35 protein-coding genes, 3 rRNA genes and 2 pseudogenes (2 of these 40 only partly in view) are annotated in these 57,671 nt (G+C 42.9%); 20 read left to right on the top strand and 20 right to left on the bottom strand.

What is annotated here, in order from left to right; genetic code table 11:
• The 5 genes and pseudogenes from AB0756_RS10985 to AB0756_RS10965 form a co-directional block, all read left to right on the top strand.
• Positions 1-6,370, top strand: a pseudogene (locus AB0756_RS10985) (amino acid adenylation domain-containing protein) (its annotated part extends 2,612 nt beyond the left edge of the window); the annotation flags it as partial.
• 4 nt (positions 6,371-6,374) lie between these two features.
• Positions 6,375-12,305: a non-ribosomal peptide synthetase gene (locus AB0756_RS10980; protein ID WP_167844608.1), complete on the top strand. Its 5,931-nt coding sequence runs from the start codon at positions 6,375-6,377 to the stop codon at positions 12,303-12,305.
• A 124-nt stretch (positions 12,306-12,429) separates the two neighbouring features.
• A complete protein-coding gene (locus AB0756_RS10975; protein WP_038092750.1) occupies positions 12,430-12,654 on the top strand; it encodes an MbtH family protein in 225 nt (74 codons plus the stop codon).
• Positions 12,655-12,715: 61 nt separating this feature from the next.
• Entirely contained in the window at positions 12,716-17,077 is a 4,362-nt protein-coding gene (locus AB0756_RS10970; protein ID WP_050045148.1) for an SDR family NAD(P)-dependent oxidoreductase, read from the top strand.
• Positions 17,074-18,108, top strand: a complete 1,035-nt coding sequence (locus AB0756_RS10965) for a thioesterase domain-containing protein (RefSeq protein WP_038092747.1) — start codon at positions 17,074-17,076, stop codon at positions 18,106-18,108. The genes AB0756_RS10970 and AB0756_RS10965 overlap by 4 nt, the downstream gene beginning before the upstream one ends.
• A gap of 231 nt (positions 18,109-18,339) precedes the next feature.
• On the opposite strand, the gene AB0756_RS10960 is transcribed toward AB0756_RS10965, so the two are convergent.
• Positions 18,340-19,608 carry a tetratricopeptide repeat protein gene (locus AB0756_RS10960; protein ID WP_050045149.1) on the bottom strand — a complete coding sequence of 423 codons (1,269 nt, stop codon included), beginning with the start codon at positions 19,606-19,608 and terminating at the stop codon, positions 18,340-18,342.
• A gap of 125 nt (positions 19,609-19,733) precedes the next feature.
• Here AB0756_RS10960 and sfsA point away from each other — a divergent pair, with 125 nt between their 5' ends.
• On the top strand, positions 19,734-20,522 hold the full coding sequence (sfsA, locus tag AB0756_RS10955; protein ID WP_038092745.1) for a DNA/RNA nuclease SfsA: 789 nt from the start codon (positions 19,734-19,736) through the stop codon (positions 20,520-20,522).
• 284 nt (positions 20,523-20,806) lie between these two features.
• Here the strand turns inward: sfsA and rrf are convergent.
• From rrf to AB0756_RS10940, 3 genes are all read right to left on the bottom strand, one after another.
• Positions 20,807-20,924, bottom strand: a 5S ribosomal RNA gene (gene rrf, locus AB0756_RS10950).
• 161 nt (positions 20,925-21,085) lie between these two features.
• Positions 21,086-24,036, bottom strand: a 23S ribosomal RNA gene (locus AB0756_RS10945).
• Between the two features lie 348 nt (positions 24,037-24,384).
• Positions 24,385-25,873 (bottom strand): 16S ribosomal RNA (locus tag AB0756_RS10940).
• The 16S, 23S and 5S rRNA genes sit together here, the layout of an rRNA operon.
• A gap of 692 nt (positions 25,874-26,565) precedes the next feature.
• On the opposite strand from AB0756_RS10940, the gene AB0756_RS10935 reads away from it, so the two are divergent.
• Together AB0756_RS10935 and AB0756_RS10930 are read left to right on the top strand one after the other, a co-directional pair.
• The gene (locus AB0756_RS10935) at positions 26,566-28,071 is read left to right on the top strand and encodes a UDP-N-acetylmuramoyl-L-alanyl-D-glutamate--2,6-diaminopimelate ligase (RefSeq protein ID WP_038084431.1); all 1,506 of its coding nucleotides are present in this window, start codon (positions 26,566-26,568) and stop codon (positions 28,069-28,071) included.
• Positions 28,072-28,197: 126 nt separating this feature from the next.
• Positions 28,198-29,646, top strand: a complete 1,449-nt coding sequence (locus AB0756_RS10930; RefSeq protein ID WP_038084424.1) for a DICT sensory domain-containing protein — start codon at positions 28,198-28,200, stop codon at positions 29,644-29,646.
• On the opposite strand, the gene AB0756_RS10925 is transcribed toward AB0756_RS10930, so the two are convergent.
• From AB0756_RS10925 to AB0756_RS10885, 9 genes are all read right to left on the bottom strand, one after another.
• On the bottom strand, positions 29,622-31,091 hold the full coding sequence (locus tag AB0756_RS10925; RefSeq protein ID WP_038084422.1) for a histidine kinase dimerization/phospho-acceptor domain-containing protein: 1,470 nt from the start codon (positions 31,089-31,091) through the stop codon (positions 29,622-29,624). The two genes, AB0756_RS10930 and AB0756_RS10925, sit on opposite strands and share 25 nt — an antisense overlap.
• Before the next feature lie 753 nt (positions 31,092-31,844).
• The gene (locus AB0756_RS10920; protein WP_153021614.1) at positions 31,845-33,092 is read right to left on the bottom strand and encodes a hypothetical protein; all 1,248 of its coding nucleotides are present in this window, start codon (positions 33,090-33,092) and stop codon (positions 31,845-31,847) included.
• Positions 33,093-33,120: 28 nt separating this feature from the next.
• Positions 33,121-33,771 carry a hypothetical protein gene (locus AB0756_RS10915; RefSeq protein ID WP_038084420.1) on the bottom strand — a complete coding sequence of 217 codons (651 nt, stop codon included), beginning with the start codon at positions 33,769-33,771 and terminating at the stop codon, positions 33,121-33,123.
• An 816-nt stretch (positions 33,772-34,587) separates the two neighbouring features.
• The gene (bioF, locus tag AB0756_RS10910; RefSeq protein WP_038084418.1) at positions 34,588-35,757 is read right to left on the bottom strand and encodes an 8-amino-7-oxononanoate synthase; all 1,170 of its coding nucleotides are present in this window, start codon (positions 35,755-35,757) and stop codon (positions 34,588-34,590) included.
• A 257-nt stretch (positions 35,758-36,014) separates the two neighbouring features.
• Positions 36,015-36,404 (bottom strand): hypothetical protein, encoded by a 390-nt coding sequence (locus tag AB0756_RS10905; RefSeq protein ID WP_038084415.1) that lies wholly within the window; start codon positions 36,402-36,404, stop codon positions 36,015-36,017.
• 265 nt (positions 36,405-36,669) lie between these two features.
• A complete protein-coding gene (locus tag AB0756_RS10900; protein WP_038084412.1) occupies positions 36,670-36,960 on the bottom strand; it encodes a hypothetical protein in 291 nt (96 codons plus the stop codon).
• 1,316 nt (positions 36,961-38,276) lie between these two features.
• A complete protein-coding gene (locus AB0756_RS10895; RefSeq protein WP_038084410.1) occupies positions 38,277-38,951 on the bottom strand; it encodes a LabA-like NYN domain-containing protein in 675 nt (224 codons plus the stop codon).
• Positions 38,952-39,909: 958 nt separating this feature from the next.
• Complete coding sequence (locus AB0756_RS10890; protein ID WP_237265814.1) at positions 39,910-41,418, bottom strand: ATP-binding protein; 1,509 nt, start codon at positions 41,416-41,418, stop codon at positions 39,910-39,912.
• Between the two features lie 2 nt (positions 41,419-41,420).
• On the bottom strand, positions 41,421-42,098 hold the full coding sequence (locus AB0756_RS10885; protein ID WP_038075344.1) for a response regulator transcription factor: 678 nt from the start codon (positions 42,096-42,098) through the stop codon (positions 41,421-41,423).
• Between the two features lie 415 nt (positions 42,099-42,513).
• Between AB0756_RS10885 and AB0756_RS10880 the strand changes: the two genes are divergently transcribed.
• From AB0756_RS10880 to AB0756_RS10870, 3 genes are read left to right on the top strand one after another with little or no spacing between them, the layout of a single operon-like run.
• The gene (locus AB0756_RS10880; protein WP_038075341.1) at positions 42,514-43,086 is read left to right on the top strand and encodes a hypothetical protein; all 573 of its coding nucleotides are present in this window, start codon (positions 42,514-42,516) and stop codon (positions 43,084-43,086) included.
• 17 nt (positions 43,087-43,103) lie between these two features.
• Complete coding sequence (locus AB0756_RS10875; protein WP_038075339.1) at positions 43,104-44,684, top strand: efflux RND transporter periplasmic adaptor subunit; 1,581 nt, start codon at positions 43,104-43,106, stop codon at positions 44,682-44,684.
• A 52-nt stretch (positions 44,685-44,736) separates the two neighbouring features.
• Positions 44,737-45,051, top strand: a complete 315-nt coding sequence (locus tag AB0756_RS10870; RefSeq protein ID WP_038075336.1) for a hypothetical protein — start codon at positions 44,737-44,739, stop codon at positions 45,049-45,051.
• 128 nt (positions 45,052-45,179) lie between these two features.
• On the opposite strand, the gene AB0756_RS10865 is transcribed toward AB0756_RS10870, so the two are convergent.
• Positions 45,180-45,710, bottom strand: a complete 531-nt coding sequence (locus tag AB0756_RS10865) for a universal stress protein (RefSeq protein WP_038075357.1) — start codon at positions 45,708-45,710, stop codon at positions 45,180-45,182.
• Between the two features lie 393 nt (positions 45,711-46,103).
• On the opposite strand from AB0756_RS10865, the gene AB0756_RS10860 reads away from it, so the two are divergent.
• From AB0756_RS10860 to AB0756_RS10845, 4 genes are all read left to right on the top strand, one after another.
• Positions 46,104-46,304 carry a hypothetical protein gene (locus tag AB0756_RS10860; RefSeq protein ID WP_137986399.1) on the top strand — a complete coding sequence of 67 codons (201 nt, stop codon included), beginning with the start codon at positions 46,104-46,106 and terminating at the stop codon, positions 46,302-46,304.
• 150 nt (positions 46,305-46,454) lie between these two features.
• Positions 46,455-46,889 (top strand): 50S ribosomal protein L21, encoded by a 435-nt coding sequence (rplU, locus tag AB0756_RS10855; protein WP_038075333.1) that lies wholly within the window; start codon positions 46,455-46,457, stop codon positions 46,887-46,889.
• Between the two features lie 122 nt (positions 46,890-47,011).
• The gene (rpmA, locus tag AB0756_RS10850; protein WP_038075330.1) at positions 47,012-47,305 is read left to right on the top strand and encodes a 50S ribosomal protein L27; all 294 of its coding nucleotides are present in this window, start codon (positions 47,012-47,014) and stop codon (positions 47,303-47,305) included.
• Positions 47,306-47,593: 288 nt separating this feature from the next.
• Positions 47,594-48,274, top strand: a complete 681-nt coding sequence (locus AB0756_RS10845) for an acyltransferase (RefSeq protein WP_050046082.1) — start codon at positions 47,594-47,596, stop codon at positions 48,272-48,274.
• Positions 48,275-48,329: 55 nt separating this feature from the next.
• On the opposite strand, the gene sugE is transcribed toward AB0756_RS10845, so the two are convergent.
• Entirely contained in the window at positions 48,330-48,686 is a 357-nt protein-coding gene (gene sugE / locus AB0756_RS10840; RefSeq protein WP_272899689.1) for a quaternary ammonium compound efflux SMR transporter SugE, read from the bottom strand.
• A gap of 119 nt (positions 48,687-48,805) precedes the next feature.
• On the opposite strand from sugE, the gene AB0756_RS10835 reads away from it, so the two are divergent.
• A complete protein-coding gene (locus AB0756_RS10835) occupies positions 48,806-49,594 on the top strand; it encodes an MBL fold metallo-hydrolase (protein WP_038075325.1) in 789 nt (262 codons plus the stop codon).
• A 17-nt stretch (positions 49,595-49,611) separates the two neighbouring features.
• Here the strand turns inward: AB0756_RS10835 and AB0756_RS10830 are convergent, their stop codons facing one another.
• On the bottom strand, positions 49,612-50,394 hold the full coding sequence (locus tag AB0756_RS10830) for a nucleoside phosphorylase (protein ID WP_038075322.1): 783 nt from the start codon (positions 50,392-50,394) through the stop codon (positions 49,612-49,614).
• Positions 50,391-52,757: an alpha/beta hydrolase family protein gene (locus tag AB0756_RS10825; RefSeq protein ID WP_038075319.1), complete on the bottom strand. Its 2,367-nt coding sequence runs from the start codon at positions 52,755-52,757 to the stop codon at positions 50,391-50,393. The genes AB0756_RS10830 and AB0756_RS10825 overlap by 4 nt, the downstream gene beginning before the upstream one ends.
• A 942-nt stretch (positions 52,758-53,699) precedes the next feature.
• Between AB0756_RS10825 and AB0756_RS10820 the strand changes: the two are divergent.
• The 4 genes and pseudogenes from AB0756_RS10820 to AB0756_RS10805 all read left to right on the top strand — a co-directional run.
• A pseudogene (locus tag AB0756_RS10820) lies at positions 53,700-53,936 on the top strand (response regulator transcription factor); the annotation flags it as partial.
• Complete coding sequence (locus AB0756_RS10815; protein WP_408019849.1) at positions 53,922-54,323, top strand: winged helix-turn-helix domain-containing protein; 402 nt, start codon at positions 53,922-53,924, stop codon at positions 54,321-54,323. The pseudogene AB0756_RS10820 and the gene AB0756_RS10815, both read left to right, overlap by 15 nt.
• 118 nt (positions 54,324-54,441) lie before the next feature.
• Entirely contained in the window at positions 54,442-54,699 is a 258-nt protein-coding gene (locus tag AB0756_RS10810; RefSeq protein WP_137986400.1) for a hypothetical protein, read from the top strand.
• A gap of 50 nt (positions 54,700-54,749) precedes the next feature.
• Positions 54,750-55,448 carry a polysaccharide deacetylase family protein gene (locus tag AB0756_RS10805; protein ID WP_038075309.1) on the top strand — a complete coding sequence of 233 codons (699 nt, stop codon included), beginning with the start codon at positions 54,750-54,752 and terminating at the stop codon, positions 55,446-55,448.
• Between the two features lie 27 nt (positions 55,449-55,475).
• Here the strand turns inward: AB0756_RS10805 and mltA are convergent, their stop codons facing one another.
• The 3 genes from mltA to AB0756_RS10790 form a co-directional block, all read right to left on the bottom strand.
• Positions 55,476-56,771 (bottom strand): murein transglycosylase A, encoded by a 1,296-nt coding sequence (mltA, locus tag AB0756_RS10800; protein WP_202048574.1) that lies wholly within the window; start codon positions 56,769-56,771, stop codon positions 55,476-55,478.
• Positions 56,772-56,837: 66 nt separating this feature from the next.
• Entirely contained in the window at positions 56,838-57,029 is a 192-nt protein-coding gene (locus AB0756_RS10795) for a hypothetical protein (RefSeq protein ID WP_038075307.1), read from the bottom strand.
• A 153-nt stretch (positions 57,030-57,182) separates the two neighbouring features.
• Positions 57,183-57,671: the 3' portion of an AAA-like domain-containing protein gene (locus tag AB0756_RS10790; RefSeq protein WP_038075304.1), read on the bottom strand. The gene runs 1,047 nt beyond the window's last position; the window shows 489 of its 1,536 coding nt (coding positions 1,048-1,536); its start codon lies beyond the right edge, outside the window — the gene reads right to left on this strand; its stop codon occupies positions 57,183-57,185.

Here is a 57,671-nt window from a genome sequence, read left to right as displayed (position 1 = left end):
CCGCATTGAGTTGGGCGAAATTGAGGCGGTACTGAGCCAACACCCAAACGTGCAACAAACTGTAGTCATCGCCACACAAGAGATGGTGGGCGCTCAACGTTTGGTCGCATACTTAGTAGCAAATGAACAATCCGCACCCACGATCGGCGAGTTGCGTGCTTTCCTCAAACAAAAGTTGCCAGAATATATGCTTCCAAGTGCTTTCATGGTACTTGATGCCCTACCACTCACACCCAATGGTAAACTCGACCGGAAAGCACTACCCAAACCATCTTGGCAACCCGAACTCGACCGCAGTTTTGTCGCCCCGCGAACACCGACTGAAGAAAGACTGGCAAACATTTGGGCATCGGTGTTGGGCATTGAGTTGGTGGGCATCCATGACAACTTCTTTGAACTCGGTGGCGATTCGATTCTCAGTCTGCAAATCATTGCCAAAGCCAACAGTGTCGGCATACAACTGAGTGCCAAGCAGATGTTTGAGTATCAAACGATTGCTGAGTTGGCAACAGTCGTAGGAACAACTGAGGCAATTACGGCGCAACAAGGTGTGGTGAGCGGCACATTGCCACTGACACCGATTCAGCAGTGGTTTTTCCTTGAGAATTTCAGCGCCCCAGCACACTGGAACCAAGCAGTACTGCTGGAAATGCCACAGGGTATACAGCCACATCTTTTAGAGCAAGTGGTGCGGGAGTTGTTAGTGCATCATGATGCTTTGCGCTTGCGTTTTGAGAAAACCGATTCTGGTTGGCAACAAATCAATGCCCCTGTGGATGATAAGGTGCCATTGGCGATCGTAGATTTATCTACAGTTCCACAAGCTCAACAACAAGTTGCCATTGAAGCAAAAGCGGCTCAACTCCAAGGGAGTTTAAATTTGTCAAGCGGACTACTGGTGCGAGTAGCATGGTTCAATCTCGGTGGTGAGTTAAACTCAAGACTGTTGGTAGTCATCCATCACTTGGCAGTGGATGGGGTGTCATGGCGGATTTTGTTAGAAGATTTGCAAGTTGCCTACTCGCAACTGAGTGCGGGTAGGGCGATACAACTACCAGCCAAAACCACATCATTCAAAGATTGGGCGCAACTGCAGTGGGAGTACGTACAATCGCTCGATTTGCAACGCCAGTGCGATTTTTGGCTCTTACAATCACTTGAGCCAGTGGCAAACATCCCACTCGACTATCCTTCTGGTGCAAACACCGAGGCATCCGCACGCACAGTGTCGATGTCGTTGTCAGTTGAAGAAACCCGTGCATTACTGCAAGAGGTACCAAAAGCGTACAACACCCAAATCAACGACGTATTGCTCACAGCCTTAGTGCAGGTGTTATCTGATTGGACACAATCAACTCACGTGCTGTTCAACTTGGAAGGACACGGACGCGAAGAGATATTGGATCGGGTGAATATCTCGCGCACGGTGGGATGGTTTACCACTATCTTTCCCGTTGTGCTACAATATGCTACAAATACTCCAGGAGAAGCGTTAAAGTCAATTAAAGAGCAACTGCGTCGCATTCCGCAACAAGGGATAAGCTATGGCTGGTTGCGCTATCTACTTGATGACAAAGAAACCATCGCCCAACTCACTCATTCTCGACCAGCCCAGATCGTCTTCAACCATTTAGGTCAATTTGACTTGGTGCTACAAACATCAGCACTGTTCAAACTTGCCAACGAATCGAGCGGTCCTAGCCGCAGCCCCCTCAACCACCGCAGCCATCTACTTGAGGTTAATAGCATTATCTTCGGCTCTCAGTTGCGCCTGGATTGGACTTACAGTGAGAACTTACATCACTCCAGCACCATTGAGCGTCTAGCTCACGAGTTTTTGCAAGCGTTGCGCGGGCTAATTGCTCACTGCTTGGCTCCTGAGGCTGGTGGTTATACTCCAAGCGATTTTCCCCTCGCACGACTCAACGATGTTGAACTCGAGCAAATGTTGAGCAACGTTGTGCCAAGGCAAGGGATTGGCAAAACCAATTGGCAAAATCTTGCCGATATTTATCCATTATCCTCAGTGCAGCAGGGGATGCTGTTCCACACCCTTTATGCTTCACAATCAGGGGTGTATTGTCAGCAATTCAGTTGTACTTTTACAGGCGCTCTAAATGTGGAGGCTTTTAACGCAGCATGGCAGCAAGTCGTAGCGCGGCATGTCGTCTTGCGGACTGCTTTCATTTGGGAACGCCAAGATGTGCCGCTACAGGTAGTGTATCGGCAGGTGAAACTACCACTAGAGATTCATTCTTGGCTCGGTTTATCTCCACACGAGCAGCAGCAACAACTGGCGAGTTTTATAGAACAAGACCAACACAGGGGCTTCCAACTGACCAAAGCACCACTGATGCGCCTGAGCCTGATTCAAATGTCAGAGGATGTCTACCAATTTGTGTGGAGTTATCACCATATACTTTTAGATGGGTGGTCACTACCGTTGGTATTCACCGAAGTGCTGGGCTATTACCAAGCATTGTCTGTGGGGAAAGAGTTACTCCTGCCACCAAGTCGTTCCTACCGCGAGTACATTGCCTGGTTACAAAAGCAGAAGTTGGAAACTGCCGAACAATTTTGGCAGCAAACACTCCAGGGTGTGACAGCGCCAACGCCACTCGTAGTCGATAGAGCACACCATACATCCAAGAAACAAAGCTACAGCGAGCACTTTGTTGAGCTATCAACTCAAGCAACTTCTGCTCTAGTGTCGTTTGCACGACAGCATCAACTGACGTTGAACACTTTAGTACAAGCAGCTTGGGCTTTACTGCTGTCACGATACAGTGGCGAAAGCGACGTGGTTTTCGGCGTGACTGTCTCAGGTCGTACAACTGCCATCAAAGGTGTGGAGTCCATAGTTGGGCTATTTATCAATACCCTGCCAATGCGGGTGGGAGTGTCTCCTGAGGACACAGTTCTACCAAAGCTCAAGCAGATACAGAAGCTACAGGTGGAAATGAGTACTTACGAGTACACGCCACTGGTAGAGATTCAACGGCTGAGTGATGTGCCGCCAGGGCTGCCGTTGTTTGAAAGCATCGTGGTGTTTGAGAATTATCCGGTAGATGCGGCTTTACAGGAGCATTCGCAGAATTTGCACATTAGTGATGTTCGTACCTTTGAGAGGACTAACTATCCATTGACGGTCATAGCCCAGCCCGGAGTGCAATTGTCGTTGCGGTTCATCTACGATTCTCAACGTTTTGAAAGTGCAACTGTCACACGGATGATGGGGCATTTCCTTTCTCTGCTACAGGGTCTCGTCGCCAATCCCCACCAAAAGCTATCGCACCTGCAAATGTTAAGTGCCGCCGAACAAAATCAAATACTGAGCGAATGGAACAATACGCAGGCGGATTATCCAAAACATTTGTGTATTCATGAATTGTTTGAGCAACAAGTCCAGAAGACACCCAATGCGGTGGCAGTGGTGTTTGAAGACCAACGCCTCACCTACAGCGAACTGAACGCAAAAGCTAATCAATTGGCGCACCACCTACAGAGATTAGGTGTGGAACCAGAAGTGTTAGTCGGTCTGTGTGTAGAACGCTCGTTGTCCATGGTCGTGGGACTTCTGGGTATTCTTAAGGCGGGTGGAGCTTACGTGCCTTTAGACCCCGCCTACCCGCGCGATCGCTTAGCATTTATGCTAGAAGAGGCCAGTGTGCCAGTGCTGCTAACCCAAGAGCGGTTGATGGCAACATTGCCAGAACTTAAAGCTCAGGTAGTATGCTTGGATGCCGACTGGCAAGAGATTGCTCGAGAAAGCGAAGGCAATTCTCAAAGCAAGGTTACACCCGAACACTTGGCTTATGTGATTTACACAAGCGGCTCCACTGGCAAACCAAAAGGAGTTCAAATTCTGCATGGTGCTTTGGTTAACTTCTTAAATAGCATGCACCTGACTCTAGGGCTGAGCCAGAGAGATATCCTTTTATCAGTCACCACATTATCTTTTGATATTGCCGGACTGGAATTGTACTTACCGCTGATTGTGGGCGCAAGTATAGTCGTAGTCAGCCGCGAAGTTGCTACTGATGGAACCGAGTTGTTAAAGCGTTTGTCATCCTCCGGTGCTACAGTTATGCAAGCTACTCCAGCAACTTGGCGGCTACTTCTAGCATCAGGATGGCACGACAGTAGGCAATTGAAAATTCTCTGTGGCGGTGAAGCACTCAAGCGCGAACTCGCCGAGCAGTTGCTAGAACGATGCACTGAACTGTGGAATCTATACGGTCCTACAGAAACCACCATTTGGTCAGCTGCTCACAAGCTGGAAACTCTCAACAGTGCTTCTTCAGCTGACAGCATCATCTCTATCGGTCGCCCAATTGCCAACACGCAATTTTACGTTTTAGACAAACACTTACAGCCAGTTCCTGTGGGAGTTCCTGGAGAACTACACATCGGTGGTGTATCCTTAGCTCGTGGTTATCTCAATCGACCACAACTTACATCTGAAAAGTTCATTGAAAACCCTTTTATTAATAAGGCTGGGGAACGCTTGTATAAAACTGGGGACTTGGTTCGCTTCAAAAGAGATGGCAATTTGGAATACCTGGGACGAATTGACGAACAAGTGAAAATACGGGGCTTTCGGATCGAGTTGGGGGAAATTGAAGCTTTACTTAACCAACACCCGAATGTGCGAGAAACTGCGGTCATCGCCAAAGAAGACATCGGGGACGACAAACGTTTAGTAGCTTATATTACCCCACATCAAGATCTCGTACCCACAATGAGTGACCTGCGCTCCTTCCTCAAACAAAAGCTACCGGAATATATGCTTCCGAGTGCTTTCGTGGTGCTCGATGCCCTACCACTCACACCCAATGGTAAACTCGACCGCAAGGCACTACCAAACCCTGAGTCGGCACAACCGGAACTAAAAACAACTTTTGTCGCTCCCCGCACACCAACTGAGGAAGTACTCGCTGAAATCTGGACTCAAGTGCTTCGGCTCGAGCAAGTTGGTGTTGATGACAATTTCTTTGACCTTGGTGGTCATTCCCTAACAGCAACTCAATTGGTCTTCCGCGTCCGAAATACGTTCAAACTAGAATTGCCCTTACACGCCCTGCTTGAAACACCTACAGTTGCAGCAATGGCTGAAGTGGTTGATAATGTTCGTAACTGCAAACCGACTGCTACTGCCACAACATCTGTCAGAGATCTCAATGCAGAAGCCGTTTTGGATCAGACAATCCGCCCGGAAGGCATAGCTTTTGAGCAGAGCGCACAGCCAGCACGCATCTTTCTAACTGGGGCAACAGGTTTTCTGGGAGCTTTTCTACTGAGTGAACTCCTACAGCAGACTGATGCTGACATTTATTGCTTGGTACGCTCCTCTAATGTGGAACAAGGCTTAAAGAAGATCCAAGCAAATCTTCAATCCTACTTACTCTGGAATGAATGTTTTAGTTCCAGAATTATCTCAGTTACCGGCGATTTATCGCAACCACTTTTTGGTTTAGACGAGCGACAGTTTCAAACATTAGCAAGTACGATAGATGTCATTTATCATAATGGGGCATTAGTTAATTTCATCGACCCGTACCCGAAACTGAAGGCAGCTAATGTTCTTGGAACTCAGGAAGTCCTGAGATTGGCAAGCCAAATTAAACTCAAATCCCTACATTATATTTCTACCTTTTCCGTTTTCCCCTGGGAGGAAGGCTTGTCTAAAGAGCATATCTTCCGAGAAAATGACTCTTTAGATCGTGGTAATCTTGCAGGTGGCTACGAGCAGAGTAAATGGGTGGCGGAAAAGTTAGTCACAATTGCACGCTCTAGAGGACTTCCTGTGAGTATTTATCGACCAGGAAGAGTATCAGGACACAGCCAAACCGGAACCTCTAATACAAATGACCTCCTCTTTAGAATGCTCAAAGGTTGTATTCAACTTGGGAGTTTTCCGGATTTCAACATGGTGATGGACCTGACTCCTGTGGACTATGTAAGCAAATGTATCGTTTATTTATCAAGGCAAAAAAAATTTCTGGGGGAAAATTTTCATGTGGTTAATCCCCATCCAGCCCTTTGGAGCAACGTTATGACTTGGCTGTGGTCTTTTGGTTACTCGCTTGAGGTCATTTCCTACGATCGATGGCGAGCACGTCTGCTTGAGGTTGCAGAGCATTCCTCAGACAATGCATTATACCCATTAATACCTTTTTTTGCAGAGTCAGCACCCAATGATTTAGTAACGTTCGACTGTCAGAATACGCTGAGTGGGCTTGCGGGAACCTCTATCAACTGTCCATCAGTCAGTGCAGAATTGCTGAGCACTTACTTGTCATACTACATTCGTAGTGGTTACCTAGAGGCTCCGCAGCAGAAAGCTAATATTAAATTTAACTTGAGATAAATAAATGAAAAAGAATAACGTTCAAGATATTTATCAATTATCTCCAGTGCAGCAGGGAATGCTGTTCCACACCCTTTATGCTCCTTCTTCAGGCATATATTGCCAGCAGTTTAGCTGTACTTTTACAGGACATTTGGACGTTGAGGCTTTCAGTGCTGCATGGCAGCAAGTTATAGCACGCCATGTTGTCTTGCGGACAGCTTTCATTTGGGAAGGTCAAAACCTGCCGCTACAGGTAGTGTATCGGCAGGTGAAATTACCAATAGAAATCCATTCTTGGACTGGGCTAACGAGCGAACAGCAGCAGCAACAACTGGCGGCTTTCTTAGAACAAGACCAGCAGCGTGGTTTCCAAGTGTCCAAGGCTCCACTGATGCGCCTGACACTCATTCAAATGTCAAGTGATGTCTACCAATTTGTCTGGAGTTATCACCATATACTTCTAGATGGGTGGTCACTACCGTTAGTGTTTAAGGAAGTGCTGGGCTTTTATGAAGCATTGTCTGTGGGGCAAGAGTTACAACTGCCACCGAGTCGTTCCTACCGCGAGTACATCGTCTGGTTACAGAATCAGAAGTTGGAAACTAGCGAACAATTTTGGCGGCAAACACTTCAAGGTGTGACTTCCCCAACGCCACTCGTAGTTGATAAGGCACACTACAGTAAGTCCTTGCAACAAAATTACAGCGAAGAGATTTTTTTACTACCAAGAGCAGCAACTTCCGCGCTAGTGTCGTTTGCACGACAGCATCAAGTGACGTTAAACACCTTAGTGCAAGCAGCTTGGGCTTTATTGCTCTCACGATACAGTGGCGAAACTGACGTGGTGTTTGGAGTGACTGTCTCAGGTCGTACAACTGCCATCAAAGGTGTGGAGTCCATAGTTGGGCTATTTATCAATACCCTGCCAATGCGGGTGGGAGTGTCTCCTGAAGACACAGTTTTACCAAAGCTCAAGCAGATACAGAAGCTACAGGTAGAAATGAGTACTTACGAGTACACTTCACTGGTAGAGATTCAACGAATGAGTGATATGCCCAGAGGGTTACCGTTGTTTGAAAGCATTGTGGTGTTTGAGAATTATCCGGTAGATGCGGCTTTACAGGAGCACTCACAGAATTTGCAGATCGGTGATGTTCGTTCCTTCGAGAAGAACAACTACCCACTTACAGTCATCGCTCAACCTGGAGAGGAATTGTCATTGCGCTTCATCTACAATTCTCAACGCTTTGAAAGTGCGAGTATCACACGGATGATAGGGCATTTCCAAACCCTGCTACAGGGTCTAGTCGCCAATCCACAGCAAAAGCTGTCGCACATCTCGCTGTTAAATGCTGCTGAACAACACCAGCTACTGGTGGAATGGAACAATACGCTTTTTGATTTTCCTCAAGAAAAGTGTATCCATTCCTTGTTTGAGCAACAGGTGCAGAAGACACCATCAGATGTGGCACTGGTATTTGAAGACCAATGTCTCACATACAGCGAATTGAACGCAAAAGCTAATCAATTGGCGCACTATTTACAGACGTTGGGAGTGGGACCGGAAGTGTTGGTAGGTTTGTGTGTCGAGCGCTCAGTCTCCATGGTTGTAGGATTGCTGGGCATTCTCAAAGCAGGTGGAGCATATGTGCCTTTAGACCCAGAGTATCCGCCAGAACGTTTGGCATATATGCTCGAAGATAGCTGCGTCAAGGTACTGTTAACCCAGGAAAAATTCGTAGCCTCACTGGCACACCAGCAGGCACATTTGGTATGTTTGGATACAGACTGGCAAGCGCTCGCTCACTTTAGCACAGAAAATACACGCTCAGGAGTGTTACCCCATCACCTCGCTTATACGATTTACACTTCGGGATCTACAGGTAAGCCAAAAGGAGCGATGAACACTCATCAAGGAGTTTGCAATCGCCTGCTATGGATGCAGCAAGCTTATCAAATTACACAGCGCGATCGCGTCTTACAGAAAACCCCCTTCAGCTTTGATGTCTCGGTGTGGGAATTCTTTTGGCCATTAATGACTGGAGCACGTTTGGTGGTGGTGCAACCAGGAGGACATCGCGATAGTGCAAATCTTGTGAAGCTCATTGCCCAACACCAAATTACCACACTGCATTTCGTCCCCTCAATGCTACGGGTATTCTTAGAAGAACAGAATCTGGAAAGTTGCACGAGCTTGCGGCAAGTATTTTGTAGTGGCGAAGCACTACCAAAAGAACTGCAAGACAGCTTTTTTGCACGGCTCGGATGCAGTTTGCACAATCTCTATGGACCAACAGAAGCAGCAATAGACGTGACATATTGGCAATGCCAAAAAGACAGCGAACTATTGAGTGTGCCGATTGGTCGCTCAATTGCCAATACACAGATTTACATCCTCGATCGCTACAATCAACCAGTACCTACTGGAGTACCGGGAGAACTGCACATTGGTGGTGTGGGTTTAGCTCGAGGATACCTCAACCGCCCGGAAACGACAGCTGAAAAATTCATCCCCAACCCCTTTAGTGCAGAACCAGGTTCTCGCCTTTACAAAACTGGTGACTTAGTCCGGTACTTAAGCGATGGCAATATAGAGTATCTCGGTCGCATTGACTTCCAAGTAAAAATACGTGGTTTCCGCATTGAGCTAGGAGAAATCGAAGCAGTACTCACTCAACACCCTGATGTCAACTGTTGCGTCACTATCGTTCGCGAGGATGCTCCAGGAGACAAACGCTTAGTCGCATATGTCGTAGCCAATACACGCACAGCAGTCACAATCAGCGAGTTGCGCTCCTTCCTCAAAGAGAAACTGCCAGATTACATGGTACCAACAGTATTTGTGATGTTAGATGCCCTGCCTCTTACCCCTAGTGGTAAAATAGATCGTCGGGCGCTACCAAAACCCAGTACAGCACGTCATGAACTAGAAACAGCTCTCGTCGCACCCCGCACAGAGACTGAAGAAATACTAACCCAAATCTGGCGTGAGGTTCTACGCCTCAAGCAAGTTGGAATCTACGATAACTTTTTTGAACTGGGCGGAGATTCCATTCTTAGCATTCAAATTATTTTTAAAGCTAAAAAAGCAGGATTGCAACTAACTGCTAAGCAGATATTTGAACACCAGACAATTGCTGAGTTGGCAGCAGCAGCAAACGTTACTCAAACGGCGAAGGCAGAACAAGGGCCGGTCAGTGGTTTGATACCTCTGACACCTATCCAACATTGGTTTTTTGAGCAAAATCTACCAGAACCTCATCACTTCAACCAGTCATTTCTACTAGAAGTACCGCAAACATTCGACCCCGCTCTGCTGTCACAAGTGGTGCAACAATTATTGGTACATCATGATGCGCTGCGCTTACGTTTTGTACACTCCGGCTCCGGTTGGGAACAAATTAATGCTAACCCTGATGATACCATTCCTTTTTCCCATGTAAATCTATCAACAATACCAGACGCAGAGCAAAAAGCTGCTATTGAAGCCACTGCTGCTTCCCTACAAACTAGCTTGAACCTCTCTTCTGGACCAATAATGCGAGTAGCGCTTTTTACTTTGGGTACTAACAAACTCAGCCGATTACTAATAGTCATCCACCACCTAGCAGTAGACGGCGTTTCTTGGCGGATTTTGTTAGAAGATTTGCTTTCCGCTTACCAGCAGATCGGTCGCGGTGAAGCGATTAAGTTTCCCTCCAAGACGACGTCTTTTAAACACTGGGCTACGCAACTCACTTCTTACGCACGCTCAGACACCGCACAGAAAGAACTGACTTATTGGCAAGGCATTTCACACACACGCATAAGCCGATTACCAGTGGACTATGCGTTCGGTGCTAACACTGTAGCATCTGCCAGCACAGTATTTGTGTCGCTCTCACCTGAAGAAACCCGCGTTCTGTTGCAAGAAGTTCCTAAAGCTTATAAAACTCAGATCAATGATATCCTTCTGACTGCTCTCGTGCAGGTTTTATGTAAGTGGACTGGCAATAACTCTGTGTTGCTTGACCTCGAAGGTCATGGGCGGGAAAATATTCTTGAAGATGTAGACTTGTCGCGCACAGTTGGTTGGTTTACGACAATCTTCCCCGTGCTTTTAATATTAAAAGCAACAGACAATTTAGGAGACAGCTTAAAGTCTATCAAAGAACAACTTCGTGCCGTACCCAAACGAGGTATCGGCTACGGTTTGCTGCGTTATTTAAGTGGGGATGCGGAAATTACCTCCACATTGCAAGCAACACCACAAGCTGAGATAAGTTTCAACTACCTAGGGCAATTAGATTGGGGAATGGAAGAAAATTCTTTATTCAAACTAGCCCCGGAATCAGTCGGTTCACAACAAAGCCACCAAGGAAGTCGCAGTCATTTGCTAGCTATTAACGGACTCGTAGTAGAAAGTCAGTTACAACTAGATTGGACATACAGCGAAAACTTTCACAAACGTGCTACGATTGACGGCTTAGCTCAAGAATTTGCTAAAGCATTGCGATCGCTGATTGCTCATTGTTTATCTACCGATGCAGGAGGCGACACACCCGATCTATCTGAACGGATCGTTCATAGCTTTGGTCAACAAGTAAATAATTACCAGCATCAAGAAAATGACGCTTCTGTACCCCTACACTTATTAGAACTTCCAGAGGGAATCTCTGAGTTACTTCCCTCAGATATAGAATCAGCATATCCTCTTGCAAAAATGCAGGAGTTTATGTTGCATCACTACGCAAATAACCATCAAAAGATGGGGGTTTACCATTACCAGCAATCATACGATGTATATGATGAAAATCTTTCTTTAGTTGCCTTTAAGAGGTCACTAGAAATATGCGTGCAAAAGCATCCGGCTTTGAGAACGGTATTTATCAATAAGAACGGAAAACCTGCAGTTCAAGTAGTCAAAAAACATCTGAAATTTGCCATCAATGAGCATGACATTAGTAAGATGAATGCAGACGAACAAGAATATTATGTTGATGATGTCGTGAAGAAAGATAGGCAAAACTTATTCGACGTAGAAAATTTTAATGAACCCCTTTTTAGATTCAATATTTTTCAAAAATCAAAGAATCAATTTGAATTTTTTATGTCAATTCATCATGCAATTATAGATGGTTGGAGCAATATTGAATTTCTCAATCAACTGTATAATTCTTATTTAGCTCTCAAGAAAGGAAAAGAAATAACAGTAAGCTCTTCAGCTAATGTGCATCAGGAATTTGTGGCATTAGAGAAAGAGATGATTCGCTCATCAGACGCATTAAATTTCTGGAAGTTCCACTTACGAAACCATACATATAAACCATTAAAGCCGTTAACCACTTTAGTAGTTCAAGTAGAAGCTGTTGCGGAAGAATACAATTTAAACTCAGAAATTACTGCTGACTTACTTGAATTCAGTCGGAAATTGAAAGTTTCACCGAAAGCAATTTTCCTAAGTACCTACCTTGACCTCATTGGTACTGTGATGAAAGAAAATATGGTTTCTGTAGGGATTATCTCAAATGGTAGAACAGAAAGATTATCCGATCCGTTTGGAGCTTTGGGCTTGTTCTGGAATATTGTTCCGCTCTGCCAGCAAGTTATAGAAGATAAAGAGGTACAAATTAAAAATGTGCAGCAATCTCTAATTGATATCGAACCCTATGTTAGATACCCACTTCTCCAAATTTTATCAGACCAACAAAAACAGGAGTTATTTTTTGCTACATTTAATTTCATGTCTTTCCATAATGTCAAAGATATTTTCGAGCAGACCGACTTGAAAGTGAATGCACGAATGTCTCATGACAAGTTTAACTTTCCTTTAAATTTTGCTATTTCAATGAACTCATCTTCAGAAAATGTAAGCATACGTGTGGAATATGACCAGATGTATTTTAACTGCAAAGATATTCGTTCAATGCTTCAGAGTTATGTGGAAATCTTATACGCAGTTCCCAGACTTTAGACATTGAGTCTGTACCCTTGTAAAATCATGTAATATGGTTGAAAAAGCATTATACTATCTAGTTTTCAACCACGACTCAAATTTGAAAATCTGCAAAGTTTAGTGTCAATTTTTTGGAGGAATTATGAGTTGGAATGACCTTGAAGACAAAACTATCTACAAAGTTGTCGTCAATCACGAACAACAGTACTCAATTTGGCCGAGTGAGCGGGAAAATGCTCTTGGTTGGACAGATGTTGGTAAAAGCGGAACAAAGGCAGAATGCCTGGATTACATCAAGGAAGTATGGACTGATATGAGACCACTTAGCTTGCGTCAGCAAATGGAAAACTCAGCACAATCAAACTAAATATTAAATCTAAACAACAAAGCAGCAAAATCTTAGTAAATGCGATCGCAATTTTTCACATATGAATTTACTAGAAATGGAAAAACATTCTTTTAATCTTATAGATCGATCGCTCCACGAGTATTTACAAAATACTACAAACATAGTGGAATCTGTTTTATTAGAACATATTTCTGTTGAAGATTGTGCTGTGCTAATTCGGGAAACAGAAATATCTCGCCCTGAATTAGTTGCCTATATCGTCTCACAGCAGCCTCTAGAATCAGAACAATTACAATTCCACCTGCAAGAAGTCATACCATTGCCTTTACTGCCCAAAGCTTACGTACAAGTATCTAACCTACCGTTGACTCCTACAGGAGAAGTAGATAAACAGGCTTTGATAAGTCTGCCAGTGTTAGATTTTCAATTAGCTGGACAAATAGAAAAGCAACTCCAGTCAAAGCCAGAAATTGAGCAGTTAGCAGTAATCTTGCAAGAAGACTCCCTAAGGCTTCCCCGATTGCACATAACAGATTTACTTCCAGAAAGACAAAGATTAAATACTCCTGTTATTAAACAATTAATTTCCTCTGATACTGAGTTAAAAACACAATTACAAAGCTCGCAAACCAAGCAATTGGCTATTAGCTATGGCACTTCTTTACCAAAAGAATCTTATATACCCTCGACTTTGCCAGAGATTTTGCAAACAGCAGCTCGACAGGCAAAAGGAGAACGGATAATTTATTTATTGCCTGATGGAACAGAACTGCGTCAATCCTACACCGATTTACTGGTACAAGCACAGCGAATTCTTGGTGGTTTGAGAAAGCTAGGGCTGAAACCACAAGATAAAGTCATTTTACAATTAGAACTTAATTACGATATACTCGCCGCGTTCTGGGGTTGCCTTTTGGGAGGCTTTATTCCCCTAATTACTGAAGTTCCTCCAACCTATAAAGAATCGAACAAGGGAGTAGATAAGCTAGTTCATATATGGAACTTCTTAGATAGCCCAATCATTTTAACTACACAAGCACAACAACAAGAAATCGAGTTTTTAGCTCAATGGCTACCAGCAGAAAAGTTAAAATTTGCTTTTATTGAAGCTTTAAAAAATAACTTTCCTGACAAATCGTGTTACTCGAGTCAGTCAAATGACGTAGCGTTTTTTAATCTAACATCTGGCTCAACAGGCATCCCAAAATGCATTCAATTGACCCACCGCAATCTCATCGCTAACGCTATAGGAGAAAATCTACTCAATCAACACGATCGCGAAGATGCAATCTTGAATTGGTTGCCATTGGACCATATTGGCGGTATTTCCATGTGTCATATTCGTGGAGTGGTGTTAGGTTGCACTCTGGTTTACGCGCAAAAAGAGTATGTATTAGGTAATATCCTCAATTGGTTAGACTTAATTGATAAATATCGCATTACCCATAGCTGGGCACCTAACTTTGCATATGCCTTAATCAACGAAGCCTTGAAGCGAGAATCATCACAGAATTGGGACTTGTCTTGCGTGAAATTCTTAGTCACGGGTGGGGAAGCAGTTGCTCCTAAAACAGTAGAGACTTTTCTAGAGAATACGCTCGCTTATGGACTGAAAAAAACAGCAATCCGAGCGGCATTTGGTATGGCAGAGATGGCTTCGGCGATTACTTTTTACCAGCCAACTGAAAGAGCACCAATAAAATTTCACAGGTTAGACAAATCCTGCTTGCAGGGAACCATCAGACGAGTTGAAACCGAGCATCCCAATAGTGTTGCCTTTACAGACTTAGGAGCAGTCATTCCCGGAGTAACCATTCGGATTGTAGACAGTGAGAACAATCTTGTACCAGAAGATACTATTGGTCGTTTCCAAGTAAAAGGTGATGCTGTTTCACCGGGATACTACAAAAACCCACAGGCTAATTCTGAAGCTTTTTTAGCAGACGGTTGGTTCGATACTGGAGATAATGGTTTTATTGCTAATGGGCATTTAGTACTCACTGGTCGTGCTAAGGAAACCATTATTATTAATGGAGCCAACTACTACAGCCATGAAATCGAAGCGATAGTTGAAGAAATTGAACAAGTAGAAGCATCGTACACTGCTGCCTGTGCGGTTAAAGATGCCGATAGTGTCACAGAGAAATTAGCCATCTTTTTCCATTCGCCGCTTGTAGAAGACGAAGCACTGCAAAAACTACTTCAGAAAATTCAGCAGACCGTTGTTAACAAAGTAGGATTGAATCCAGATTATTTGATTCTAGTGGCTAAGGAAGATATTCCCAAAACCGCTATCGGTAAAATCCAGCGCCGCCAATTGAGTCAACGTTTTCAAGCCGGGGAGTTTGACACAATTCTCAAACGACTCGACATCCTAATGGGCGATCGCAATACCTTACCTGACTGGTTTTACCACAAAATTTGGCGATCGCAAAAAGCTATCTGGCAAGACTGGCAACCCATAAGCGGACACACGGTGGTATTTCTCGACTCTTCGGGATTAGGGTCAATATTGTGTCAACACTTACAGTCGGTTAATCGCTCATGTATTCGCGTTCAAATAGGGCAAGAGTTTAGCTCACTTGGCGATAACAGCTATTGCATCAACCCGCAAAATCCCGACCACTATCAACAACTGTTTAGATCCATCCTCTATGACGGTCAACCTGTTAGTGAGATTATACATTTGTGGACTTATGACTCATTGACAGCAGATACCCCCTCTTTAGACGCACTCCAACCAGCTCAAGAACGAGGCATTTACAGTCTCTTGTACTTAATCCAAGCATTAGCCAAGGTTCAAGGTTCTCAGCAGTCGGTGCGCTTACTATGCGTTGGGAGCCAAACCCAAGCTACTTCATCCACAGATAAAATTGCTCCTGCCAAGTCATTGATATTAGGCTTGCTCAAAACTATTCCCCAGGAAATGCCGACTTTACGCGTCCGCCATGTGGATCTTCTGCTAGAGGAAGAAGAGAACAATGCAGCTTATATTCTCCAAGAACTCCAAACAAACTCAAAAGCTTTGGAGGTTGCTTATCGTCAGAGACAGCGTTTGGTTCCTCGCTTACAAAAAGTAGATTGGAAACAACAACTCAAGGGAGAATTACCTTTTAAGCAAGGAGGTATTTATCTGCTGAGTGGTGGACTTGGCGGTGTAGGAGCGGAGATTGCTAAGTATCTGCTGCAAAATTACCAAGCAAAGCTGTTATTGCTGGGGAGAAGTCCTTTATCTGAAAAAATCGAGGTCTATCGAGAATTAGAGCAATTACCAGGAGAAATTAGCTATCAACAAGTAGATATTTGCCAGTACGAGCAAGTACAACAGGCACTCACACAAGCTTTATCTCAATGGCAAGGAGAATTAGCTGGAATCATTCACCTAGCAGTAGTATATGGGCAGAATTTGCTTTTAGAAGAAACTCGCGACAACTTAGAGGCGGTGCTGCGTCCGAAGGTACAAGGAACCTGGGTATTGCATCAACTCTTGCAAGATTATCCCAATAGCTTGTTTATTAGCTTCTCTTCTTTAGCCGATTTATTTGGCGGTGCTAATATCGGTGCATATATTGCTGCTAACTCCTTTCTAGAACGCTTTACGCACTATCAACGCCATCAACAGGGACGGCAGAGTTATTGCTTCGTTTGGGGTAACTGGGATAACTTAGGCATCAGCCAAGATAATCCTGCACAATCTTGGCTTCATCGGCGAGGGTCTTGCAGTATTTCCACCACCCAAGGTCTCTATTCTTTGCTGACAGGTTTGTACCATGACCAAGAACATTTATTAATAGGTTTGGATGGCAGCAAACCGTATATCCAGAAGTATTTGGAAATAGAAGCTAGTGGGTTGCAGAAATTAACTGCTTATTTCACCACGAAGGGCATTGGTGCTACTGTTTCAGACTTAATTGTAAAAATACAGAACTATGGGATTGTGGATTACTTTGGCACGCCAGTCACTTGTGACTTCGTACAGCTTGCACAAATGCCCTTGACAGTGACAGGGGAAATCGACCGGGAGCAGTTACAGCTTCTTAGTGCTGGTAGAGACACCCAAACACGGATTATGCCTCGCAATGAGTTAGAGCGGCAAATATCACTTGTTTGGCAGGAAGTTTTAGGAATTGGACAAATTGACATTCACAGCAACTTTTTTGAACTGGGTGGGAGTTCTATCAAGGCAATTATTTTGGTTAATAAATTAGAAAAGCAACTGGGACGAAACTTTCATTTCACACTGATGATTGAAGCTCCAACTATTGCTCAATTTTCATCGTACATTCAGAACAATTATTTAGAACTGAATTCTAGAGCGCAAGGTTCTAATGTGAGTACAACAAACAGCAAAACAACGGTGCTATCTGGAAAAAATAACGTCACACCAATTGCGGAAACACTAATTACTGTTACAACCGATATAGAGGAGGGAGAAATTTGAAAACAGTTAATCGATTGTTAACTGACCTAGAAAAGTTGGAAATTCAACTTTGGCTAGATGAAGAAGTTCGTCTGCGCTACAGCGCCCCCAAGGGAGCTTTATCTTCACAGTTACGCGACGAATTGCGAGAACGTAAAGCGGAAATTATCGAATACCTGCATTACAAACATCGGGTAGCAAAGTTCCCACCTATTGAGTCTATCTTGGTCAAGATCCAGCCTATCGGAAGTAAACCGCCTTTGTTTTGCATTCACCCAGCTGGTGGTAATGTCTTCTGCTATTTAGAATTATCCCGTCATCTGGGTTTGGACCAGCCTTTGTATGGCTTGCGACCACCTAATTTATACGGGGAAGAAGAACCTTTAAACTCTATCGAGGATATGGCTACAGCTTATATCAAAGCGATGCAATCCGTTCAGCCCCAGGGACCTTATCACCTTGCAGGTTCTTCTTTTGGTGGACTTGTAATTTATGAGATAGCACAGCAATTGCAAGCTAGCGGTCAAGAAGTTTCTTTTCTAGGAATGCTAGATATGGCTTTACTCACATCTACAGATCTAAAAAACCAAATAGAAAGAGTGGGGAATGAATACTATCTAGTGTTAACCGCTTTTGCTGATAGTACAGCAGGTGCTTTAGGTGAGTATGTGCAGCAAATAACAGTTGATGAATTGCGAACTTTTTCTGAGTTAGACGCGCAATTAAACTATATTTTGCAGAAATTAATCGAGCTTAAACTTTTACCTACTGAATTTACATTTGAGCAGTTTCGCCATCTTTTTGATGTGTTTGAAGGCAATGTTATAGCTGGAATGCGCTACACAATCAAAACATACCCTGGTAAAGTTGTTTTCTTCCATGCAACAGAAGACATAATCGACTTATTTCACGAACATCAAGACCCAACAAGAGGTTGGTCAAAATTCGCACTGGGTGGGGTAGATGTTCATGAGATAGAAGGGAACCATTACTCTATGCTTCGCAGTCAGGTTTTAGCCGAAAAAATCAAGCCTTATCTGATAAAATCTTAGCCTCAGCGTCAATTATCCGTCTTTTGTGCCTCTTTGGGAAAAGCGGGACAAAGGCAGAATGCCTGGTTTACATAAAATGAAGTATGGACTGATATGAGACTGCTCAGTCTCCGGCTGAAGATGGAAGAAGCTGCTTGCAATTAGCTGTAGCAAAGAGATAAGGGATGAGGGAAACAGCGATAAGCAAAGCTTAAACGCCTTAAGGCGTATCGCACCTTCCCCTCTCCCATCTTATCTACCCCAATCGCGTTCCAAATCATGAATCACTTTTTCGAGATACCAGTCCTCGGGCATTCCAGGATAGTCATATCTTGCTTGGTCAATCAGTCGTTCGGCGATTTCCCAATGTCCCCCAACGAGTCTTAACAAGCGCTGGCGCAGCAAGTTGTTCGTTGTTTTTTTAGATTCGGAAGTAGATGAATGAATTTTTTTTAAACTATCTATGACTTGTTGGTAATTTACCCAATCTTCTTTTTCACACAACATACTAGCCGCACGCTGGTAATCTTCAATAGCGCGATGCATCTCTTCTATGCAAGTATAGGCAATACCGCGATTGTAATAAGCTGTTGCATCATTGGGATTAATTTCTAGTGCTTGAGTGTAATCTTTAATTGCACCCAGGTGGTTACCCATTTCCCGGAAAACATTCCCTCTAGCAACATAAAGTAATGCGTCTTGCGGCTGTATTTGAAGTGCTTGATTAAAATCTGCGATCGCTCCAGTATGGTCTCCCATATGAAATCGTGCTTTTCCTCGGTTGCGGTAAACAATTGCGTCTTGAAAATTCAATTGCAATGCTCGGTTAAAGTCGGAGATAGCATCTTGGTAGTTACCTTGTTTGCACCGGACGACTCCCCGACAACAATAAGCATATGCATCTTGCGGGTCAGCTTGCAACACCCAGTTTAAGTCTTCCATTGCATCTCGGGTGTTACCTTTCTCTGCTTTATCGAGTAATTGGATAAAATAAGAGCTTTCAGATTTTAAAGGCGCGATCGTGGGAGTCGGAGATTTTACAGTGGTAGGTTTTTCTTTTGGCTGTAACTGTCTGATTTTTGCAAGGCATTGACGGCAGTTTTCTGTATCTTTTTGGTTTAGGTACAGTTCTGCTGCCTTTTTAAAGCTAGCGATCGCATCAGGAATATAACCTTGTTTGCGGAGTACTGTTCCCCGCAAATTATGTGCAGCGGCGTAGTTAATATTATGGCGAATAGCTTGCTCTACATCTGCAAGCGCTCCTGGTAAATTTTTCAATGACACTCGTGCTAGTGCTCGGCTATAGTAAGCTTCAACACTTTGAGCCAGATCGATGGCTGTGGTGAAGTCAGAAACAGCCTTGTGTATTTCTCCGAGATCGTAGTACGCCAAGCCTCTTCGATAATATGCTTCAGCAAAATAAGGTGCTAGCTGCAAAGCATGGGTAAATTCCTCAATAGCTCCAGCGTAATCTTTTTGCTTGGCTTTCTCTATTCCTTTATTATAAGATTCGTTATTCATAGTATTTATTGAGAGGAGCAAGTATCGAGAGTAAAGGTTAAGTAGGAGAGATCCTTTATACTTTATACTTCAGCCTTTAATTCACTCATTTCCAATTTTCGTTGAAATAGAATAAATTTGCCACTATGGACTACCTCTATCGCTATCCACCTTTGTACCCCGGTATTCTGCTGAAACGCTACAAGAGGTTTTTTGCTGACGTTGAACTTGCTTCTGGAGAAGTTGTCACAGCCCACTGTCCAAATACCGGACCCATGACGGGTGTTTGTACTCCTGGTAGTTTAGTGCAACTTTCCTACAGCGATCGTCCCAATCGTAAATTGTCCTATACTTGGGAAATGATTCAGGTACATGACAGCGAGCCCACCTGGGTTGGTATAAATACTATATTGCCTAATAAAATAACCAAGTTGGCTTTAGAAAAATATCTTTTTTTAGAATTGGGCAAGTATACTCATCTTCTAACCGAAGTCGCATATGGTCAAGATAAAAAAAGCCGTGTAGATTTTCTCTTATATGAATCCCAAGAGAACAAAAACACCGTTCCCTCTAGTGGCTCTTTAGCAAGAAAGCGGGAATTACTACTCGAGCAAAGCATTCCTAGAATTTATCTTGAAGTTAAAAATACAACTTTGGCACAGGGTAGAATAGCTCTGTTTCCCGATACAGAAACAACACGGGGACAAAAACATCTCCGAGAATTGATGGCACTTCTGCCTCAACATCGTGCAGTGATGCTTTACTTTATTAACAGAGGTGATTGTACAGCATTTGCCCCTGGTGATGCTACAGATCCAATATATGGGAAATTGTTAAGAGATGCTATCAACGTTGGGTTAGAAATTTTACCTTGTAGATTTGAAACGACTCCTGAAGGAGTACGTTATTTAGGTTTTGCAGAATGCAAATTTTAAAATTCAGGTTACGAAAATTCAAGAAATATAACAATCAAAATACTGTCAATCACACATAGTCCCCAAGTTAAATTATTATGTACTGGAAATAGTGTATGAGATGCTAGATGTAGAATTAAACACAGAAAAAATTGCAGCGATCGATATTGTTAACTAAACCGTATTGGATTAACAAGTGAGATGAATTGAAGAATTGTCTAGAGCTAATAAGGCATTTGCTCTCAAAGACCAAAAACAAAGCCCCAGTCCTGACATAGAGGAACGGGGCTTTGCTGGATTTATGAACCTGGCACCGAGCTATTTTAGCAGGCGGCAACCCGCCAACTATCGTCGCCGCATCAATGTTTCACAACTGAGTTCGGGATGGAATCAGAGTGGGACCACTGAGCCATAGGCACCAGGAATGAATGATGAATGATGAATTATGAATGATGAACTTCATCAAAAGGAAGGCTCATCGTGGAATTCAAAACCCTGAAGACTGCACAGAAAAGCGAAACAAGTGTGAATTGTGAATTGAAGAAGATTGTCATCATTCATCATTCAGAATTCATCATTGAGATGAGGTCAAGACCTCGGTCTGTTAGGACAACTTGGCTAAGTACATTACTGCACGTACACCGACTGCCTATGAACAGGTGTTCTACCTGTGACCTTACCTACTTGTAGTAGTCAGAGCACTCATCTTGAGGTGGGCTTCCCACTTAGATGCTTTCAGCGGTTATCCGCTCCGCACTTGGCTACCCAGCGTCTACCACGGGCGTGATAACTGGTACACCAGCGGTGCGTTCCTCCCGGTCCTCTCGTACTAAGGAGGACTCCTCTCAATGCTCTTGCGCCTGCACCGGATATGGACCGAACTGTCTCACGACGTTCTGAACCCAGCTCACGTACCGCTTTAATGGGCGAACAGCCCAACCCTTGGGACGTACTTCCGCCCCAGGTTGCGATGAGCCGACATCGAGGTGCCAAACCTCCCCGTCGATGTGGACTCTTGGGGGAGATCAGCCTGTTATCCCTAGAGTAACTTTTATCCGTTGAGCGACGGCCATTCCATACTGCGCCGTCGGATCACTAAGACCGTGTTTCCACCCTGTTCGAGTTGTAGCTCTTACAGTCAAGCTCCCTTATTGCCTTTACACTCAACGCACGGTTTCCAAGCGTGCTGAGGGAACCTTTGTGCGCCTCCGTTACCTTTTAGGAGGCGACCGCCCCAGTCAAACTGCCCATCTGAAACTGTCTCCCGATTGGATAGACAATCGTGGGTTAGAATCCTAGCTTCGCCAGAGTGGTATCTCACCGTTGGCTCGGTATCCCCCACAAGGGATACTTCAGTGCCTCCCACCTATCCTGCGCAAGCCAAGCCCGGACCCAATTCCAGACTACAGTAAAGCTTCATAGGGTCTTTCTGTCCTGGTGCAGGTAGTCCGTATCTTCACAGACATTCCTATTTCGCCGAGTCTCTCTCTGAGACACCATCCAGATCGTTACGCCTTTCGTGCGGGTCGGAACTTACCCGACAAGGAATTTCGCTACCTTAGGACCGTTATAGTTACGGCCGCCGTTCACCGGGGCTTCAGTCGTCAGCTTTAGGGTTTCCCCCTGACCAACTTCCTTAACCTTCCGGCACTGGGCAGGCGTCAGCCCCCATACTTCCAATTGCTTGTTTGCGGAGACCTGTGTTTTTGGTAAACAGTCGCCTGGATCTCTTCACTGCGACCCACTTGCGTGGGCACCCCTTCTTCCGAAGTTACGGGGCCATTTTGCCGAGTTCCTTAGAGAGAGTTATCTCGCGCCCCTGAGTTTTCTCAACTTCCCCACCTGTGTCGGTTTCGAGTACGGGTTTGATGTTTTCATCACCAACGTAGCTTTTCTTGGCACTATCATTTACAACTCGGCATCCTTAGACACCTCCCAATCCATTCAGGGCGTTGCTATCTTTCATGCGTCTTACGTTGACTCCCACATCAAAGTGAGGGATTGTTCACCCTCTGTCCATCGACTACGCCTTTCGGCCTCGCCTTAGGTCCCGACTAACCCAGAGTGGACGAACCTGCCTCTGGAACCCTTGGGGTTTCGGGGCTAGGGATTCTTACCCTAGTTTGCGCTACTCAAGCCGACATTCTCACTTCCGTCTCGTCCACAGCTGCTTGCCGCTACTGCTTCTACCTACCACGGAACGCTCCCCTACCAGTTAACAATCTCATCACTTAGCATGCAACCTTCTGGAGCGGAGCGAGGGAGTGAAGGAGGGAGGGAGGGAGGGAGGAACTATTCTTCGTTCCCTCACTCTCTCACTCTCTCACTCTCTCCCTCTGTCTTCCAAAAGAGGCTGTATGCTAAATGATGGCTTGCTAAATCCACAGCTTCGGTACATCGCTTAGTCCCATTCATTTTCGGCGCAGGAGCGCTTGACCAGTGAGCTATTACGCACTCTTTCAAGGATGGCTGCTTCTAGGCAAACCTCCTGGTTGTCTTTGCACTCCCACCTCCTTTGCCACTTAGCGATGATTTCGGGACCTTAGCTGGTGGTCTGGGCTGTTTCCCTCTTGACGATGAAGCTTATCCCCCACCGTCTCACTGGTAACTCTCCACTGAGTATTCAGAGTTTATCTCGATTTGGTACCGGTCTCCCAGCCCGCACCGAAATAGTGCTTTACCCCTCAGTTTTTCCGTTACCGCTGCGCCTCAACACATTTCGGGGAGAACCAGCTAGCTCCGAGTTCGATTGGCATTTCACCCCTAACCACACCTCATCCGCCGATTTTTCAACATCGGTCGGTTCGGACCTCCACTTGGTGTTACCCAAGCTTCATCCTGGACATGGTTAGATCACCCGGGTTCGGGTCTATAAATACTGATAACGCGCCCTTTTCAGACTCGCTTTCGCTTTGGCTTCGTCAACAAACTTAACCTACCAGTACCTATAACTCGCCGGCTCATTCTTCAACAGGCACGCGGTCATCCGTTGAATCGGACTCCCACTGCTTGTAGGCTCACGGTTTCATGTTCTATTTCACTCCCCTCAACGGGGTTCTTTTCACCTTTCCCTCGCGGTACTTGTTCGCTATCGGTCACACAGTAGTATTTAGCCTTACGAGATGGTCCTCGCTGATTCACATGGGATTCCTCGTGCCCCATGCTACTCGGGATTCAGCTACTATCCTTAAGCTTTCGACTACAGGACTTTCACCTTCTTTGGTGCAGTATTTCGCTGCTTCGCCTAACCGCTAGATTCGATTTCGCTGTCCCACTACCCCAAAATGCATGCACTTTGGTTTAGGCTCTTCCCCTTTCGCTCACCACTACTGAGGGAATCTCTATTGATTTCTTTTCCTCCAGCTACTAAGATGTTTCAATTCACTGGGTTCGCTCTTTCGTTATTGGGTTGCCCCATTCGGACATCTCCGGCTCACTGCATGCTTCCTGCTCCCCGGAGCTTTTCGTTGGTAACCACGTCCTTCTTCGCCTCTGTGTGCCTAGGTATCCACCATGAGCCCTTCTTCTCTTGACCACTATTGCTGAATGCTAACTGCTCATCGCTAATTTCCATTAGCCATTAGCTATTAGCTTTTCGCTTTTAGTTACTTTCGCTTTTCTATGCAGTTTTCAAGGTTCTGGCTGGAACATTTCCAGCAGTCTTGTTCCCTTGCGGTTTCAAGTTGCTGAATTTCTTCTATTGATAAGTGCCCAAATCATCAATGCTTTGGCATTTTTTTCCGAACCCACACTAGTTTGAAAGCCAATTTTCTTTACCTCGCACGACCTAGGATGTCTAAAATTATGAATTCTGAATTATGAAGTGTGAATTGTGAATTTCATCATTCATAATTTATCATTCATAATTGAGTTGGTCTCCCTAAAAGGAGGTGATCCAGCCACACCTTCCGGTACGGCTACCTTGTTACGACTTCACCCCAGTCACCAGTCCTGCCTTCGGCATCCTCCTCCACGAATGGTTAGAGTAACGACTTCGGGCACTACCAGCTTCCATGGTGTGACGGGCGGTGTGTACAAGGCCCGGGAACGAATTCACTGCAGTATGCTGACCTGCAATTACTAGCGATTCCACCTTCACGCAGGCGAGTTGCAGCCTGCGATCTGAACTGAGCCGTGGTTTGTGAGATTTGCTTGCTATCACTAGCTTGCTGCCCTCTGTCCACAGCATTGTAGTACGTGTGTAGCCCAGGACGTAAGGGGCATGCTGACTTGACGTCATCCCCACCTTCCTCCGGTTTGTCACCGGCAGTCTTCTTAGAGTTCCCAACTTAATGATGGCAACTAAGTACGAGGGTTGCGCTCGTTGCGGGACTTAACCCAACATCTCACGACACGAGCTGACGACAGCCATGCACCACCTGTGTTCGCGCTCCCTAAGGCACTCCCAACTTTCATCGGGATTCGCGACATGTCAAGCCCTGGTAAGGTTCTTCGCGTTGCATCGAATTAAACCACATACTCCACCGCTTGTGCGGGCCCCCGTCAATTCCTTTGAGTTTCACACTTGCGTGCGTACTCCCCAGGCGGGATACTTAACGCGTTGGCTCCGGCACTACGCGGGTCGATACGCGTAACGCCTAGTATCCATCGTTTACGGCTAGGACTACTGGGGTATCTAATCCCATTCGCTCCCCTAGCTTTCGTCCCTCAGTGTCAGTTATGGTCCAGCAGAGCGCTTTCGCCACCGGTGTTCTTCCCGATCTCTACGCATTTCACCGCTACACCGGGAATTCCCTCTACCCCTACCATACTCCAGTCTCTCAGTTTCCACTGCCTTTATCTAGTTAAGCCAGACGCTTTGACAGCAGACTTGATAAACCACCTGCGGACGCTTTACGCCCAATCATTCCGGATAACGCTTGCATCCTCCGTATTACCGCGGCTGCTGGCACGGAGTTAGCCGATGCTTATTCCTCAGGTACCTTCAACTTATTATTCCCTGAGAAAAGAGGTTTACAACCCAAGAGCCTTCCTCCCTCACGCGGTATTGCTCCGTCAGGCTTTCGCCCATTGCGGAAAATTCCCCACTGCTGCCTCCCGTAGGAGTCTGGACCGTGTCTCAGTTCCAGTGTGGCTGATCGTCCTCTCAGACCAGCTACCGATCGCCGTCTTGGTGCGCTCTTACCACACCAACTAACTAATCGGACGCGAGCTCATCTCCAGGCAGCTAGCCTTTCACCCATGGGCACATCCGGTATTAGCAGCCGTTTCCAACTGTTGTCCCGGACCTGAAGCCAGATTCTCACGCGTTACTCACCCGTCCGCCACTATCTCCGAAGAGACCGTTCGACTTGCATGTGTTAAGCATACCGCCAGCGTTCATCCTGAGCCAGGATCAAACTCTCCGTTTTGAAGTGTTCTTGCTCCGACACACTCAAAGTGCATCCGAGCCTCTTGGCTTATTATTTTTGTTTGAGTTTTGGGTTTTCACCCGCCACTTAATTTTTTGACGAGGTTTTTAATTGCTTGGCTTTCAAACTATTGCTTTATCTTGGTTCGGTTGTGTTGGCGCTTTTCTCTCTCGCTTCACACTTTATCTAGAGTAACAACCCGATTTTGCTTTGTCAAGGGTTTTTCAAAAGTTTTTTTGAACTTCCAGATAAATTTGTTTCTAACCCTTGCTGGACAAGCTTTTCAAGGCTTTCGAAATTTGTAGGCTTTCAAACTTATCTATATATTGATACTGTGTGTTGGTTCGGCGTTGCTAAGTTAATTGTTTTTTAGCACTACTCTGTAAGTATAGCCACAATATTGAGATTAAGCCATCTCCTGAACGACCGTAGGACTTACGGAATAATTTTTCTTAAAGGGGGGGGCTACGAAGATGGGGGGAGCTGCAACGCATAAAATCCTCAAAATATCGTTGAGGTTGTGTAAGTCCTGTAAGAGACTGGCTGATTCTACTTACGTACTGCTGGACGAGGAGGAGAAAAAAGTTGACTGGAAAAAATTGGCTTTATTTTAGAAGTCTCTTAAAACCATTTATAGAAACGTAAAAATAGTACAGAATAAGCCAATAAAAACTTGCAACGAGGTGCATAAAGTGAAACTGAGAGAATTATTAGCAACTGTCGATAATGTCGTACTACCATCCGAACACCCTGCATTAGATTTGGAGATCCGGGGCTTGAAAACAAATTCCCACGCTTGCGGTGCGGGAGATTTATTTATTGGAATGCCTGGAACACGGGTGGATGGTGGAGATTTTTGGCAAAGTGCGATCGCCTCAGGTGCTGTAGCTGCGGTGATTTCACCGCAAGCTATACAAAAGCATCCACCCACAGCAGAAGCTTGCGTTATTGCGGCTGAAGACATGATTCAAGCTTGCGCTCAGCTAGCCAGTAGTTTTTATGATTACCCCGGACAAAAACTCAAACTTGTGGGTGTTACGGGTACAAATGGCAAAACCACAACAACTCACCTAGTAGAACATTTCCTAAATCAAGCCAATTTTCCTACAGCGTTAATGGGTACACTGTATACTCGTTGGAAAGATTTTTTACAAACCGCAGTTCACACAACACCTTTTGCTGTGGAACTGCAACAGCAATTAGCCGCTGCTATAGATGCTGGAAACGATTATGGAGTGATGGAAGTGAGTTCCCACGCTCTCGCCCAAGGTCGAGTGATGGGTTGTCAGTTTGAGGTAGGAGTGTTTACGAATTTGACTCAAGACCATCTAGACTTCCATCGAGACATGGAAGATTACTTTGGAGCCAAAGCTTTATTATTTAGCCCAAACTATCTTAAGGGTCGAGCAGTCATCAATGCTGACGATCCTTACGGTCAAAGATTAATTGCATCACTCAATTCAGAACAAGTTTGGAGTTACAGTGTTAGCGATCGCAATGCAAACCTGTGGATGAGTAACCTGAACTATAAACCTGATGGAGTAAGTGGTATGCTGCATACACCAAAAGGTGAAGTCGCTTTTCGTTCACCACTTGTCGGTCAATTTAATTTAGAAAATTTATTAGCAGCTGTTGGAGCAGGTTTACACTTGGGGTTAGATTTACAACTAATAGCGTCAGCAATAAATGAGTTTCCTGGAGTTCCGGGAAGAATGGAAAGAGTACAAATAAGTTCTATGCAGGACATTAGCGTAATTGTCGATTATGCCCATACTCCAGATAGTTTGGAGAACTTGTTGAAAGCTTCACGTCCCTTCATTCCTGGTAAAATGATTTGCGTTTTTGGGTGTGGGGGAGATCGCGATCGCACCAAGCGTCCAAAAATGGGTAAAATTGCTGCCGATCTATCTGATGTACCAATAGTAACCTCAGATAATCCCCGAACTGAAGATCCAGAAAAGATTTTACAGGATATTTTGGTAGGGATTCCAGAAACAGCGAACCCAATCGTCATAGGCGATCGAGCAACTGCAATTAGGAGTGCTATTTTACAAGCACAATCGGGAGACGGGGTTTTACTTGCTGGTAAAGGTCATGAAGATTACCAAATTTTGGGAACCGAAAAAATTCACTTCGATGACAGAGAACACGCACGCAATGCTTTACAAGAAAGGATGAAAACAAAGAGTGAAGAATAAAGGATAAGGACTGAGAATGAAGAGCAGGAAATATCCTATACTTCATTCAGACTTAATAAAAATGTCCTTACTTTACCTTAAACTTTATTGTTTTTGCCTTCAGTTCATCCTTAAAAGGCTTTACTCATGAATGTTTCTTTACCTCAGGATCTGTCTGTATATCAGTTGGCTTTAAGTGTGGAAGGACCGCCCCAACCACTGTCTCTCGGTCTTGGGACTTTACTATCAATGATCAGGTCACAAATTGATTTGCTAATTGAACAGCAGATTGCAGCTACATTATGGGTAAAGCTACCACCAGGAAAAATTTGGCACTCAGAAATTCAACGTTATTATGAACAAAGAACATCTAATACCATATCTACCGCTCAAAGTGAACTGATAGATAGAAAAGACGTTACGGAGACAAGCTATATTGAGGATCGGCTCTCCACGTTTTCTGAATCCTCCTCTTCTTATATTCAAGTAGAAAGCTTACCAAATAGTAAGCTGCGGCGAGAATACTTTGTCATGGTGTTATCGCCCAATTTCTGTAGTTTAATTTTAGCTTATCGACCTTTAAAAAGACGGAAAAACAAGACACAAGGAAAGGCAAATAGCCGAAAAAATCTTCTCTTACCTGCCATAACTTCCTTTGATGGAAAAGTCATTCAACAAATATTAAATAGATTACGATCATCCCTATTAGATACCTCAAAATCAATAGATTTAACCGATCTGATTTGTCCACCAATTTCCGATCCAAATCTCATTAATCAACTTTTGACAAAACAGATCCAGTATCAAGATAGAATGAATCGTCAAATAACAGCAAAACGTCTGGTTAAAGTAAAACAACAGAATCGAAAACTTTATGAAACCGCGCAACTCAAAGATGAATACTTGAGCCATGTTTGTCAAGAGTTACGTACACCGATAACACATATGAAAACGGCGCTCTCGCTTTTAAATTCCCCCAATTTAAAAGCCCCCCAGCGACAGCGTTATTTACAGATGCTTAATACTCAATGCGATCGCCAAAATGCTTTAATATGTGGTGTATTAGACTTAGTACAGCTAGAACGCCAATTGGAGCGATTGCCACTAGAACCAGTACGTCTTGCAGAACTCATTCCAGGAGTTGTAAGTACTTATCAACCTATAGCTAAAGAAAAAGGTATTATGTTAGCTTACACCGTACCTACAGACATTCCACCTGTTTGGTGCGTTAGTGGTGGGTTAAGACAAATCACAATTAACTTACTTTCCAACAGTATTAAATTTACTGCCAACGGAGGAGAAGTTTGGGTAAGAGCACGAGTTCACAACGAGTACGTTCAATTAGAATTTCGCGATACGGGTATTGGTATTGCCGAAAGTGAAATTCCTAGCATTTTTGAACGCTTTTACCGAGTCCGCTCAGCCGGTATAGATGATTCTAATGGAGTTGGTTTAGGTTTAACAATTGTACAACTATTGCTATGGCGTAGTGGTGGTTCTATTTCTGTCAAAAGTAAACTGTATGAAGGTTCTACTTTTACAGTGCAGTTTGCTATTGCTTCTGAAAACAATCAGTTAATAACTCCCATTGCTTGACAGGGGGAACGAGGAGGAGTGTGTTGATTGTTGTTGACTTCCAATGGTAGAAAGATGGTCAAAACTTCACCATGACGGGGACGTTCGCGGACAATCAATTTACCACCAATAGCTTGAAACAAATGCTTGGTTGCATGGAGGTTAAGACTAATAGTACCTGTTTCCGGTTGGAACATCAGCAGTTGACCGAGTGCTTTTCGGATCGGTGGAGTACATGGGGAAGTGGAAGCTTTATCATTATTTGCCATCAGGGGTAGAGGTAATAATTGCAACTTTAATTGGTCGCCGGCTGGAATCACCTGTACTTGAATATGGCTACCTGCAGGTAAGCTGCGGGTAAAGTTTTCCATTAATCCTGTCAGCACCCGATCCAACATATTAGGATTGCTAACCACCATTGGTAGTTCTTGAGGTAGGACAACATCCAAAGTTAAGTTTCTCCTGTCTGCAGCTTGTTGCCAACGGGGGATACTTTGCTGCAAGACTCGATCCAAAGACATTGCAGTGAGCTGGGCATTAGTGGATTTTTCAGAAGCAGATGTTTCTAGTTCTGCTGCTCTAAACAATAATTCCATGCGATCGATTTGCTCGGTACATTCGCGATCGATCAGTTCTAAACGCTTGATAACGTTAGGAGGTAAATTGCGTTGTTTCAACAACAGACGAGTTGTGGTGCGAATGGTTGTTAGCGGTGTACGGACTTCATGAGCAAATGCTTGCAACAATTCTACATCGCTACGGTGAGAAGCAGAAGGAGCGGGAGACGGGGAGATAGGGAGAGGCTGAGAAACACTTTCTACCTGTTCTTGTGGTTCTGGTAAATGTGTTAACAACAAGCGGCTAAACTCCATCACCATGTGATAGTCCGGCTGGCTTGGATAATATTTTTGTACTACTTCTTCTAAGTCAGCAAACAAGTCAGGATTGCTTAACATAACTCGCGCACCTAACGCTCGCCATGCTTGTTCGACAACTTCAGAATCAAATGAAAAACAAAAAGTTTTATTACCGTTTTTATATTCTGCTAAAACCAGCACAAGTCTAAAATTTTCTGTAAAAACTAGGCAAAACTGCTCTCCAGTGAGCGGATCTGCTTCTAATAAAGGTAATATAGTTTCTTGAGAAGCAATTTCATCTACTACAGCAATAGCACCGGGCATTTCAAATGGCATGAGGGCCAAAGGATTAAACGGCTTTGCTGTAAAAGTAACTGTCTGCAAGCTTTGAGCTAGCTTGGGATCGCTAAGTATGGGTGCTGGTCCTGATAACACTAATCCTTGGCTAATTTCAGGTGAAATTGTTGCCAAACTTTTTGACAGCAGTTGTTCTGTAGCTGCTATGCTCACGCGCCACTGCTGTTCGGCTTTGGCAGAAGAGCATTCAGTCGCACTGGGTTGACTGTTGACTAATATTTCGCTCAGACTCGGCAATATCCATTGGTACACAAGTTTTCACCCCTTTCAAGAGCCACTGACACATATTAGGGCTGGCATTGACTACTACCTATGAGGTTATACTCATTTGTATATTGATGAAAGTCGTATAACCGAACAACTTAGGGGCAATTTCCAATCATGATGCAACATTAATTTAGGAATCTTCCCTTATAATGCCCTTCTTCCTAGGCAAAAGCTTCCCACCCCGTAGGATAATTTTTATTTGGTGTCTGTAGTAAAGGCAACTTGGAGCTTGCACTTTTCAACGTAAGTTGTATTGCGATCGCTAAAATTCCGAATATGTATTAAAAAATACATAGATCGAGTCTTGATTTATACTGACAAAATAAGATAAGAAATGCCAAGTTTGTTTTCCATATCAGTTACATTATCAAGAAAGACAGAGGGCAGATTCGCTAGAGGCATTTATGGAATACTGGCTTTTGCAAGGCGACCCGTGAGCGAATGTTCAAAAGCTTGAAGATAAAAGAGACTTGTATAAGTGATTTAGGATGACTATATTTTCTTAGCAGAAGTTAGTGAAATTATCTGAAAAGTAAGCAATTTTAAATATAAAAGATTTCTCGGTAAAACTTAATAAATAAAATTTAAGTTGATTTGAAGGTAAAAGTAGAAAGTCTTGAAAAGTCACGTGTAACCATTAAGATTAATCTATATTGAACTTTACTACTTTTACCTCTAAACGTAAGCAAGCCACATAACAACACCTGATAACCTAAGTAAGCAATATTACTAAATAATTTAACCTTTTGCTTGTGTACGCCACTGTTTTTGAGTGAAAACAAACATGATGATAGCTAGCAATACATAAGGTGTTACTGTTGACGGTTCTGGTACTGACTTCACATCAGGAGGTGAGGTTCCTACAGGTGGGGTTCCTACAGGTGGGGTTCCTACAGGTGGAGTTCCTACAGGTGGGGTTCCTACAGGTGGTTGGCTAATATCCGGTGTGGGAATGGGATTAGGAGGTGTTCCAGAAGAGCTATCTCCATCGCCCCCCAACAAGAAGGGAAGTAGAGCTAACAACCCAAGTAAATAGGTGTAATTAAAACCGCCACCACCCTTTGTAACAACTTCTCCTGCTGAGAGGTAAGAAACAACTTCTCCTCCCATATCTGGCTCTAATGTCAATACCGAAGACTCCAAGTCAAAAACGTCTCCCAAAAGACCTTCCCCTTTAAGATAGTCATCAGCAACTTGTAAATTTGGACGCCCCATATTTTCGCCACCACCTTCTCCAAAGAAAGGCATGGAGAGAACTTGAAGAAGGTTTTGTTGGAGCTGGTCTTCATCTCCACTATTTAAGGCATGCATTGCACGAGTAATGTGCGACCAGTAATAATTTTCTGCTTGTGGTTCTAGCCCTAAAGCTTTAAACTGCTGTTTGAGATTCGGGATTTTAGCGGCTTCCTCCATCAGCAAACGCCCGTAGGACTGTTTGAGATTCAACAATCCGTTGCGAGGACTTAAAGAATCACCTTTTCCCTGCAAGGGTGCCCAGTAAAATTTCTGAGTAATTTGTCCCAAACCCTTTACTGGTTCTCTGCTAGCTGCATATCCTAAAACATATCGATGTCCATCCATGATGAAAGGGTTATCATCTTGCCAGAATGAGGCGTAGGGAATCCGTTCAAGACGTTCGGGCTTGTTGCCATAATAACTTGCAAATAGACGGAAATTCTCTTCTCCCCCAGCTGCACGTATCAGCAATTGGTGAGCGTTAGGTCCGTTATTCGATTCCACTAATTGCTGGAGTATGGCTCCCGTCTTGTTGCAAGAAGGACCAAACCCTACACTACATTCAGCAATACCTCGCATTTGGTCTAAATTCTGTCCGGAAAGCTGATATTGGAGATAATTCCCTTCTAAACCATTTTGAATTCCATAGGGTCCAACGTTCAGTTGAGCTGAAGCTTCTTGGGGAGCAGTCATGACTGCTGCTAACGATGAGGCTGCAAAAGCGATTGATTTAACTGTTGATTTTTTCAAGGACATTCACCTCCATTTAATGATGTGATTACAAACCAGTTGAAGAAATTGTGGAAGAATTTAAGTTTTGAGGAGAATTGATATTGATTGTAATTCCCGAACCCTTAAGTTTTTCCCCTTTAACAGGGTGGAATAGAACAAATGCACGATTGGGTTGATCGAAGAGATATCCACGAGGAGAGGCTTGTACCTTACCTTCTTTAACCAAAGAGATAAAAGTCTCTAGATACCTCTGTATGCTCTGAAGATTGCTCGGCTTCGCTTTCGTATGATTCTGAAGGAGGAGCATAAACAGTTCCAAACTGCGGTTTTCTTGTCCCTCCATGAGACTACCTTCTTCTAAAAAGGAAGTGGCTACTAGCTTCCCTTCTACTTGCTGAACTTTTAAGAGCGTGTAATAGCGCCCTTGCTTTCTAGGATCGCTTGCATAACAAGACCAAGAACCATCTGCGTTCTCTGTAAAGCCCTGTTGAGCAAGGTAACCAAGAGAGGATGGGTTTTGCTGGTTTTGTATGGGAGGCAATAAATTTTCTACCGTATCAAAAGCACAAATCTTTTCTGCTGTTTTTTCTTGAGGAACTACTGTAGCCTCTTGTGCTATTGAGACATTAGACATAACAGCTAACGTAGATATTGAAAAAACAAATGTACTAAACAGATGAACAAGCATATTATTCATGTGTTTTTTTTCCTTATAAATAAATTATTTGCAGATAACCTGCTGTTTTTTTTGAGTAAGTGTTCATATTTGGTTTCACATTTATTGATTCAATTATGCATATACTATTTCCGGATTTACATGAATTTCCATATAAATCTTTAAAAAGAATGTATAAAATCAAGCTACCTTCACAAAGTAGCTGTAGCATTTTTAATATTGTCTAACCGTATAAAAACAAATTTTTTTTCTAAAAATTTAAATATTCTTTATAGAAATTCCTCCTGATAAACTAAATATTGAGGTTGTCAAGCTTTTTTCTTTACAAAACTTCTTAAGAACTTTAACGAATAAAGTACTAATACTTAAAATTTTAAGGTAAAAATAGTACTGCGTATTTTTTGAAATTGAAGTGCCAATTGTAAAGCTAATTTTGAACTACTGATATCAAGTTTAAAGTTAACTTTATAAATAATTTCTCAAAAAGCTTTTTAAAAAAGCTAATAATATTGCTGTCATTTCCTTGATAGAAAAAGATTATATTTAAGTGTGATTTCAATCACAGCAGCGAGGAAATTTATTTGTTCAAAAAATGCCTTTCTATTTTCGATAAATATCTTTTTTAATAGAAAAATAGAGAAGTTGGGGGTTAGAAAGGAGTGACGTCAGAATGAAGCTAGCTATGCTGAAAGCAGAGGACAGCTTGCTAACTTATCAGTCATGAATTACTGGTGGTTACCGATCGCTGGTGAATCGAGTCCGACAGACAAATCTTTTGCACTCTGGGAACCATAGCCTGCAGCAGTGCGAAAGCGTCTTTAATAGGAGATAGGGTTATCAATCCCCGAGCGCCGTCAAAGCTTCTACTAATTTCTGAATATGTTCGAGTTTGTGAGTAGCCATCACAGAAATCCGTATCCGACTGGTGGGAACGGTAGGGGGACGAATAGCAGGAGCAAAAATGCCATAAGATTTAAGATGCTCTCCCACTTTTAGAGCATCGCCTGCATTTGACAATTGAAAGCACAAGATGGGTGACTCAGAAGGTAGCAATTTCAAATTGGGTAGGTGTCGTTGCACTTCTTGTTTAAGGTAAGCAACGTTTTGCCATAATTGGATACGACGTGGGGGTTCCTCCAAAACTATTTTTAGTGCGGCTAGCGCTGCTGCAGTATCAGCAGGTGACAGTGCTGTAGTATAAATCCAACTAGGGGCGCGGTTTCTCAAGTAATCTATTAAAGTTGCACTTCCTGCTACATAGCCGCCCAAACTACCCAAGGCTTTACTTAAAGTGCCAATTTGAATTAACTGTTTTCCCCCACACCCAAAATGTTCAACGCAACCCGCACCAGTTTCTCCAAGCACTCCAGTTGCATGGGCTTCATCTAAAAGCAACATACAACCAAATTGGTCAGCTAGCTCTAAAAGTGCAGGTAAAGGACACAAATCGCCATCCATGCTAAAGACACTATCGCTGAGAATTAGGCAACGTCGGTAGTTTTGGCGAGATTGACTCAATTGAATTTTTAAATCTTCAACATTACAGTGGCGGTATTCTATGATGGCAGCACCACTGAGACTTGCTCCATTTTTTAGGCTCGAATGGTTGTATTGATCCGATAAAATTAAATCTCGCTTGCCCACGAGTGCATTGATAACACCCAAGTTTGTTAAATAACCCGAACTGAAAACGACTGCATCTTCTGTTTGTTTGAGGAATGCGATCGCTTCTTCTAAATCTCGATGTAGTTGGCGATGTCCGCTCAGTAACCTCGAACCAGTGCTACCAGTACCAAATTCTTTCAATGCTGCTGCTGCTGCCATCACGAGGCGTTCATCACCAGCTAGCCCTAAATAATCATTACTGGCAAAATTTATTACCTCTCGTCCTTCTAGAACAACTGTGGCACCGGGGCGACTTTGAATAGTTTGTACGGTACGATACCAGTCAGCACGGTGAATAGTTTCTAGAGATTGTTCCAACCACGAATAGGGGTTACCAGACATACTAAACAGAGGGGTGTTTGTTTTCCCCTCCAAGATAAAATAAGATTGGTGCAAACTACGACACAAAACGTCGTTCCTAAGTGTTTTAACAACAAAAAACTTCAGTAAAACCAACTGAGGTCATTGGGAGCGTCTCACCGACGGCGATTGCCTCCGGCACGCTTCGCGAACGCCACTCGTTACGAATAAAACAAACAAGTAAAATTTCCTTTCTTTGTGCCCATTTGAACGTAAAGACTTGAAGCATGACCTTGGAATCAAGCCAGAGTTGGAGGACAGTAGCCCAACCCATTGATAAATTGTTCTCGAAATGCTCTAATATCCTCAGGTTGTGGGCTGCCATGAGAAACGACAGCAACTTGGTATCGATGCATAACTTCAACCGGATGATATCCAACTTCCAAACTTTCCAAAGCCATGCTGACGCGCTTTGATGGGGAGTGAGGAGTTCCTATTTCATTCAAGAAAGCCTTGAGATCTCCATCTAACTGAGGAGGGATAGAAGATCTTAGTTTAATTTTAATAACCCAGCCATCAATTTGACTGATTACAGTAATAAAGCTAACAGAGATTTGCGGTTTCCCACGTAGGAATTCAACGAGCCTCAGTGTGAGGGTAGTATTCGCTAAATAGTAAAGGTATTCCATAACAGTGCCCGGTAAAGAAACCAATTCGCCGTTTTGAATTGGGGTTGGTTAACTTTAAAATTAGGAAAACAATTTGAGGAACTTGTGGGGATCTCGCATTCTCGAGTAGAAGGATTGTGATTCTTGAACCCACCGTGTAAACAGCTTTCCTTGTAAAGGGAACTGATGTACTACTATAAGCTGATAAGCGCAAAGACGGTATGTGCTCAACACGTACCGTCTTTGCGCTAACTGTAGCATTCGGCAAAGTATCGCGTACCTGTAATTAATTTTCTATTTCATGTTGTTGAGAATTTTGAAGAGCGGGAGAATTAGGGGAGATGGAATAAGGGTACTCAAGTGATGAATCTAAGTGGGCTTGGGGAGTCTGTTCTAAAGTTGCTTCACCAATAGCACAACTGAAGTATGATTCAAAAAGTTTGTCGTAGTTGGATGCAACCGCTAAAAATGCTCCCCCCAAAATATATATAGGTAAAGGTAACTGAAATTCTTTGATCCAGTCAAAAAACTCTGCTAGAGCAAACAGTACTAAAAAGCAAGCCAACCAGACTCTCATGCCTCTATCCTAGAATTACAACAACTTCACTTATTGTAATTGAGGCTTAATAAACACATCCGACAAGCCGAGTCAAAAAATAGGAACTTTGTTTTAGGTTAATTTTTCTTGCAGTTTATAGAATGATTACCGTATAGTGGTATACACAAAATACAGAGTGCGAGATGTAGAATCTATAAGCCTATAAAACTTGGCTCACGTAAGTGCAAGACTAAACACAGAAACCATAACAAGAACGGGAATAACCGTACTAAACTTGAGTTTCCTTGTCTTAAGCATTTCAACACAATGCACCGGGATAACAAAAGGCCATAGAGCGGTTGTGATGATAAATATAATGAACGATAAGAACTTATCTTCTGGAGAAGAATGGGGATGGCGGAGACTGAACTTTAACCAACTCATAAAAAAATAGGCTGTCATTAAAAGGTAACCAATAACTATTGCAAGTTGCATCTTGTTCACTGCTGGCACTCCTTTAGTTGTACAGGATTCAGAAATAAAAAGTTAACTCTGCTATTAGAGAGACTGATGCTAGAAGTTAGCAAATAAGGGATATACGTCAGAATTAAGCGCTGACTATTTACTTATTATTCATCTAAATATTAATATATCGATTGAAACCTCTCAAACCGTAGTTACACTTATTTTTCAGACTTTTCCTGGGTTTCCGGAATTTTACTGATTCATCATCACAACCTGATTTTTGTATTTTTATTTATTAAACGGATATTATAGTTAATCGTAACAATCTTATTTGTGTTGTTATCTATATTTTTAAAATTTTCTAAAGAAAATTCATATATCGTAAGTTAAGTAGAGGTAAACTCCTCAGACTTAAGAGATAAGTTTTAACAGTATTGGGCGAGCGGCGAACTGTACTGAACGACTCCCTTTTCGCTCTAAAATTACTGATTTTTGTGGCGTGGGCGATAACTACCGAGCCCTATAAAGCCTTATATTAAGCCCGGTTAAAGACTTATTATAAAGACCGCAGCTTTGTAGGGTGTAGGGTGCAGGGAGAAAGAAGATTTTAAGCTTTTGCACATATCTCCTTTTTTATAACTAATTACCCGGACATGATATGACAGGTCATCTTCTGATAGGAAGGGAGGAGTATAAAGCTTTTAGTATAATCCATGACTAATTTACCAAAACTTATTAAAACCCGGTTTTTTAAAAAACCAGGTTTTGCAAAGCAGCACGTTTTATGTTTAATGATGTCTTTTCACTTAAAACAAAGGAGATATGTTAGCTGTTTCTCGCTAAATAACAGAAAACAGTCAAAAGGTGTGAGATCTGCTACAAACGGGAACTCAAAAATTAGAATTTGATAACGGGCGGTAGCTATAGCAAGAATTGGTGTCTTTCTGTATGTATTGTTTGAGATGCTCTATGTCAACAAAGTAGTCAGCAACATCAATTAAACTATCGCTTGTCATTGCTCGTATGCTAACAACTTCAACTCGAATTCCCTGATAAGTCAGAGCATTGACAGCATATGCTAAATCTCCATCACCACTCACTAACACCGCAGTATCGTAATAAGGAGCTAAATTTAGCATATCTACAGCAATTTCTACGTCCAAATTAGCTTTTTTGGAACCATCGGGAAGTAAAATGAGATCTTTACTGACTACACGATAACCATTTCGTCGCATCCACAGCAAAAAACCCTGTTGTTTCTCGTTATTGCGATCCATACCAGTGTAGAAAAAAGCACGCAAAAGCCTTGCATTCTCTGTTAAACAACAAAGCAATTTTGCATAATCAATTTCAATGTTAAGTTGTAAACCTGCATGGAATAAGTTGGAACCATCTATAAAAATAGCAACTCGACCGCGATCGGAATTACCAAAAATGTATTTATCAAATGTCATATCTGAAAATTTGAGATCGTTCTCTTTATTATCACTTTGCCAATTTGATTTGTCTTTTTCTTTGATTAATCGGTATTGATTTTTTTCTTTGTTAAAAGCTGATATATTCATTTATACCTCGTAATTACCAATTTGATAAATTTCTCAGAAATGTTCATTTTGAGTGCAAGGTAAAAGTAATAAGTAGGACATGAAACTTAAAGTATTTTATCCTTCTTCTACATTTTACCTCTTTTTTCTTATTTGCCTCGGTTTCCTTTAGGCTTTATATAGATAGCTGCTTTCTACTCAAGCCACTTGTCCGTTTACCCAATCTTATTGGCGATTCCTCTTGCTCTAATTTTATTTTAAGAAATCAGCTATTCTGAATGTCAGAAGGTATTTGTGCTGTTTCTAGTGAAAGTCGGAAAAAAGCTAATAGAGTTACTACGCCTTCCTTTTATTTTTCGACCTCAGTAAACTCTAGAGGCTACTTTATGGTATCGCAAAGTACACATATACTTGTTTTTGTATTAAAAGCTTACAAGATTGACTGCTCATCTCTGTCTTTCTACGGTAAGTGACAGACTACTGTCAATAGTCTTTTGTAGAAAGGTTTCAACTAGAAAAAACTACTTAGTAAAGCTTTTACTAACTAGAAATTTTTCTACATTTGTCTGTATCTAAATAAAGTATTTAATTCATTGTTAGCAAATAACTCAAGCACATTTTTTATATGTCATAATTTTTATTTCCCTAATTTTTTAGTTAAATCTTTTAAACAACTTCTTCAAAATTATTAATAAAACGAGGTTTATGTAAAGAGTTTCGGAGTGTAGCATTTCTCCTTTTCTTGCAATTGGTTTGCAATTGATGGAGTAGAAACCGCAAATTCTGTATCTTGAGGGGGCATTTAAATTATGCCTTAGAATAAAGTAGCAGACCACAAAAGATAGGGAAAGTACCTACTCTAATCAATAATGTGCGTCAAACGAGTGTTAAAAATACTCATTCATTGCAAAGGTTGCCTAAATTGTATCAAACCTTTCTTCAATGTCAACTAAAATTCAAAAAGAACTATTAGTAAAGCTTATCTTGTTGGCAAACGCAAAGTAAAAGCAGTCTGACCGACTGGTGTTGGGTCAAGAGTTAAGTCCCCACCGTGATATCTCGCAATTTCCCTCGCTAGACTCAGCCCCAATCCTACACCATCAACTTTACGCGTTCTGGCAGGATCGCCGCGATAGAAACGGTCAAAAATTCGTTCGCGATCGCCAGGTAGGATGTTTTGAGAGGAATTGCTAATCGTGACAAACACAGTTCCAGCTTGCTGGTAACCGTGAATTTTTATCCAACCTTCTGGAAGATTGTATTTGATAGCGTTACTGAGGAGGTTTTGTAAACTTTGAGTGAGTAAATCGCGATCGCCCCAAGCACGCAATTCAGGGGGAAATGATGTTTGAACGTGTAAGTGCGGTGCAAGCAATTCTATATCTTCCGTCATTTCAATTAAGAGTTGAGATATATCTACCTCTACTTGATGCAAACTCATTTGCCCGGTATCAGCTAGAGACAGCAGTAACAGTTTACGCACGATCCCGCTAAAACGCTGTACCTCGTCTAACAAATTACTCAAATTTTGTTGGATTTGAGAACCAGGTTCTGCTTGTTGCAAAGTTTGTTCTAACTCGCCTTGCAAGATAGCGAGTGGGGTTTTCAATTCGTGAGCAGCGTCCGCACTAAAACGAGACGCTTGTTTAAAACTGCGTTCGAGGCGTTCCAACATCTGGTTAAACACTTCAATCAACTTGACAAATTCAACATCAGTTGTACCAAGAGGAACCCTTTGATCCAGCCCTTTGACAGTTACCTGCTCAATGGCTTTATTGAGTCTCCGAATGGAATGCAAGGTACTACCAGATATCAACCATGCACCTCCGGCGACTAAAAGAAGCGCACCAGGTATTGACACGAGGAAGATGTTGCGGATCGCAACCATTTCTCGATCGACAGCGTTTAAGCTGACTGCGATCGCAACTAAGGTATGCGGAAAAGTGACTGCACCAATACGCCAGGTTCCCTCTGTTGTTTGTTGGGTGACAAATCGTGGAGGGGGAGGTGGTTCACCTAAAGAACGACGATAACGCCGTGGCGGGAAAGCGCCCGCCTTTGGCGATCGCGATTCTTCTGGTGGAGGTTGTTGTTCTCTTTGTGGAGATAGAGGATTTTCCCTATCTGGCGGTGGAGGTACGCGAAAAAAATGGGGACGAGGAGACCACAAGTTGTTGGTTTTCAATCCAACCGACCAGGAATGAGATTGGTAAAGGATGGAACCATTTCTGTCCATTACTAAAAGTGCAACAGGCGTTTCTGCATCAGTTTTCAATTCGCGTTGTATAAAACTTTCATAAGACTGCCACCGATGGTAAAATCGCGGGCTAGCTACTAGAAATAGGCGATTTTCTAATTGTGCATCAAGGCGGCTGCGTTTGGCATCAGAAATTTGCCACCAAGCAGTTACCCCAAATCCAATGAGGGTACTGCCAGCAAGGGCGGCAGATAATAGAGCAATTCGGAGACGAAACGAACGAAGTTGCACGATCAAGACTCTGGCTTACAAAAACGATACCCAACTCCCCGCACACTTTCAATCCCATCCGAGCCGCCAATCAAGTCTATTTTTTTGCGGATTCTTTGAATACATACATCAACTACATTTGTATTGGGGTTAAAATCATATCCCCAAACATGTTCTAAAATTTGCGTGCGAGTAAGAACTCTTCCGGGAGAACGCATCAAGTATTCCAAAAGGTTGAACTCGCGAGTCGTGAGTTCCACAACCTGCTGATTGCAGGTGACTTCTCGCGTAATGCGATCCAATTTAATTGAACCGACGCAAAGTAGGTTTTGGCGATCGCCAGTACTTCGACGGATCACAGCATGAATGCGAGCAACCAACTCTTCCACAAAAAAGGGTTTGGCAATGTAGTCATCGGCTCCAAGGTTAAGCCCTTCAAGTCGGTCATCTAGTTCATTACGAGCTGTCAGTAAAATGACTGGTACATTCCGCCCTGCGCGACGCAAATGTTTAAGGATAGAAAGCCCATCCTTACCCGGTACCATAATATCCAGTATGAGGGCATCGTACTGATTCTCCATGGCGCGAATATATCCCTCATCACCATTATCACAGTAATCTACAACAAATCCCTGTTCTTTCAACCCAGCTTGAACAAAATTGGCAATTTTTGACTCATCTTCAACAAACAGGACGTTCATATAATTTAAATTTTAGATTTTAAATATTACATTAAGAAATTCTTATTTTCTCTGATTCTTACCTAAATAGCTGTCAACTTTTTTCGGATCGATCTAACCTTCTAGCACACTTTTATTACCTATTGAAATTACAAAACTGTAATTTAGATGTGCGGGAAGCTGTCATTTAAGGCTGGCTCAATACAAATATCACCACATCCAGTAGGGATACGAGCAACGGGGTAAGGGAAATCTTTCTCTTCCCCGATTACCTAGCAACGCCAATTGTCTTCCTCTTACATTCTAAGAAACGATTGTGTACTCCCATACAGCAGAAACGATCGACTTGAGGACTGGGGATTGAATGCGAGGCATTAATCACCAACCTTAAATCCCTGAATTTGTTAACTTTACATTTCTTGAAAAATTAACTTTTATGAAAATTCATCGCTTGTTAGTTATAGCGGCTGTTCCTATTTTGATTAGTGCTTGCAGTTTGGCAGGTGCTGGCAGTTCGACAGCAAATAATTCGGATCGCATAGCACAGGATTCATCTCAACCGGGCGAACAACGAGGGTGGAGAGGACGACGACGCCTAAATTTTGCTGAAGCTGCTCAAAAGTTAGGAGTCACTGAAGCAAAGTTAAAAGAAGCTTTAGGTGTGCCATCTACCGATACTGAGACGAACGAAAATGGGCGTCCGCGCCGTCCTCGGTTGGATATTAGGGGCGCTGCTGCAAAGTTGGGTGTCACGGAAGAACAGTTGGTTAACGCATTGGGGCTACCACCGCGTCCAAATTTTGCAGCAGCAGCCAAGAAATTGGGAGTAACAGAAGAAAAGTTGAAGGAAGCTGTAGGAGTTCCCACCAATGCCACAGATTCATCAAACCAAGATCGACCCCGTCGCCCGCGCGTTGATATCAAAGGGGGTGCTGCAAAGTTGGGCGTGACTGAGGAAGAATTAACCAATGCATTAGGGATTCCGCCACGTCCTCCCTCTCAACAGTAGGGACAAGAGAAACTCATATGGCATTTGATTCAATCCAGCCTGGAACCTCCACGCCTTTTAAAAAAGCTCCTGTAAACCAATGGTTAACAAAATGGCTAATTGGTTTACTCATTTTAACGACTTTAGGGGGAGGAACCTACCTTGCTTACAATCAATTGGTTGCGGTTCAACGCCAAGAAGCGCGACGCAAATTACAAACCGTTTCTGTCGAGAGAGCCAGTTTACCCATCGCGATCGCCGCTAACGGTACTATTCAACCCAAACAATCAACTAATGTTAGCCCTAAAAGTTCGGGGCGACTCAAGAAATTACTGGTAGAAGAGGGGGATTTTGTTAAAGAAGGGCAAATTTTAGCATACATGGATGACTCCAACTTCCAAGGACAGCTACTGCAAGCTAAGGGGCAACTGACTTCTGCTCAAGCAAACCTTAAAAAAGTCATGGCAGGCAATCGCCCCCAAGAAATTGCCCAAGCACGAGCACGCTTGCGCGAAGCACAAGCGAACTTAAAACGTTTAGAAGCAGGTAATCGTCCGGAAGACATTGCCAAAGCCCAAGCGGAAGTTAGGAAAAATGAAGCGCTGATAGCGCAAGCCCAGTCCCGACTCGATTTGGCACAAGCACGGGTAAAGCGGTTGCAAAGCCCTTTTCAAGAGGGTGCTGTCTCTCGCGACACTTATGATGAAGCTGTGGCAGAAGAGCGCAATGCAAAAGATAATCTAGAGCAAACCAAAGCAAGTTTAGCTGTGGCAAAACAAGACTTTGCCAAGCAAAACAATGGATATCAGGCAGAGGAAGTCGATCAAGCGCGTGCTCAAGTTGAAGAGGCACAACAAGCTCTAGCTCTTTCTCAAGCAGGAAGTCGCCAAGAAGATATCGAGCAAGCTCGCGCTCAAGTGGTTCAAGCACAGGGTACACTTCGAGATGTTCAAACACAAATAGAAGACACGATCGTTCGTGCTCCCTTTAGCGGAATTGTGACTAAAAAGTATGCCGATCCGGGCGACTTTGTGACTCCAACAACTTCGGGAAGTGATGTTTCTTCAGCCACTTCTTCCTCAATTTTATCACTTGCATCTACCTATCAAGTTGTAGCAAATGTAGCTGAAACTGATATCGCCAAGATTCGTGTAGGACAGTCTGTCACCATTAAAGCTGATGCCTTCAAAGGACAAACTTTTAAAGGAAAAGTTGCTCAAACTGCTGCTTTAGCAACTGTAACATCAAACGTCACCAGCATAGAAGTGAGAGCGGATATCCTTCAGAACTCTCAAAAACTTCTTCCGGGAATGAATGTTGATGTGGAGTTCAACGTTGGTAAATTAAATAACGCACTCGTAATACCAACAGTTGCGCTCGTGCGCCAAGACAATGGAACGGGCGTGCTGGTTTTGAGGGAGAATGGCAGACCCAGGTTCACACCCATCGATCCGGGTGTGACTGTCAATAACAAAACTGAAGTTCGTTCGGGATTGCAGGGTGATGAGAAAGTTGTGATTAGTACTCCACGCAGATCTCAGACAGGAAATCCCTCAGTTTTACCTGGATTGGGTTTTGGCGGAGGAATGGGAGGTGGTCGTAGGGGCGGTTTTCGCTAATTCTCAAAACTGGTTTTCTTGATGGAAATAAATACAAAAAGAGGATTAACAGATGAAGAAACAGTTGACTTTTGCAGCTCTATGCATTGCTACAATTGTCTTTCCCACCATAGCCTCTGCTGGAGAGATTTACAATCGCAGAGATTCTTATCCGCAACAATATAATCGCAATATTAGAGTTGAAAATGTAAGATATACCGCAATAAATCGTTCAGAACAAAGAGATATTCAGCGTCAACGAGTAGCTCTTGAAGCTACAAAAAGACGCTTTCTCCGAGATGGGAGACTCACTCGTCAAGAAAGACAACAACTAGAAAGAATGGAACAGCAACTTGCTCGTAGCATACGTAGTGCCCAACGAGACTAGTTATCTACCACATCATCGCTCGAAATCCCTGACTTTTTTTAAGAAGTTGGGGATTTTGTAGTAAGGAACGAGAATAGAAATTATCCGAGTTTGTCTCATTCTTAATACCCATTGCCTTGTTCTTGCACTTAAGAAGAAACTGTGTTGCACACTTCAGTTTCTTCTGTCGTATTGTGAACGGGTCCTTGAACTATAAGAACAGAGCAAGAAGCGTTGTGCAATACATAATTACTGACACTACCAAGGAACAGCTCGCTTAACCCCCTACGACCGCGCCGACCTACTAAAATTAAGTCAGCGTCCCAGCTGCGTGCGACTTCACAAATTGTGCGACCGGGATCGCCTAAATTCTGAGAAATTTCTGCTCGAACACCTATTTTGTTGGCTTTTTGAGCAAATGAAAACAGCATATTTAGCCTCTCTTGCTTGAGATCTTCCCACTGCTGCATGTATTTATTGACAGCTTCTGTATGTAGTGTTGGGTAAACACTACTAGGTTGCAGCAATACAGGGTTGAGATATCCCGTTCCATCAAAGGGAGAGAGAACGTGCAGTAACATAAGATTTCCATTCACTGCTTTTGTCAAAGTCACTGCTTCATCAAAAACATGTTGTCCAATTTCAGATGTATCAATTGCAACTAAAATTTTGTGGAACATAGAGCTATTTAGGGATAAGGGATAAGGGGCAATGGGAATTGGGGATTCATTATGAGTACTTCTTTCTTGTCCTTTTTTCCGTTTGTCCCGCATTTATAGTTTTAAATAAAGAAGTTGAGGATTTTGTGAGGAGGTAAGTAGAGGCGCAAGGCATGGCGTCTCTCAAGTCATTGATGGAATTTGGAAGGTTTTCAATATGTCAGTGTTATTACATAACTCTATCTTGTCTGTACTTAAGTAAGAATTCTCAATTAAGTAATATTTAGAAGTACAAAGTTTTTCGGAAAATTATCGAATTTCTATCCTAATTTTAAGATCGTAACGCCATACTTATATGGAGAGTATTTCAATCAGCAACTAAAAAGTTTCTTAAATTTTAATTAATTTTTAATCATGACAACCTTAAAATCTTGTGTTTCATCTTGTCGGTACTGTCGTTATTACACACCACAAGGGTTGCGTGGGGGTACGTGTGGATTGCTGAATGTATCAGTAAAATCAGAGTGGAAAGCTTGCTCTTTATCTGCTCCATCTTTTGGGTATAGAAATCAACAAGAGGCTGAAAAATTGGTGCTGGTAACTGCAAAAGCTTAATTTAATTGCAATAAAGAATTTATTAAGCTACAATTACGGATTGTCTGTCTAACTTCCTGCTCGGATCAGGTAGAAGACGATATAAAAGCTGGGCAGCTTGTCAACACCCTGTAGCTCAGCTACCTGTACGGCAACTTCAAGGACAATTCCATGACCTACGCAATTATTGAAACTGGCGGCAAACAAATAAAAGTCGAGCCAGGACGCTTTTACGATATTGAATTGCTTTCTGCTCAACCAGATGAAAAAGTCACGATAGACAAGGTTTTGTTGGTGCAGCACAATGGAGAATTGAGCATTGGACAGCCACTTGTGACAGGAGCAAAGGTAGAAGGAACGGTATTGCGACATCTGAGAGGTCGCAAAGTCCTGGTGTATAAAATGAAGCCGAAAAAGAAAACCCGTAAAAAGCGGGGACACCGCCAGGAAATCACCAGATTAATGATTGATTCTATCAGTCTTAATGGTTCAGTGTTGGCTACAGAAGCAACTGCAGCCGATGGATCTCAGGCTCCAGTTAGTGAAGTAGCTAGCGATGCGGGAACTGTTCCACCTTCAGAAGCGCCAGAAACCAGTGCAGAATAATTAGAGGATAGAGTTGCTAGAAAAACATCTGCAACAACTGAAGCGTAAAAAGCTACAGCCCGTGGTTGGCAACTTAGCTCCCAATTAGATAAATACAAGAGAAAGAGACACAAGAGGAAATCATGGCTCATAAGAAAGGAACGGGTAGTACGCGCAACGGTCGTGACTCTAATGCTCAACGACTGGGCGTTAAGCGTTACGGTGGTCAAGCTGTTCGGGCGGGAAATATTCTCGTGCGTCAGCGCGGCACAAAATTTCATCCTGGTAACAACGTTGGTATCGGTAGTGATGATACTCTGTATGCCCTCATTGATGGTGTAGTTACCTTTGAACGTAAAGGCAAAACTCGCAAGAAAGTGAGTGTGTACGCACCAGCTGCTGCAACTGAAGCACCAGCAACAGCTGTCGCTTCATAAGGATTTATGGTCATCTCGCCTATATTTGCCAATCTCACAAAAACTAGGCGGCTAAAATGACAGCCATATAAACATATAAAAAAGCCCGCAAAAGCGGGCTTTTTTTTGCTTTCATCACATTGTTAGCGGAATAAACATTACTTACGGAAGAAGAAAATTAGGGAATGGTGAAGTAGATTACTCAAGATTTATATATCACTCAGTCCCAAAGCAGGCTAAGTGTAGACGCTGTTACCACATATACTTCTCTAGCAAAATTTGACAAGAAAACACTCAAGCCCACAAGTTATGTCAGTACAAGAACACAAGGTTTATCTAGTTGCACCTGTCCAACCGTCTTTACGCATACCGCGAGTCACAGAGTTAACTGTCATTAATCTTTTAGGGGGGATTCCTCGTCCGCTTGGCAATCTACTACGTCGGATAACTTATCGTTTACTATTTGCCAAAATGGGTCGAGGCGTTGATATTCAGACAGGGGTTGAGTTAATTGGAGCTAATTCTATTGAAGTTGGGGATGAGGTAAAAATTCTTTGGCATACACGTTTGGAAATTAAACACGCAAATTGCCTATTACGTATTGGCAACAGAGTTTGTTTAGATCGCGGTGTTGATATTAAAGCATCAAGTTCTGATTGTTTGATTGAGATCGGTGACGATTCTTACTTAGGACCTTATGTGTGTATGGCTGGTCCCGGTCATATCAAAATTGGCAAGGAATGCCTTATAGCATCGCATTCAAGCCTTTATGCCAACAATCATAGGGCATATGGAGTCAGTCGTGAAGGAATTGAAATTCAGGATAATTGCTGGCTGGGTACAGGTGTCAGAGTTTTAGATGGAGTCACTATTGGTAAGGGATGTGTCATTGGTGCAGGAGCCGTTGTTACCAAGAATATTCCTCCCTACTCTGTAGCAGTTGGAGTACCTGCAAAAGTGATTGGAGCTAGTAAGGGGGGTGTTGTTTAAAGCGGCAGTCATTAGCCTATCAATTGTTATTGTTTGCTAACAATTGATAGCTAAATTAATGGGATGCAACCAGCCTGAGACCTAATACACCTGCAATAATCAAGCCAACGCAAGCCATACGACGAAATTCAACGGGTTCTTGAAACAAAATTATACCCAGCAAAACTGTGCCAACAGCTCCTATACCAGTCCAAACAGCATAAGCAGTACCGACTGGTAGTGTACGGAGTGCAACCGACAATAAAGCAAAACTGAGTATCATACAACCAACAGTGACAACACTGGGAAGGGGTTCAGTAAACCCTGCTGTGTATTTCAGCCCAATAGCCCATCCAACTTCTAGCAACCCGGCAATAAAAAGATACACCCATTCCATGAATATGCTCCCCAGAGCGTCGTAATATCTTGTCATCTTTTAGATTGTTATTTTAACTTTTAAAGCAACGTAGATTAATCGAACTGAGGTCGGACTCAGCAAAAATCTTCAACTGACTGGATAATTAAAGTTAGGTGTTTTCTTTACAAAACTTTATGTACTTAACTTGGTTAGACAGTAATTCGTGGTTAGTTGAGATTGGCGGAAAACAAATACTTATCGATCCTTGGCTCGTTGGTTCCCTAACTTTTGGCAATTTGGATTGGTTTTTTAAAGGTTTTCGGACTCAAGAACGTACCATACCAGAAAAAATTGACTTGATTTTGCTGTCTCAAGGTTTGGAAGACCATGCTCACACACCGACACTCAAGCAACTCGATCGCAACATTCCCGTTGTGGCGTCTCCCAATGCAGCCAAAGTAGTCACGCAGTTAAATTACAACCGGGTCACAGCACTCGCTCATGGCGAGACATTTGATTTGGATCGGAGTGTCGCTATTACAGCAACTCCCGGTTCTTCAATCGGTCCAACTTTGGTTGAGAACGGTTACATTCTAAAAGAGTTGGAAACTGGCTTCAGTTTGTATTACGAACCTCACGGGTATCATTCTCCCTCACTCAAGCAAGCTGCTCCCATAGATGTTGTGATTGCACCACAGTTTGACTTGGGTTTACCTTTAGTGGGATCGATTATTAGGGGCAGAAAATACGCTTTAGAAGTCGCTCAATGGTTGCAGCCACAAGTGATGATTCATACAGCGGCTGGTGGTGATGTGGTTTTTGAAGGATTGCTAAACTCTTTGCTTCAAATAACTGGTAGTATTGCGGAGTTTCGGGCGTTGCTTGCAGACAATCATCTTTCAGTACAGGTGATTGAACCAACCCCTGGCGATCGCTTTGAAGTGCAATTACAACAACGGGCTGCGATCGGCAATCGGCGGTGAGTCATCGGTTAGTCCCGTTACTGATAAGGTTCTTCCCATTGTTCTGCTGCTTTGATAGCGATCTGAATGGCATTGTCAATAGCGGTATTTTTTTCTGCTAACACAATGTCTTCCTTCACAGTGCGCTGGGCGACAACACCGCAAACGCAACCTGCTCGAAAACCGTAAACACTTGCCATCTTTAATAAAGTACCGCTCTCCATTTCATAGTTCAGTATATTTAAAGAGCGATACTCTTCCGTAATTCCACGTAAGTACCGCAACAGAGGTCGTTGAACTGACTGCGTTCGCTCTTGTCCCTCATAAAAAGTATCAACTGATGCCGTAATGCCGACATGATACTTAACATTAAGAGTGTTGGCTGCATGAGCTAGGGCTACTGTCACAAAAGGATCTGCGGCAGCAGGATATTCTATAGGTGCAATGTCATTGGCTGCTCCTTGACGGCATAAAGCAGCACTGGTAATCACCGTGCTACCAACGGCGACGTGTTCTCGTATGGAACCACAACTGCCAACCCGTATGATAAGCCGAATACCAACTTGTACTAACTCATGAACAACAATACTCGTAGATGATGCACCCATACCGCTGGTTGCACATAAAAGCGATCGCCCGTTGGGTAAAAGACCCGCATAACTATTCAGTCCGCGATTTTCCGACAAAAGACGCACCGAATGCAAGTAGGAATGGGCAATTAACTTTGCCCGTTCCGGATCGCCAGACAAAAGAGCGATGCTTGGTGGAGTCTCCCCAAAATCATCTCGTCCAAACCCAATGTGATACAACTTGGCGTTCATGATTTCAAATACTTATCACACCAGTTCACCATTTCCCAAAGTACATGACCGACTGCTTCACGAGAGTAATAGCCGTGGTCTTCTAATGGTAATATGACACTGCGAACAGTTGCTCCCAATCCTTTTAATGCTTCATACAATCTTTCTGTTTGGAGAGGATAAGTACCGGGATTGCTATCTTTTTCTCCATGAATAAGTAAAAGTGGGGCTGTGATTTTAGCCGCATGAGTAAAGGGAGACATATTAATGTAAGTTTCTGTTGCTTCCCAAAAATGGCGCTGCTCTTGTTGAAAGCCAAAAGGAGTCAGGGTTCGATTATATGCTCCACTCCTAGCGATACCCATACAAAATAAATCTGTATGTGCTAATAAATTTACCGTAGTAAACGCACCATAAGAATGACCGCTAATACCAATACGATCGGGATCGGCAACACCTCGCTCAACGACACAATCAATAGCTGCTTTTGCCCCTGCAATCAATTGTTCCACGTAAGAATCATTTGGTTCTGCATTATCTTCACCAATAATTGGCATTGTTGGACCTGAGAGAACTGCATAACCTTGAGTTAGCAAAAATAAAACAGACGCATAACTTGGACGGCTGAAGGTATTTTCAGAACTATTAATTTGCCCTGCAAATTCTTTGTCTTTAAATTCTTGTGGATACACCCAAAATAAAATTGGCAGAGTACCATCACGAGTGGCATCATAACCGGGAGGTAAGTAGAGTTTTGCTGAGAGTTGCACGCCATCTGCACGTTGATATTTGACTAACTCACTTTGCAATCCTGCTAACTGAGGTGCGGGGTCTTGGTAATGAGTGAGCGCTTGAGGAATTTGGTCATGAGCCCGATTAAACAAAAAATAATTGGGTGGCTCAGTTTTGGATTGGCGGTGAGAGATTAAAGTGTGCGCTTCATCATCTAGCACATAGGAGATATCTTCAAAATAAGGGTCTTGACATTGCCACAGGCGTTGTGTGTGCCCAGTTTCTAAATCCAGACTATCCAAAAATGGGTGAACACCATTAGGAGATGCTCCACGACCGCTGAGATAAATAGTATTGCTTTGTGGTGCAAAGCGTAAAACTCGGTATCTCTGAAACCTCAAGGTTGTCATTGGCGATCCCGGATCGGTGTACTTATCTTCGTAACTGCGGTCAAATAATAATTGTGGGGGTGAGTCGGGTGTTTGTGGATAAATGCGCCAAATTCGCTCTTTTCGCGTATCGTACCATCTTTCCCACACAAGGGCTACATCTTCTTTGCCCCAAATAATATGGTGAAAGCGATATTCAGATTGCCAAAGTTGTTTTGGCGCATCTGTAAAAGGTGCAACTAATTCATATAAAGTATCTCGTTTGGCAACATCATGAGTAGGATTGCCTTCGTCTAAAGCTTCTACCCAGTGCAATGTCGCGTCAGTATCATTCCGCCAAGATATTTCCCTTCTTCCTGTCCGCACTTCATCAAATTTTGTGGTACGGCGCATAAACAATGGCACATCAGCAACTTCATAAATCAAGTTGCCTGTATTATCTATTACCCGAACAGTTTTTGGAAAAAATGAGGCTGGTAGTTGATACGAAAATGGTCGGTGCAGCTGAGTCAGTAGAAGATATTTGCTATTGGGGGAGGGTACAGCTTCATGAATCAGGCTTTCTGATACTAGTAGGGTACGGTGACCATCTAAAGTCACTTTTTCTAAATTTGCGGTTAAGTAGTATTCAAATAACGCTTCATCATGAGGGTTTTTCAAAAGATTCGTGTAGGTACGACTTGGACTCTTACCGCTAAAGTTTTCTTGAATGATAGGTCCTAAAGGAATGTTTGGTTTGGCTGGTGGTTCTCCTCGATGGCTCGGAATGAATTTGCAAATCAGTGCTTCATCAGACAGCCAACGGTATGGTTCTCCATAAGCAGCATTCAGTGTTGGCTCGGTTAATTTTTGTGCGGTGAGACTATCGACATCGACAACCCAAAGTTCGAGTCCCGTGTCTTGAGTGAGGGTAAAGGCTAGTTTTTGACTGTTGGGTGACCACTTAACATAGCCAATCTGGGGACTGTTGGGTAGGGCTACTGTTCGATCGCCCTCACCTGCACTGACTGCCCTAATCTTTAAATTTTGGTAGAATGACAGGCGGGAAAGTGTGTTAGTTTTGGGATTTAACAGCAACCCTGCTAATGGTATTTCTGGCTCTGCATAGTGAGCGATCGCCTGTAAAGATGGTTTTTCTAACTCTACCATCCACTGACGGTTGGGAGAGAGCAGGATTGTGGGAGGAGATGGAGCATTCAGAATTTGGGCGATCGGTTCTGGAGGAGACTGCCAGATTTGCTCTGTATTTGAGGGGTTATCCATTTTACGTCAATAATGCTGCCTGTAATTTCAAAGTAACAACATTTTACGGGCTTTTCTATATTTAATTGATGATTTTCTCAACACGCAAACATAAAAAGGTAAGCCCGAGAAACCCATAAAACTAAGCTTCTGGGTGACAAGCAATCTTCAATTAAATTGAGTTGCTCTTTTTAGTTAAAATAGAAGTTCTGTAAATTTATTAATTTTTTTAAATTTTTAGAAGAAATCATAGATCCCTATAGGAGCCCTATCACAATCCTATTTGAGGTCCAAACAAGGGGGACAAGGGAGAGGTGATTATTGTAACTCCCACACGGACTGAATCTTTAAGAAAAGTTTAAAAATATCTTTGATATATAAAATTTTTTTTTGATAATTCTTCAAAAAATATGTTATAAGTCTATGATAGGGTCGTATTCCTACAAATTTTTTAGTTGCGGTTTATTTTTAGCTAAATGCTAAAGTTTTTAGAATTTCCTTTAAGCATTTGGTGGCGATGTCAGTGAAACTTATTGTTTTAATCAAAGAATTTTAAACTGTGTTCTCGATGATGACAAAGATGTTACTTTTTCGCACTCAAGTCATAGCTAAATTTATCAATGTCTTTTATAAAAAATATTTTCATTTTGCCAGTTTTGAACACTCAGGAAACCTCTTCTTCAAAAGAATTAAATATTTTCAATCATTATGTTTTTTGTGAAATTAAGAGTTTTACAAATAATATTTATGATTGGATGAGTCAGTATTTGTCATTTCAAACCTGAAGGTCAAAGAACACTCTTTAGACCTGAAGGAACGCTGATTTCTTCTTTTCCAAAAAAGAGTGAATGCTTTCCCATGGGAGAACTTGAAATGAAGATTCTTTTATTAGAAAATAACAAATATAATCATACACTTCTTACCAAAAAATTAAAGAATTATAACTATTAAGTCGAGACGGTAGAAGAGACTCAGAAAGCTCTTGAGTTGGTGAGAGCATTTAATTATGACTTACTATTATTAAATCTAATCTTCTCTCAACTAGATACCATTAGCCTCTGTCGCCAGATTCGCTTAGAAGGCTACCAAATGCCCGTGATAATAATGGCTGTAGACGATTGTGACGAGTTCCGTCTCCAAGGTTTGGTATCAGGTGCAGATGACTATATTGTCAAGCCAATTAAAATGGAAGAGTTGATAGCTCGGGTTCAGATGTTGCTGCGACGAGCCAAATCAGCCTTACCTGTAGTATTAACTTGGGAAAAGTTGCAGTTTGATACCAGTACTAGAGAAGTGTCCTACAAGGGGAAGCGATTGCATCTTACTCCCAAAGAGTATGGTTTACTAGAGCTGTTTCTACACAAGCCGCGCAAGATATTTAGCCGAAGCGACCTACTTAACAGCGTTTGGTTATCTTTTGAGTCACCAGGCGAAGAAGCAGTGACAACCCAAATTAGAGGGCTGCGTCAAAAACTCAAAGCAGCAGGTATGGCTGTAGATTTGATTGAGACAGTGTATGGAGTCGGCTATCGTCTTAAAGAAGAAGATAAGACGATTAACTCAGATTTGTCACAAGTAAAATCTTGAGCATACTCAGAATTTCCTTATGATTGATTGCTTAAATAAATAATCAATTCCTTGGTGAAATAGTCCGTGCATTTAAAATGCTCTAACTAACCAGCGCGACGAAAAAGGACGTGCCGGAATGACTATGAGAAAAAAAATTTTGGACTGTTTGATAGATGATCCCTGCCAGTGGATTTCCGATCTAGAAGCTAAATTCATGATTTGGAATTCAGAAAAAAACATCAATGAAGTTAATCCAAATTTTTGGATTGTACTTCAGCAGTTACGAGATGAGGGTATTGTTACAGTGGAAAGTTACGCTGAGTGGAAGGGGGTAACTCGTATTATAAAAACACAAGTAAGATTAGCCGAGCGAGAACATGGAGAAGCAAAATGAGCTAAGCCCTTGCTCTTGGCTATAATGTCCGGATAGACTTATAACTCTGTATGCAGTTTGCTCCGCTTTTCCCAATCTTTTACAGCATTCTCAAACCAACATTCCCGAATTGCCTTTGGTGCGGGGATGCCAATTCCAAATCGATCGCTCTGACCTTTGACGATGGTCCCCATCCTCAGTACACGCCACAACTGTTGAAAGTTTTGGATCGTTACAGTATCACAGCTAGTTTCTTTTGGCTGGGTGCTTGTGTCAATAGATCGCCTCAAATAGCGCAAGAAATCTTCGCTCGCGGTCACTGGATTGGATTGCATGGCTACGATCATAAAAATTTCCCCATGCTATCACCATCAGAACTCAAGCACAGTTTGGAGAAAACCCAAGCAGCTATTTATGATGCTTGTCGGTTAGAACCCAAACGAGTACGGGATGTCCGTCCTCCAAATGGTTTATTTACACCTGCAACATTAAATTTACTACAGCAGTGGAATTATCGCCCCGTTATGTGGAGTGTTGTTCCAGAAGACTGGGTGCGTCCGGGTATCAATACCGTGACGCAGCGAGTTTTGAAGCAGGTGTGTAATGGCTCGCTGATTGTTTTGCATGATGGTGCTTGTGGTGGACAAGATGTTGCCGAAACAGCAGCAATTTTAATACCCAGATTAATAGAACAAGGTTACCAATTTGTAACTATAGATAAATTGTGGGAATGTAAGACAGGCGTCTCGCCTGTCATTGCTAGTAGTTAGTCGTTAGTACTAGTGACAAATACCCACTCACAACTTTAATAGCAAATAGTACAATTGACCGGGACTGACTGTGACACCAGCACGATCGCCCGCCACTTGACCGGTACCAAGAAAATAATCGACTCTACCTGCGCCTTTGATTGCACCTCCGGTGTCTTGATCGAGAACGTAACGACTTACAATCCGGTGTTCCATGTTTCCGGTAGCCCGATCGACAAATGGAAAAGGTGCTCTAATGAACGCCAAAGCACCGGGGGGCATTAGGGATTTATCCGTTGCTATTGAACGCTCGGCTGTTAGTGCTACACCAATAGAACCTCGTGCGGGTGCTCCGTGGTTCTCTTGAAAAAACACAAAGCTGCGATCGCGAGGAATATAAATATTTAATTCTTGCGGATATTTCCGGAAATAGTCCAAAATAGTTGGCATAGTCATTCCTTCAAGTGGAAGCTTGCCATCTTCTGCTAAAGATTTTCCAATACTTTTATAGTTATAGGCAGTATTACCAGCGTACCCTATAGTTGTTTGCTTTCCATCAGGAAACTGCAGTCGAGCGGAACCCTGTATTTGTGCTAAATATGGTTCTAGGCGATCGCGAAACCAAAACAACTCCAATCCCTGCAATTTTCCTTTTGCGGCTTGCAACCCATCAGCACCTTCTAATTCCAAGCGTGTAGGATGGGGTCTTGACCAAGATTGTAAATCTTGAGGTAAACGATAAACAGGATAGCGGTACTCTGCTGTGGGAACGCGACTGGCTGCATAAACTGGTTCGTAGTAGGCAGTAAATAAAACGGAACCTTTACTGTCACTTCCTACCGATTGGTAAAAAACAAATTCTTTTGCGATCGCAGTGTTAAGTTCTGTAGCTGATTTGGACTTTAGCAGAAGTTCGCGAAACCTTTGTAAACTTTTAATAACACGTTCTCGTGTAATTCCCTCTACTTGATATCTCTGGTAATCCGTAGCAGCATTATTGGAAGACAAATATTGCAGGCTGCGATCGACAGATGTTAACAACGCTTTTTTGTCTGGTAATTGATTGTTTTCGCCCCACAATTGATTATCCAAACAAGAGATATCATCTTTGCAACAGGGAAAAGGCGACTGTTGAATGGGTACAAGTGGCGGTGTAACAGACTTTTGATCTGTGAGATTTTGAAGTTGATTTTGAGAGTTGACGGGTAATTCCCACTTTGCCACCCTACATTCCGGCGGGCTCAGTTGGTTTTGTGCCACTTGTTGCACGGGTACTAATGCAATTAAAGGAGTAACGGGAAAGCCAATGGCTATAGCAGCAAGTGCTTTTCTCTTCCGGAACATAGGGCTGAAACATTCAAGGAGGTGTCAAGTGTGTAGTATTTTAACCACTACCTCCCTCAATTGTCATTAGAGAAATAAATCAATTATAATAATCGCCAAACCTCCCAAAACGTGTAACACAGCAAAGATAAATGTGATGCGCCCCTTTGTTGTTTTAAGATTTAGTTCGAGGTTAGCAACTCTCAGAGTACCACCAATCCAAGCAACTACACCAATTACTGCAATTATCAGCCCAATTAGAGTCGGAGTACTTAGCATCCGATCAAACCCTCCTAATCTGAATAGAGTTGGTTCTAGGATTGTATGATTTTTAGATAAAAAATCATAATCACATTATTCAGAATTATTAATAGCTTCCTTTTCGTCCTAAAATTCCACTCATTTTGTGAGAGACTACCTCGCACACCTACATTAGTTACTGATTTGGATGATACTGGTTGTCTGTTTTTGATTGTTGACTACTTTTTGCTGATACTGATAGACAATAAATCCTCCTAAGAGGCAAGTTTTCAAGAAAGCGAGACTTAATGTCATAATCAGTAACCGTTGTGCTTGAGCAGTTTTCTTTTCTTGTGCTAAACGTCTTTGTTCCTCTGTCAGGCGGGCTTCAACTTCTTTAAGTCGCTCTGCTTCCAATACTTGTTGCATTTCTCGCCGATCTAATTGGTTAGAAGCAGCTAAAAACTGATAATCTAAGTCACTTAAGCTTTTGCCTTGCGACCAAATCTGAGCATCAATTAATGCTTGTCCGCGCAATAGTCTTGAAGAATCTGTTTGCTTTGACGCAATCCAAGCATCGAAAGCTTGAGAATAGGGACGCAAAAATCCAAATTGCTTGTCTACCCAATCTACGTTGAAGACTTCTTGATAAATCCGGTTTTTCACTTGAAGATAACCTTT

It is taken from the genome of Tolypothrix campylonemoides VB511288_2 (genome assembly GCF_045999855.1).
Taxonomy (GTDB): domain Bacteria; phylum Cyanobacteriota; class Cyanobacteriia; order Cyanobacteriales; family Nostocaceae; genus Scytonema; species Scytonema bouteillei_A.
This window is presented reverse-complemented; position numbering and strand designations above follow the sequence as displayed.

Bases quoted from the DNA above. Each gene is read 5' to 3' on its own strand.
- AB0756_RS10980 (WP_167844608.1), top strand. From the start codon at position 6,375: ATGAAAAAGAATAACGTTCAAGATATTTATCAATTATCTCCAGTGCAG.
- AB0756_RS10975 (WP_038092750.1), top strand. From the start codon at position 12,430: ATGAGTTGGAATGACCTTGAAGACAAAACTATCTACAAAGTTGTCGTC.
- AB0756_RS10970 (WP_050045148.1), top strand. From the start codon at position 12,716: ATGAATTTACTAGAAATGGAAAAACATTCTTTTAATCTTATAGATCGA.
- AB0756_RS10960 (WP_050045149.1), bottom strand. From the start codon at position 19,608: ATGAATAACGAATCTTATAATAAAGGAATAGAGAAAGCCAAGCAAAAA.
- sfsA (WP_038092745.1), top strand. From the start codon at position 19,734: ATGGACTACCTCTATCGCTATCCACCTTTGTACCCCGGTATTCTGCTG.
- AB0756_RS10930 (WP_038084424.1), top strand. From the start codon at position 28,198: ATGAATGTTTCTTTACCTCAGGATCTGTCTGTATATCAGTTGGCTTTA.
- AB0756_RS10915 (WP_038084420.1), bottom strand. From the start codon at position 33,771: ATGAATAATATGCTTGTTCATCTGTTTAGTACATTTGTTTTTTCAATA.
- bioF (WP_038084418.1), bottom strand. From the start codon at position 35,757: ATGTCTGGTAACCCCTATTCGTGGTTGGAACAATCTCTAGAAACTATT.
- AB0756_RS10905 (WP_038084415.1), bottom strand. From the start codon at position 36,404: ATGGAATACCTTTACTATTTAGCGAATACTACCCTCACACTGAGGCTC.
- AB0756_RS10900 (WP_038084412.1), bottom strand. From the start codon at position 36,960: ATGAGAGTCTGGTTGGCTTGCTTTTTAGTACTGTTTGCTCTAGCAGAG.
- AB0756_RS10895 (WP_038084410.1), bottom strand. From the start codon at position 38,951: ATGAATATATCAGCTTTTAACAAAGAAAAAAATCAATACCGATTAATC.
- AB0756_RS10885 (WP_038075344.1), bottom strand. From the start codon at position 42,098: ATGAACGTCCTGTTTGTTGAAGATGAGTCAAAAATTGCCAATTTTGTT.
- AB0756_RS10880 (WP_038075341.1), top strand. From the start codon at position 42,514: ATGAAAATTCATCGCTTGTTAGTTATAGCGGCTGTTCCTATTTTGATT.
- AB0756_RS10875 (WP_038075339.1), top strand. From the start codon at position 43,104: ATGGCATTTGATTCAATCCAGCCTGGAACCTCCACGCCTTTTAAAAAA.
- AB0756_RS10870 (WP_038075336.1), top strand. From the start codon at position 44,737: ATGAAGAAACAGTTGACTTTTGCAGCTCTATGCATTGCTACAATTGTC.
- AB0756_RS10865 (WP_038075357.1), bottom strand. From the start codon at position 45,710: ATGTTCCACAAAATTTTAGTTGCAATTGATACATCTGAAATTGGACAA.
- AB0756_RS10860 (WP_137986399.1), top strand. From the start codon at position 46,104: ATGACAACCTTAAAATCTTGTGTTTCATCTTGTCGGTACTGTCGTTAT.
- rplU (WP_038075333.1), top strand. From the start codon at position 46,455: ATGACCTACGCAATTATTGAAACTGGCGGCAAACAAATAAAAGTCGAG.
- rpmA (WP_038075330.1), top strand. From the start codon at position 47,012: ATGGCTCATAAGAAAGGAACGGGTAGTACGCGCAACGGTCGTGACTCT.
- AB0756_RS10845 (WP_050046082.1), top strand. From the start codon at position 47,594: ATGTCAGTACAAGAACACAAGGTTTATCTAGTTGCACCTGTCCAACCG.
- sugE (WP_272899689.1), bottom strand. From the start codon at position 48,686: ATGACAAGATATTACGACGCTCTGGGGAGCATATTCATGGAATGGGTG.
- AB0756_RS10835 (WP_038075325.1), top strand. From the start codon at position 48,806: ATGTACTTAACTTGGTTAGACAGTAATTCGTGGTTAGTTGAGATTGGC.
- AB0756_RS10830 (WP_038075322.1), bottom strand. From the start codon at position 50,394: ATGAACGCCAAGTTGTATCACATTGGGTTTGGACGAGATGATTTTGGG.
- AB0756_RS10825 (WP_038075319.1), bottom strand. From the start codon at position 52,757: ATGGATAACCCCTCAAATACAGAGCAAATCTGGCAGTCTCCTCCAGAA.
- AB0756_RS10815 (WP_408019849.1), top strand. From the start codon at position 53,922: ATGGAAGAGTTGATAGCTCGGGTTCAGATGTTGCTGCGACGAGCCAAA.
- AB0756_RS10810 (WP_137986400.1), top strand. From the start codon at position 54,442: ATGACTATGAGAAAAAAAATTTTGGACTGTTTGATAGATGATCCCTGC.
- AB0756_RS10805 (WP_038075309.1), top strand. From the start codon at position 54,750: ATGCAGTTTGCTCCGCTTTTCCCAATCTTTTACAGCATTCTCAAACCA.
- mltA (WP_202048574.1), bottom strand. From the start codon at position 56,771: ATGTTCCGGAAGAGAAAAGCACTTGCTGCTATAGCCATTGGCTTTCCC.
- AB0756_RS10795 (WP_038075307.1), bottom strand. From the start codon at position 57,029: ATGCTAAGTACTCCGACTCTAATTGGGCTGATAATTGCAGTAATTGGT.